Source organism: Peteryoungia rhizophila, assembly GCF_004912145.1.
Classification (GTDB): domain Bacteria; phylum Pseudomonadota; class Alphaproteobacteria; order Rhizobiales; family Rhizobiaceae; genus Allorhizobium; species Allorhizobium rhizophilum.
In genome coordinates, this window is record NZ_STGT01000004.1 from 226596 (window position 1) to 284266 (window position 57671).

Consider the following 57671-nt stretch of genomic DNA (forward strand, 5'->3'; position numbering starts at 1 on the left):
ATTGAGCGACGAAATTCGCTGTTCGGGCAATTTCAGATGGGCTTCGCCAGGAAAACGACAAGCTGCGCGTCACCTGTATACATCCCGGGGTTGTAGCAAGTGAGCCTGCGAACAGCATAACCGATCCGGTGGCGGCTGAAGCGATGAAGTCCTATCGCGCCATTGCGCTCACCCCCGATGCCATCGGCCGCGCCGTACGCTTTGCAATCGAACAGCCCGAAGATGTCGACGTGAACGAAATGGTAGTCCGGCCGACCCGAACCACATTTTGATCAACGGCAGTATGCACGGCTAAATTGACCAAGTGGAGGCTGCGTCATGAGGAGTTTTCTCCCGATTATCATCATCATACTCATTGCCAGTGCTGCAGCTTCGGGCGCACTGGCCCAGAACACAAAAGCAGAGAAAAACATGTCAGCCCAATCGACCAGCAGCCCCCAGGAACAGAACCACTCTTATGTCGGGATGTGGGTCACGGACGATGGTCATATCCACCATGAACTCCTATCAAATGGCCGGTACGACGAAGCCCGCGGCAGTCGTCGTAGTGCTTATCAAGGACGTTATGCCGTCACCGGTAATCACATCGATTACTGGGACGATACCGGCTTCACCGCCGATGGGGTTTTCGTCGACGAGAACACACTTCATCACGCCGGAATGATTTTGCGACGCCAGTGACGTCCAGGGTCCGCGAGGAGAGCCTCTTCTGCTCTGTTCTCACAATGCCCGCCTTAAAGGACACTCAAGTCTGCAACCCAAATCAATAAAACTTATAGGAGAACTGAAATGTCTGCTGTGATCCGTTTTTCCCTTGCAGCATTTGGAACCGTGGCGGTCCTTGCTGTGGCGCATCCAGCCCTTGCCGACTCTATCGAGGAACGTCGCGCCAAAGGGGCGGCCGTCGTCAGCAAGCTCAACAATGGCGTACCGCAAAACAACCTGGAAAACATGCGGAGAGAGTTTCCATTTCTAGCGGAGGCGACCGAGGCCTATGCGCTCGGTGATGTTTGGTCGAGACCGGGTCTTGATGACCGTACGAGACAGCTCGCAGCAGTTGCTACGTTCGCCGCCATGGGCATGACTGACCTGATGACAGTTCACGCTCGTTACGCCTTGAACATCGGCGTGACTGAGGATGAGTTAAAGGAAATTGTCTATATGATAACTGTGCCCGCCGGCTTTCCGCGAGCGATTGTCGCGTCGCAGGCATTATCAAAGCTTTTTGCCGAACGAGCGCAGGCTACCTGTGGTGTTGCAATCTGCGAGAGTGGAGTAGCGCGTACACCGTAACTCCCGATGCCGCAACCCACTGAAGAACTTGGGCTAAACGTTGCTGTCTGGAGAGATTTGATCCTCAGCGACAGGCTCCACAAGCGGATTTGAAGGGCCACGTCGCGGTCATCTCAAGCGAGAAAAGTCGGCGCCTGAATTCGATTCTGACTGAGGTTCGTTTTTGTGATTAGAGCTGGCGAAGAGGCCTAACAGAATGTCGAGGCAGATCGGAAGCCGTCGAACGCCTCTGAGAGAAGCCTTCCAGATTGCTGCCTGGCTTGCCTATGACTGACGCTCCGCATACCGATCACCGCGGAAGGACGAACTCGAACCCGGCTGTATGCCTTCGCAGTGGCTCCTTCGAAATGCCACTTTAGGTCGGCAACAATTGCCGAGAGCATTCATTTCAGGAGGAACCCATTGGTGACTGCAACGATCGCGGCAATAACACCCTTTGGCAACTCAACACGTGTGTACGACCTTGAAGCGCCGGGTCCCGATGGCCCGCTACGCGGAACGATGGTGCATCCAACGAATGATGCGCCGACCGTGCTGATGATACCTGGCTCCGGTCCGACGGATCGGGACGGCAACAATCCGCAAGGGGTGCGCGCGGCACCGTACAGATTGCTGGCCGAAGGCCTATCTGGGCACGGAATTGGCAGTGTCCGTATCGATAAGCGGGGTATGTTCGGCAGCCAGGCTGCAGTTGACGATCCAAACGGAGTAACAATCGACGATTATGTTCGAGACACAAGTGCCTGGATCGAAATAATCCGTGCTCGAACTGGCGCTGAGCGCGTCTGGCTGCTTGGGCATAGCGAGGGCGGCCTGGTGGCATTGGCAGCCGCTGCGGAACTGGAGAATGTCTCCGGCTTGATCCTTGTTGCCACGCCAGGCAGACCTCTCGGAGACATCCTCAAGGAACAGCTGCGCGCCAATCAAGGCACCGCGCCACTTATAGATGCGGCTGATTATGTGATTGCTGAGTTATCGGGAGGGCGGCGCGTGGATGAGGCGAAGATTCCGCCAGAACTTGCTCCACTTTTCAGTGCCAAAGTGCAAGGATTTCTGATCAGCGCATTCTCGCTAGACCCTGCGGACTTGGCGCGCAAGATCGACAAGCCAATCCTTATCGTCCAGGGTCAGCGTGACATTCAGGTACCGGTTGCGGATGCCGAGCGACTGAAGGATGCCGCGCCAAGTTCCACATTGGTCACGCTTGCGGATACCAATCATGTCCTGAAGCGGGTTAGCTCTGTTGATCGAGACGCCAATATCGCGACCTATCTTGATGCGAGTTTGCAGTTGGTGCCGGAAGTGGTGGAGACCATAAGTACCTTCGTCAAATCCCGTTGAGAGTGAAGCCGTAGATCCTTGGCGACCGGACGGTTGCCGAACACGGGCACTATGCCTCCAATACTAGTCGCCGGCTCTTCCCTCCAGGTGGCACGCACCGCCACCAAGCAATCTGCGCTGCTCTCCCATATGTTGCTGGGGCAATTGTCGCGTCGGACGTTGTATTCATCCACCGTCAATCCACGAAAACACGCGAGGTGGCCCAAGTTTGGCCCGACCCTGGTGGCAGGACATGCAACTGACAAACAGTACTATCTGGAACGATTATGGCGAACTGCAAAACCGACTTCGAGTGCAACTCTGTGAAGATTGACCACCGTCGCGTGCCAGTCCCAAGCTCAATTAGTGCGGAGGCACGGCAACGGCTTCACAACGCCGTTCGAGACGACGGGATACCGATTAACGCGTTGTACCCCATGCCTCCGGCAGAGGATCATGGAGCATGGCGTAAGCTCAAGGCAGCCGTGGATGCGAACTACGCGGGCGCAGTTTTACGACAAGACTTTGCAGAAGATGTCGAAATCACCACGAAGTCCATCGGCTCTGCTATCGCGTATTTAGCCATCCCGCTCCAACTTGAGCGAGCGGATTGCGTCTACATCGATTTGCATGGTGGAGCGCTCGTCTTTGGAAGCGGTGACGCATGCCGAGAGGGGGCACGCATAGCTGCGCTGCGACATGGGATCCAGTGTTACGGTGTTGACTATAGAATGCCTCCTGACTTCCCTTATCCGGCCGCTCTTGATGACTGCATGTGCGTATACAAACATGCAGTGGACACGTTCGGCGCCGACCGCGTTGTCATCGGTGGACGATCTGCGGGTGGCAATCTGGCGCTTGCGACGGTGCTGCACGCACAGGATGAAGGGCTGGATTTACCCGGTGCGGTTGTGTTGCTTTCCCCTGAAATCGACCTGACGCAGTCAGGCGACAGCTTTCAGACCAACAGGACGTTGGACGTCAATCTTCCAAGCTCGTTGATGCAGGCAAATCTGCTCTATGCCAACGGGGCCGATCTGAGCCATCCCTATATCTCTCCCCTATTCGGACAGTTCAATAAGGACTTCCCGCCGACAATCATTCAGAGCGGCACACGCGACTTATTGTTGTCGAACGCAGTGCGGCTACACCGGGCGCTGCGCCAGGCAGGTGCAACGGCAGAACTGCATGTCTTCGAGGCCATGCCGCATGGCGGCTTTGGCGCTGCGCCAGAAGACGAAGAGGTTGCTCAAGAGATGATGCGGTTTGTCCGCGAATGTCTGTCATCATGCTGAGCCAGAGGCTGGCACCGATTCAACTAAGTGGTCTTCATTCCTTAGACCCCACTTATCCGGCCAACCTGCGGGCGCTCGACGGACTTTAGAGAACAGCCCCAAAACTATGGGTCGGAGCTCGTCTCCTGGGGGCAGCACTAAGGAAGTTTACGGAGGATTTCATGAGAGTACTCCTCGTTGAAGACGAAGTTCGACTTGCTGACACTTTATCCTTCGTCTTGCGCAAGGAGCGCTTTATCGTTGATCAGGTGAGCGGCGTGGCCGAAGCACGGGAAGCGGCAGCAATGGCTGTGTTTGATCTCGTTCTCCTCGACAGGACGTTACCGGACGGAGAAGGTCTGGCCCTCGTGCCTGTTCTGCGCTCACGCAATCCCGGAATTCATATCATCGTCCTCAGCGCCCGGGGTGCCGTCGAAGACCGTGTGGCGGGCCTTGATGAGGGCGCCGACGACTATCTTGTAAAGCCCTTCTCAATCGATGAAATGCTTGCACGCATAAGGGCCATTCGCCGCCGCCCAGCTGAGTTACAAGGCGAGGAGATCAGGGCTGGATCAGTTGTTTTCGACTTGTCCAATGAGGAGGTCAAAGTGAACGGCGCACGCATCGATCTTCCGCGACGCGAACTGCGGGTGCTGGCAACTCTTATGAAGCGCCGCGGCCGGACGGTCCTGCGTGAGTCTCTGGAACAGGCTGTCTTTGCCTTTGATGACGAAATTCAGTCGAACACTTTGGACTCGCACATATCGCGGCTGCGTCGACGACTGCGAGGTTCGGACGCAGGTATTGAAATCCACGCGATCAGAGGGGTCGGATATCTGCTCCGTGAAACAGCGTGAAGAAGCCGAGGTCACTCAAGCGAGCGCTGATTGTCTACCCACTGGTGTTTCACTTTGCGACCCTGATTGTCGCCTTTGCAGTTCTAGTCTCCGTAGCTCTCCGGATCGACAGCGGCGGCCCGTATACCGATGAGCAGATCACCTCGGTGATCGCCCGCGCCATAGAGCGAGACAAGACCGGCCGGCTCGTTGTGATGATGACACCCGAACTCGAGCAGATGCGCACTGAAACGCCTACTCTTTGGTTCGTGGCTGAGGACAGCCAAGGCCAAAGCGTGTCGCTTGGAGAGATCCCACCTTTCTATCAGTCATTTGTCGGTCGCTTGAGTGATCTCTCTTATGCTCATATGCGTGACCGTACACCTCCATACGAACTGGCGGCTGTGGTTCGCAGGGAACAGACCGATATCGGAGAGCTTACAATCCTCGGACATGGCGCACTTTCAGAACTCAGCTTTATCGTATTGATGGCTACCAACACCATCGCAATTCCCATTTTCCTGATGTTGGTACTTACATCGCTGATTGTAACGCCTTGGATAGTGAAGCGTTCACTGAGCGGCGTGTTTAGAGTAGCGCGCGAGGCTGAAGGGATTGACATCGACAGTCGGGGTCGGCGACTCAACATTCAGAATGTGCCACGCGAAATCCTGCCCTTGATCAGCGCCGTAAACCAAGCGCTCGCTAGGCTTGATGATGGGTATGAGCGCCAACGGCGCTTCATCGCTTCAGCGTCGCATGAATTGCGGACACCTATTGCCATACTGCAAAGCAAGATCGAAAGCTCGAATCATCAGCAAGTTCAGGAACTCGGCCAAGATATATACCGGCTGGCAACCCTGACCGAGCAGCTCCTCGACCTTGAGCGGCTCCAAAGCGACACGCACTTCAAAAAGCTCGACCTTTCATCGCTTGTCAGAAATGTGGTCGGCGAACTTGCTCCGCTTGTGATCTCTAAAGGCGGAACAATCAAGGTTCAGGTAGAGCGGAGTGGAGGATGTTACGGTGATCGAGGAGCGCTTGAGCGCGTGATCATGAACTTGGTCCAGAACGCCATCGATCATGGAGGTCGATCCGTTACTGTCAGGGTCGACGGATCTAACGTCGAGGTGGAAGATGATGGGCCAGGGATCCCCTCTGACGAGCGGGAGAGTGTATTTGAGCCATTTCATCGATTGCGTCCTCGACAGACGGGTAGCGGTCTCGGCCTGAACCTCGTGAAAGAGATAGTCTCTCGACACAGGGGCCGGGTACAAGTCAGCGAGGGCTCGAGAGGGGGAGCTCTGATCCGCGTTCAATTACCGGGAGTGTGAAGGCGACCGAAGAGCCATTTGGCAGATCTGCGAAGCTGCGCGGGTAACGCATAACGTCACTGTAAGCCTTCGGAACTAGCCAGAGAGCGCCGAGCCGACACTGTGGAGGCCGTTGTAGATGGCATGAAGAACCACGCACGGCCAAACTGAACCTGACATTCGGAATATGATGCCGCACATTAAGCCCATGAAAATCGCGATGGGCAGTATGACTCCTACACCGTGGGCGATGCCAAATATCACCGAGCTCAGGCCGACGCCTGCCCACGCGCCATAACGGTTGAGAGCATTCGCGATGACACCTCGAAACAGGAGCTCCTCACCCAAAGGGGTCAGTATGGCGCCGCCGACAAACGAGAGCACGAAGGGTATGGCACCGCCCCGTGCTGCGGCATGGAGTATTGCCTGAGGATCGTTGCCGTTGCCTCCGGACAACTCACCGAGGCTATCGAGAATGATCAGACTGATCACGTAGCCAAAAACTGCCAAAGTCGCAGCGATCGCAAACCAGTGCAGGTTGCTCGATTTAATGCCATATGTCGACAATGCACGGCGACGCATCAAATATGCGACTACAAACCCGCCGAGGCCTGCCACCCCTCCGCCATATGAACCGATGACGCCTTGCCATACAGGCTCGCCGGACGCCAGACCGCCAACTGCAAGCGCCACCAGAACGAGAATAAACTGAAAGGATGTAATCCCGACACCCAGTTCTGCCCAAGTCGGCCGGGTCAGTGAATTCCATTCATGCATTGCATGTCCTATCGAAAAGGGTCGCGCGCTGGCGCATCTCATTTTGGGGTAAAGGATTAGCGCCGCCAATGTGTGGGCGCCCGGCAAGCCCCACGTCCGAACGAGCGCCGGCGCGGCCGTCAGCTCGACGATTTAAGGTCAACGTGAAAACGGGATCACCAGGCGACTTCACGCAACAAAGTCCGCCGGTGATCCCATCTCAGTGCTAGTAGCGAGGACCGCATTCACGACGGCTTGGATCACGCCGGCAGCGCTGATCCCGGGCTCGGTCGCTGATAATCTGGGCGTTGAGAGCCGTTTCGCTAGCCAGATTGGCTCTATACGCGTTTTCCATTGATCCGCTGTCGGAGACACATCCTGCCGTCGACAACCCCATAAGGGTTACCATGAGGACGCTCTTAATTGCGTGAGTGCTTCGTAGGAGTGGTTGAAAGAACATTTCTATACCTCAGTTGTTCGACGTCTCGAACTCTTGGATTGCGAGGTCTGACGTCGAAGCTGACGATACGGCCGAAGATTGCAGCAACATGGAGCAGTTGCGAAGTCGGCAAAATGCGTTTCGATACAACGGAAATTCACCAAGATCAGGAGCGATGCATACTCGAAATGATTGTTCGGGTGGCCTAGCCGAACTCGGGCGGAGGCCGGATCCCTTAGCTGCCAGCCTCCAAACCTCGTCGTTAGTCTGCTGCAATTGCTTCGAAAAGTGCCATGGTGGCTTTCACTCGAGCTTCGTTTGGGTAGTTCTTGTTGGCGAGTACAACGACACCCATGTTCTCGCTCGGCACCACCGCGACATACCCCCCGAATCCATTCGTAGATCCAGTTTTGCTGAGGATTACATCCTGCTCGGTAACCGACGCGGCGATCAGTTCCTCGGTAGGCTGAGGGTTCAGTATAAAGTCGGAACTGTTTCCCAGAAGCATCCTCTGCGGATCAACGGGCCACGAATATCTTTCCCAAATCATCGCTTGCTCGAAGTACGCAGTTCGATATGCGGGTTGCTGAGTACGGGCGACGGCATTTCTGAGATCGTCCGCGATGATCCCGACACCCAGTTCTGTGTCGAGCACCTTCAGCATGTCTCGGGCGCTGGACTTCACCCCGTACGCTTCCGCATCAAGCAAGCCTGGATTGACCCTGATGGCGGCGTTCGTTTTGCGATCGTAGCCGAAAGCGTATTGCGACATCTTGGTTCTTGGCACATCGATCCAGGTGTTGGTCAGGCCGAGTGCCGGGAAGAGAAGGTCTTGAACCGCCCTCTTGTAGCCCCCCTCGAACGCTTGACCGGTAATATACCCCAGAAGACCAATACTGATGTTTGAGTAGCTGCGTGCCTCAGGCTGTAACGGGCGCCAGATCTCAAGCCAGTCGACAAGCTCGTCTTCACTCGAGACGCTATCTGGGATTTGCAGAGGCATGCCACCGGTACGATGGGTTGCCAGATCCATAAGCGTCAAGTCGCCGGCAATTGAGCAAGGCTCCGCGCAAAGGTGTTGCGCCACTGTATCGTCTAGACTGAGGTTACCACGTTCTTCAGCGAGCGCAGCCAAGGTGACGTTGAAGATCTTGCTGATTGAACCAAGCTCGAACAGCGTGTCCGGTGTGACTTTGACACCGTCGATCTGGGAGGCGAGCCCAAAAGTGTAAAAACTGTGCTCGCCATTGCGGGTCACACCCACCACAAGTCCAGGGATGGCATATTCTTTGATGATCGGGCCAAACGCGGTCTCAGCTATCTTGCTGATATCGTCAGCAAGAGCGTTGGTTGCCTGAGAGCAGAAAGCAAAGGCAAATGAAACCAGGCACGAAGCTCGTCTCATGAAACAGTCCTTATAGGTGTGAGGCACTAGATTTCGGTAACGAATTTGTATCCGCAGCGCTCTAGGCGCTAAACGCTGCGGATTTAAGTTTCGGATCGGAGAACAGCCGTTCGCAGCTGGATTTTCTTGGGCTTGTGCCCTCATGCAAAACGGCAACTATGTCCCTTGCGTTCGGCCCCTGAATTGGTCCGTCAAGGTGCAGAACGACAGGACATCAGGGAGTGACACCTTCATGCACGTTCACCAAAGGCCAGTCCAATGCGCAGCAAAGGACCACCTGTCGGCATATTCATCGATGATCTTCTGATTTGGCGTGCCATCACCGTGGCCCGCGTTTCGTTCCACCCTGAGCAGCTGTGGTCGCGGTCCGACTTGTGCAGCTTGAAGCGTCGCCACGTATTTCAATGAATGCGCGGGAACCACTCGGTCGTCGGTGTCTGCAGTCGTGACGAGTATGGCCGGATAATCCTCTCCGGTCTTGATGTTGTGAAGCGGAGAGTAAGACCGGAGGTAGTTGAAGCTGTCCTCCGCCGACGGGCTCCCGAATTCAGAGATCCACAGGTTGCCTGCAGTGAAGCGATCGAAGCGCAACATATCCATAACGCCGACGCCAGGAAGCGCGACGTCGAACAAGTCGGGACGCTGATTAACGACTGCACCGACAAGCATACCACCGTGCGACTCGCCGTGAATGGCAAGCCCACCCTCACTGCTGATGCCCTCATGCTTCAAGAATTCTGCAGCAGCTATGAAATCATCGAAAACAGTCTTCTTCGCCTGACCTTTGCCAGCTTCGTGCCAGGCCTTTCCGTATTCACCCCCACCGCGAATGTTGGCCACGGCATAGACGCCGCCTTCTTGAACCCAAGCGACCGCTTGTGGCGAGTAAGCCGGCAGCAGCGGAATGCCAAAGCCTCCATAAGCGGTCAGCATCGTTGGCGCGGCAGCTTTAGCTGCGGCGCGTCGAATGATGGAGATCGGAATGAGAGTTCCATCCCTGGCACTGAAGAAGCTCTGCTCTACTTCGATGTCACCCGGCGAACTGTCGGCACCAATCAAACCATCCGGCCCGGCCCACAAGGTGGCTTCGTTGGCGTTGACATCATAGCGGTAAACGGTCTTGGGAGTGGCATAATTGGTAAACGTAAAGAACGCTTCGTTGTCACCCGGACGGCCGCTGAACGTTCCCGCGCTGCCGGCTTCTGGCAAGTTTACAGCGCCGGCCGCCTTTCCATCCAGCTCATAACGCTCGACTTCAATTCTTGCGTCGACCATGTACGACAATAGAAGTTTGTCGCCGACCAGAGAGGCGAGGCGCAAATATGCGCCAGGCTTCTCCTCAATGAGGTCGGTGAAGACCAAGTCCTGCGCGGCAAGATCTCCGGTGACGATCTTTCCTTGTTCGGCTCCATCAGCCGTCAGAACATAAAGTTTCGTACCGACATTGCCAACTAACGTGGACAAATGGTCGAAGCGCTCGATCACGGGCCGCACCTGCCACTCAGAAGCAGACAGGTCTACCACGGAGAGTGCGCTTCCTCCCATGAGTGCGGTTGAATAGATGACCAAAAATCGTCCATCCGCAGTGATATCGACAGTATGTAGAAGCGGATGCTCGGCCGCAGGAGAATGGATGAGGCGATCTTCGGACTGCTCTGTGCCAAGCCTATGGAAGTAGACGGCATGGTTGACAACTTGCGCGTCAGATCGACCACTGTCGTCTGGCTCCGGGCTGCGTGCGTAAAAAAAGCCGGAACCATCCGCCATCCAGGCAATCATGGTAAAACGGGCCCAGGCAATCTCATCAGCGAGTACCGCGCCGCTTTGGACATCAAGAACACGAATGGGACGCCAATCCGAACCATTCTCCTGGATTGCATAGGCCACAAGCTTTCCGTCTTCGGAGGGAGCCCAGACGGCCAGTGCTTTTGTACCATCTTCGGACCACTGGTTGGGATCCAGGATCGTTCGTTCAGCACCGTTCTCTCCGTCTCGAACGACCAGGACAGGTTGCATGTCGAGCCCCGTGTTCCGGGTGAAGAAATAGTCCCCTCCTCGCTTGAGCGGACTCGTCAACTGCTCATGATTAAACAACGCCGTCAGACGATCGCGGAATGCGTCCCGACCAGGGAGGCTTGCCGTGTAACGGCTTGTTACGGTGTTCTGTGCGTCAACCCACTGGGCGACCGCTCGATCCTCTTTGAGATCATTTTCCAACCAACGATAGGGGTCAGCAATGGCAGTACCGAAGTGCTCCTCGGTGAGATCAACCTTTTTGGTTTCCGGATAGGTCATCGGCGTCTCCTCATTCGAACGTACATGCTCCGCCCCGAGCAGGAGACAAACAATCGCCGCGGCTAAGCACATTCCCGCACAACGCCAGTCAGGTCGTTCATGAGAGGCACTTGGATTCCTAGCCGGAATGAATTCCACGGACGCAGCTCGCTTAGAGCTTTTCTGCGTTAACCTGAAAGCAAAGGCTCGCGCCGTTGCCGACGCATTGTAATATGCCATTCGATATTCTGCCGATGCGCCCACGGGCCAAAACCGAGCCACAGAGTTCATGGTGACTTTCTTCTCCAAGCATATGCAACCGCTGCCAATGTCCCGCATGGTCAACTGAGGCGCTGACGCATTTTTTCGAGCAGTCGTACGTGAGCGTGAGACACTCACACGATGCTTGCCTCAGATGCAGTTGGAAGCGACTAGAGCCGATTGTTCATGCGTTGCAGACTAGGGCCCAAGATTGCGCGAACATGGAGTTTTTGAACATGGCTCTGGTTTCGATGCAATCAGTCGGGTACGCGCGTTCGGGAACGGACGCGAAGCTGCGACCCTCGACAACTTAAGCTGCGCTCTGCAAAAGGAAAATCAACGACACTCCAGTGCCTCACCAAATCGCACGACCCCGCTGTTCACTCCTCGCGGCCGCCTCCACGCCCCCCCAAAAAATGAAGGCATCATCGTATCCCGATGCCCAGCATCCGGCAGTCATTGCCGAATGCTGCGTAAGACCAGACCATGGGCCGAAGGCCGATGCTCATTGGGCGATCATGTTGCCCAACGTCTTTCATGAAGCGCTAATGGCGAAGCTGGTCCTTCCTGAGGGCAACTGGTGGAATCTTGTGCAGACACTGGGGTCGCGAGGGTTCCAGCGATGACGATCGCAAGCATCGCAAATCTGTTTTCATAGAGGTGTCCTTTCATGCCTCGGTTGACGGGAAGAAGTTACGTCGAGGCATTGATGGGAACTAGGCCGCCATTCCTGCGGGCGTTGGTTAGCATTCCTTGACAATATGAGCAGAATGAATTGGGCGAGAGGAAATTTCCGTTTATGCTTCAGGATATCTGTCGGCTCTGGCTTGCACACGTCGAACGCGGCCTGTTTCAGCTGCACATATCTCCAGCAACACTAGCCACGTTGGGCAGAAAGTCGATAGAGCCAAGATAACAGCGGTCTAGATTGCTTGAAGGCCTGCCACAAGGGCGTCCAACTGCCTTTGGATCTGTATCCGTGTAATGCGCCGTCTTGTAACGATCATGCCCCAATACAGAGATGCGGGTATCATATCCATTGCGAGGTCTCGGTCGATCCCGACCGGCAACTCGCCGCGGCCAATCGCCCGCTCAATCAAACTTGCTCCGCCGCGCCGACGCGATACGGATAAATCCTTCAAAACTGGACCGAGCTCAGAGCCACGTGACGCTTCAGCATAAAGATCAGGTAGTATCTTACGCACGAGGCGATGACGAAGCGCGCGCCTTAGCATCAGGAGGTAAGCTTCCAGGTCATTCCTCAGTGTGCCTTTGTCGGCGACATCCGTTAGGACCATGCCAAACTTTTGAACCGCGTCGGCGGCGAGAGCCAGCTTGGAAGGCCAGCGGCGATATATGGCCGCTTTGCCCGCTCCCGCACGTGCGGCTACCCGCTCCAAGCTTAACGCGGCATAGCCGTGAACGGCCCACTCCTCCAGAAATGCGCGCAGGAGAGAATCCGTTACTTCGTCACGCATCACGGCCGCTCCGCTCGGACGCCGCTTACTTTTTTCGTCGAGACGCTTGCGTTCCATTCATTTTACCCCATACTGGACGAAACGGTATCGTTCCAACGATATGGAGTAAATCGAAATGTCCAAATCGATCGATCAGTTTGCCAGCCTATCGACTTTGTTGCGGCAAGCGCTGGGAGATACATTAGCGTCGGATGCGCAAACTCTTCTGGAGATGTGCGCAGAGGACGTGGTGTTCGAATTCCCATATCACCCACCCGGTTTCACGGAGCGTCTGGAAGGGCGGGCAGAACTTGAGGCCTATCTTCCGTCAGTGTCGAAGCTCATTTCAATCGAGTCTATGACGCTCAAGCACGCGTTCATTTCCGTAGGAGGTGACACTGCGGCCATCGAGTTCAGCTGCAAGGGTCATTCGCCGGACACTGGTGCCCGCTACAATCAGGACTATGTGTCAATCATCGAGCTTAAAGACGGTCGAATTGGTCGCTATCGTGACTACTGGAACCCGCTTGTTGTTCTCTCTGCAATTGAGAGTGCGCCATCCGCGGACAAAGATTGAGAGGAGTCGGCCATGTCAACTCAGATCCTCGTCATCGGCGGCAAGGGAAAAACAGGAAGACTTGTCACTCAAGAGCTTGCAACCAGAGGAGTAAGGGCGAAAATTACCACTCGGTCACCCTCCAGCCATCACGATGTCGCCTTTGACTGGCAAGACCCTCGTACAGCAGATGCAGCATTCGATGGCGTTGATGCTATCTATATCGTTGCACCGACCAACAACAGCGATCATGGGACGCTCGTTCCTCCCATCCTTGATATCGCACGAAAGCGTGGCGTCCGGCGTTTCGTACTGCTAAGCGCGTCATCCCTTGAAGCGGGCGGACCGATGATGGGACAGATCCACTCCTATTTGCAAGACGAGGCTCCGGAATGGACAGTCTTGCGACCCACTTGGTTCATGCAGAACTTCTCAGAACAGCAACATCTCGAGACCATCCGGCACGAGAACGCAATCTATTCCGCTACGGGCAGAGGTCGCGTTGGTTTCATCGACGCGGCTGATATCGCGAGGGCGGCTGTCAGCGCACTGTTGGCGGAAACGTCGTGGAACCGCGACTTCATTCTGACAGGACCAGAAACCCTCTCTTACGCGGATTTCGCCGAAAAGATCAGTGACGTGATTGGCCGAACCATCGAACACATCAATCTGACAATAACCGAACTGGCTGAGCGGTACGCAAGGGCTGGATTGGACGAAGCATATGCCAGTATCCTCGCAAAGATGGACGAGAGAATTAGCGAAGGCAGTGAGGATCGACTGAGCGACGGCGTGTTCGCTCTGACCGGCCGATCTCCCAACACTGCAGCTGAATTCGCCCAGGAACATAAAGAGTCATGGGCTAGCCCAGCCCATCACTGGTAACGGCAGTTATTGGTACTTTCCAGTGGCTCTCTCTAAGAGGTAACAACCGGCTGCCAACTTAGGCAGGCGGATGCCTGTTAAACGAGGACTTCGCTTCTTGAATAGGCTTCGGCATTGAAACGATCCTCGATCTGATCTGGCAACGCGAATGCACAGGGCTGCCTTGAAGGGAAAGTCAGGGCACTCCCGGTTTAGGCTTCGGAATTTGGAGAGAGCAGATATTGACGAGCCTACACAGGCGGGGCCAGTAGCGATGAATACGAGAACAGAATCCTATGGGAGGCGGGAAATCACACGGACTGACTATGAAATCGCTGTACACGTACTCGGTATCATCGATGCACTGGCGGTTTATGATCCGCATGTAGCGGGAACACCGCCTCTGGATATCCATACCGAGGCCAGTGACATCGACATTCTATTCAGCACGCTGGACCCTAGTGGCTTCGTCGCCGACGTCTGGCGGCTCTACGCCCATATGAGCGGATTTCGCATTTGGCAATGGACTTCAAAGGACCGCCCCGTAGTCGCTACGTTCCGTGCATATGGCTGGGATTTCGAACTGTTCGCTAGCTCACTGCCCGTCGCACAACAGTTCGGATGGCGTCATTTCGAGATTGAACGACGGTTGCTTTCGCTAGGAGGTAGTGGCTTCAAAAGGGCCATCCAAACGCTACGTCAGGATGGTTTGAAGACAGAGCCAGCCTTTTGGGCAGCACTAAAGTTGGAGGGTGACGCGTACCTTGGTCTACTTTCCCTGGAGCAAGCAACAGACGATGAGCTTCGCGCCCAGCTTGGCTCTGCCGGCTTCGATCAAACAATTTCTGGATGACATAGCGGAGATCTCTTCTGCAAATAACTTCGGCTATCGCTTGCGGCGCTGGGCAATGGATGACAGCGACCTTCCTCCAAGGTCGAAACCGCGTCGAATAGGGTACCAAAATCTGCTTCTAGCGTCACCGAAACCTAGACATCGATTTGCAGGTCCCCAACTTCTGAAGGTACCGAGCAGCAAATCAGGGCCTCACGCTCCTCTACCGGATAGCTTGGCTCGAACAGATAACTCACCTCACCCCTAACGACTTTGGCCCTACACTCGCCGCAGCTGCCAGCGCGACAACTGTAAGATGGCGAAAGGCCGCTTTGTTCTGCCAGTTCCAGCAGAGTGCCACTTTCCGGCGTCCAAGACGCCTCCTTGGCAGAGAGCGTGAAGACGACCTTTGTGACCTCTCTCGCGGGAGCCCGACCCGGACGTTTTTCGGTCTCGCTGTTCGCCTTATCGCGCCTCAGTGCCGATGGTCCGAATGCTTCCGCATGGATGCGCTCATCGTTGATCTGCAACGCACGCAGCCCGGCATGCAAAGACTGCATGAACGCTGGCGGACCACAGAGGTAGAAATCGTAGTCGCCGAACGGCAGATGCGCCTTGAGCAGATCGACATCGATGCGTCCTACGGCATCATACTTCCCCCTAACCTGCACATCTGGCGCGCTCAAGACGCGGACTTGCCGAACGCTGCCTTCACCGCGATCAACCAAGTCCGCGATCTCGTGGTCGAACGCGCGCTCGGAAGCCGTGCGAGAAGACCGGAAAAGCCATAGCGGTCTGCGGTAGCCAGTGCGGGCACCTACACTCACGACATGCTGCATCATTGACAGCATCGGCGTAATACCAATGCCAGCAGACAGCAGGACAGCCGGACGACGGCGCTCCATCGGATCGATGAAAAATCCACCTCCAGGCGCCAGTGCCTCAATCTCGTCTCCGGGCTGGAGATTATGCAGCAGCTGCGAGCCCTTGCCATCCCGCTTGACGCTGAGCCGATAGAATTCTTCAGATGGTGCGCTTGATATCGTGAAGCTGCGCCGGACAAAGCTATCTTGGTCGGCAATCCGGATTGGAAGATGCTGGCCGGCCTTATGCGGGATCAGCACCTTTCCGTCGGCAGGGCTGAGATGGATCGACTTTATGGTCTCGCTTTCGACAACAACCTTGTCGACGTTCAGGCGTCGCCAAGTTCTGGCTCCGCGTGCAGCTTCCATGCGCTGTTCCGCTTCCGTCCAGGTTCCTGTGATCAAGCTGTCAGGTGAAAATCCATCTTCTGCAAATGTCCAGCGCAGCGGCAACACATCGCGCCGCCACACGACCTTCTCCGGAAAGACCCGCCAAATGCGCTCAGCACCTTCAAACCCCGCAATTTCAGGGGAATCCAATATGATCTCGACCTTGCCGCTGACCTGCAGCAAGCCGCCCGTCTCGTGATCGATGAATAGTAGTCCAGCGCGTGGGTTGATGACAAAGTTGCCAAGTGTGTTGAAAAACAGGTTGCCGTTGAAATCCGGCACAGTCAGCGCTCCATCTGCATCAATGTGCACGAAACCGGACCGACCACCACGATGCGATACATCCACCTGGCGTTTCTGTTCGCCCCGGTCTGCATAGGATGCAACGAAGAACGTGTCCGCGTTTGCGATCAGCCGCCGGGCCTCGTCATTCAGCGCGTCTGAGATGATCGCTTGCGTAGACGTACTCACTGCCGGATCTCGAACGAACTCGAAGTTACGGCTCTGGACATAGCGCGGACAGTTGCCGAAGCTCTGCGCGACAGTGACCTCGAAGCACCTGTCGCTCTCACGCTTTATCGTGCCGTTCAGGCGGTTCCGGCGCCGAGTGATGAGATCGACACCAACCAGAGCGATGGGATCCCCCTGTTCCATGCCACGCTCGGCTGGGTCACTCCAATCGCGCGCAGTCTCAATTTCAAGTGTAAGGGCATCGGGAGAACGCAGGAATCCTGGCTGCCCGGCGCGGATGGTTGCCCAAGGCAGACCCTCCGGATCGACCGCCCCGATCGCGATAAAAGGCAAAAGGGGAAAGAACTCACGATGCTGTTCTAGGAGGAAGGGCCGCAGCACTCTGCGACCGACGACGTCCATCTGATCGACAACACCGATGCTCCGCTGCAATTCGAGTTCACCTTCATGCCAAGGCGACGCAACGCGTTCCGCACCTTTTGACATTGTCACCTCCATGGGAATGGCGGTCATACCGCCTTCGCGTCGTTTTCAGGCCCTCAAGCCTGCGACAGTCTTGGGAAATTCCACGAAACCGGGAAGCGCCTCAATCCGAGCCAGCCACTGGCGAACATTCGCGTAGGGCATCAGGTCCACGTTTCCTTCCGGCGCCCCAACGATATAGCTGTAGAGCGCCACGTCAGCGATTGTTGGCTTCTCGCCAATGATGAAGGAATGCTGCTCAAGCGTCTGTTCGATCAGTTTCAGAATGCGATGTGCCCGCGCAATCACTTCCTCAGCGCGAAAATCGGCGCCGAACACGGTGATCAATCTCGCGGCACAGGGCCCGTAAGCAATCTCTCCGGCAGCCACCGAAAGCCATTTCTGGATCCTGGCAACAGTTCCCAGATCGTCCGGCAACCAATCTTTGCGGCCGAGTTTCATCGCGAGATAGACGAGGATTGCGTTGGAATCATTCACCACAAACCCGCCGTCATCGAGCACGGGTACCTGACCGAACGGGTTCAGCTTCAGGTATTCCGGGGTGCGGTGCTCACCGTTAGCAAGATCCACCTCGATGAGCTCAGCCTTCTGACCAAGCAGTGAGAGGAAGAGGACAGCTCGATGGGCGTGGCCCGAAAGCGGCAGGTAGTAAAGCTTCATCTCAGAACTCCTGGTTTCAACATTTGGCTAAAGCTGAACACCACCCTATTGGCTCCCACAAAATTGCAGTAGACAAGGTTTGCGATAGTCAACCTCTCACTTTCCGGAAGGCAGCATGGATCGTATCGACGCAATGCGTGTCTTTATCAAAGTCGTCGAGACAGGCAGTCTGTCGGCTGCGGCCAGAGCTCTTCACTCGCCGTTGCCAACCGTCAGCCGCAAGATTTCCGATCTCGAGAAGCTGCTGGGAGCGGCACTGATGATGAGAACGAACCGTAACGTTGCTCTAACGGATGCGGGGCGGCACTACTTCAGCGCGGCTCGGGATATTCTGGAGCGTGTCGAAGAGGCTGAGCGACAGGCTTCAGGGGAATATCTCACCCCTAAAGGCGATCTGAACGTAACCGCTCCGATCGTCTTTGGCAGATTGCACGTGCTCCCCGTGATTATCGATTTTCTGAAGGCCTTTCCCGAGATCAATCTGAGGCTGGGCCTTAACGATCGGAACAACAACTTGGCGGAGGACAATATCGACGCCGCTTTACGTATTGGCGAGCTTGCGGATTCAAGCTTGATGGCGCTCCGTCTCGGACTGGTGAGAAACACCGTCTACGCCAGCCCAGAGTATTTGAACAAACATCCCGCGCCCATCCGGCCAGGTGACCTTAATGCCCATCAATGTATCGCTTTTGAAGGCGTGCAATCATCGAATGCGTGGATGTTTCGGGATGGGAAGAAGACCCTTACGATAGCAATCAACCCACGCTTAAAGTTGAACACCGCTGAAGCCGCGGTTGACGCAGCGGTTTCTGGCCTGGGGCTAACACGGGTTATGTCCTATCAAGCCAGGAGCATGGTTGAGCAAGGACTTCTAGAGCCTGTCTTGGAACAGTTTGAACTGCCGGCGTCACCTGTGCAGTTGCTGTACCTGCCAAACGCCATTCTGCCACTCAAGCTCCGAGCCTTCTTAGATTTCGCCGCGCCCAGGCTGCGCGCAGCGCTTAGATGACGCCGGCGCCTTCATGTCTACGAGGACTTCACCGCCCCATGCCGCATGCCATCAAGGAGCAGCATGACCATGCGTTCAATATGCGCGGCGCCATCCTCTCCTGATGCCACGGCGAGGTTTCCAATGCCGCGCAGCAGATCGTAGGGCGAGACGTCAGAACGAACTTCACCCGCATGGGCTGCGGCATCCAGCAACATGGATAGTGCTGGCTCAAACCGACTGCGGAAATAGTCCGGCAAGGTGGCAAAAGCCGCATCGCCGGAATGGAGTGCGGCTGCCAATCCCTGCTTGGTGGCCAGGAAACGCGTATAGAGCATCAGCCAAGCCGCCATTGCGTCAGCTGGCGAACGCTCGGAGGCAAGTGTTGCCGCTGCATCGGCACACGCATCGACTTCGCGGCGAAAGACCGCGGCGACAAGATCTGCTCGGGTTGGGAAACGGCGATACAGTGTACCAAGTCCAACACTCGCTTGCGCCGCGATCTCCCGGATCGGAGCATCTACTCCCGAACGGGCGAAGACGATCTTGGCCGCTTCCAGAACTGCTTCCTCGTTTTTGCGGGCGTCTGCGCGCATTCGTGGTACGGAGGTTGCATTTTTACCCCTTACAACAGAGCCAGGATCGATAACTTCGTCAGATTGAGGCACGGCCAGTCACACCCACTTGATATCCGGATCATTGTTCCGTATAGACTTAATCGGATCATTGATCCGTTTTTTTTGAGAGGTTCTACGTACCATGTCTAGCCCCCTCCATGAAGTCACCAGAGATTACAGCATATCCCCCGTTATCTCGATCGCACCAATTAATCTGCCATCGCCCACCCGGGGTATCGATCTCCATATTCGAGTTTCTGCACCCGCTACCGGCGATAGACTACCCATCATCCTTTTCTCCCACGGCAACGGCCAGTCGCTTCATGCTTATGGTCCCCTCGTTGAATACTGGGCGGCCCATGGATTTGTCGTGATCCAGCCGACCCATCTGGATTCGCGTGTGCTCGCCCTTTCCCCGGACGATCCGCGCCGTCCAGATTTCTGGCGCTGTCGCGAGCAAGACCTCGCGACCATTTTAGACGGACTTGACCATATCGAGGGCAAAGCGCCAATCATTCGTGGCCGGCTGGATCGCTCGCGTATCGCAGTCGCCGGACATTCATGGGGCGCACAGTCAGCCAGTACCTTTCTCGGTGCGCGCCATCCTGACCCTATCGACGGCTCGGTGATCAATCGCAAAGATGACCGAGTGAAGGCAGGTGTCTTGCTGGCCGTGCCGGGCAGCGGCCGAGACCTGACCGAGCACGCAGCCCGCACATATCCGTTCCTGTATCCTGACTATTCAACCATGACCGCCCCTGCCCTTGTCGTCGCGGGCGATCATGACCAAGGCGGACTGACCGTGCGCGGTCCAGACTGGTGGCGTGACGCTTATGATCTCAGCCCCTCGCCGAAGGCGCTCTTCACGGCATTCGGCGGCGAGCATGCGCTTGGCGGCATACCGGGATACGAGGCGCGGGAGACGACGGACGAGCGCCCGCGGCGTGTCGCTGCCATCCAGCACCTTTCAACCGCCTTCCTGCGGAGTGGGCTCTATCCCGGAAATCCAGCATTCGCCGAAGCGATCGCCAAGCTGGCGGCGGAAACGACACCGGAAGGAAGGCTCGAAACGAAGTAGGCCGACCGATGCACTGCTCTCGCCCCCCCGGCGCCAGCCAACAGCGCCGCATCATATCGGCACCACCAACAGGAGTTTCTCATGAATACGATTCTCATTACCGGCAGTTCGTCCGGCTTCGGGTTAGAGACAGCCCGCTATTTTCTCGATCGCAACTGGACTGTCATCGCCACGATGCGCACACCACGTGCGGACCTGCTACCGAAATCCGAACGGCTTCATATCATCGCCCTCGACGTGACTGACGCTCATAGCATAGCCAGCGCCGTCCAAGACGCGGGACCGATCGATGCTTTGGTCAACAATGCGGGCGCCGGCCTCATGGGCGCCCTCGAAGGCGTGTCGGCTGACGATACGCGCCAGATATTCGAGCTCAGTACATTTGGGACCATGGCGATGACACAAGCCGTTTTGCCGGGCTTTCGCAAACAAGGATCGGGCGTGGTCGTCAATATATCATCGGCCGTAACGCTCAAGCCATTTCCTATGCTGTCCGCCTACACCGCTAGTAAAGCGGCCATTGAAGCATTTAGCGAAAATCTTGCGCTTGAGGTCGAGCCCTTTGGCGTACGGGTTCGGATTGTCATTCCAGGGCGAGCGCCAGATACCTCTTTCAGTGCGGCCGCGCGTGTGCGCTCGCAAAACGGTATACCCGAGGCTTACGCCGACTGGGCAAAACAGGTGTTTTCTGGAGCGTCGCAGCAGCTGGCTGAAGTCACCAGCGCAAGCGACGTGGCAGCGGCGGTTTGGCAGGCAGTCACCGATGGGTCTTCACCGTTCCGCATACCTGCGGGTGTGGACGCGGTATCGCTATTCGCGAAGGCCGCTTCAGACTGAGCCTAGATACGTCAGACGAGCCATGCGCCTCTTTTGTTGGACAGGTCAAATGAACAAGAGCATGGGGGGCAACAAGCAGGCTGACGCGCCAGTCGCGCGCCGACGCCTGGTTTTGCCCTGACCTTGCCCCGATGAACTAATCCATTTTGAAGTAAACTCTGGCCCGGCATTGCCGCACAAACGACCAACCTTATAGGGCAGGCCCAGTTTGAGATCATTGTAAATAACAAGCTCAGGCAGCGAGGGCCAAGCTTTCTGAAAGAATTCTTCTGTAAACGCTAATTTCCGAGCACCTCTTTAAATAGACTTCTCTGCCACTTGATAGCCAGAAGGCCGCCAGCCGCGATCGCCGTCAGTGTCCAGTTGCCCGTCGGCAGGAGCGTGTCGATTAAGGCGGTGACGGCGAGCGGAAAGGCAGGCTCCATCAGACCGGAGAGGACGGCACAGAAAAATCCAGCCAGAACAGGCCCTTTCAAGGACGGGAATAGGCGAAAAACTGTTTTAGCATGCGATGATCCTGTAATTGTCCACGGCACCCTCAAAGGGCGCTGGCGAGCGGCGAGCGGCCGGGACGTTCCACCACATCCATGGCAAGACCATAGACCCGGGACAAGGCATCCGGTTGCATCAGGTCATAGGGCGTGCCGTTCAGCACAACCTTTCCGGCTTTGAGCGCAATGATGTGATCGGCGAAGCGAGCGGCGAGATTGACGTCGTGAAGGACGACCACGACCGAACGGCCGGCTTCCGACAGACGATGCACGAGGCTCATCACCTCGATCTGGTGGGCGATGTCGAGCGCCGAGATCGGCTCGTCGAGGAGGAGCGCCTTCGCACCTTGAGCAAGCAGCATGGCGAGCCAGGCGCGCTGACGCTCGCCGCCCGACAGGCTATCGACGAGGCGGCCTTCATAGTCCGACAGACCGCATTCGACGATGGCGGCTTCGACGGCCTCTCTGTCTGCGGCCGTTGGGCGGCCGAGCGCACCATGCCAGGGATAACGACCGAGCGCCACGAGCTGGCGTACCGTCATGCCCTCGGCGGCGGGGGTGTATTGCGGCAGGTAGGCGAGTGCGCGGGCGTGGTCGAGCGCGGACCAGGTGTCCTGCGGACGGCCCATGGTGACGATCTCGCCAGAGGTTCTTCCGATCTGGCGGGCGAGCGCCTTCAGAAGCGTCGATTTGCCAGAGCCGTTATGGCCGATGAGGGCGACGGTGCGGCCTGCGGGAATGTCGAGGTCCAGGCTTTCGATCACCTGGCGCGACGTTGCGCGGCTGCCGAGTTCGATGGTCAGGTTTCGGATTTCGAACAGGTGCTTCATCGCGTCCGTCTCGTCAGATGCAGCAGGAGCCATGGCGATCCGATCAGGGTAGCGAACAGGCCGAGCGGCAGTTCATAGGGAAAGGCGGCCAGACGCGAACCGGCGTCGGCCAGCATCATCAGGAAGGCACCGATGACCATGGATCCAGCAGCAAAGCCGCTTGCCGTCGTCAGGCCGAGCGCGCGGGCGAGATGGGGCGCCATGAGCCCGACGAAACTGACGGGGCCGACCAGCACGGTCGCCGTTCCTGTCGCGATGCCGGCGGCGAGGAAAAGGCTCACCCGGGCAAGGCGCGACAGGCCGAGCGCACCGGCGATCTCGGCCCCGAGCGGCAGGATGGTCAGCCAGCGCGCAGCGAGCAGACAGAAGTGGAGAAGCAATCCGGCCAAGACCAGCAGCACGAAAGCCTGAGTCATGCCGACCATAGAGGTCGATCCCGACAGCCAGGTGAGGATGACCCAGGCTCTTGCATCGCCACCGGACATCATGGCGGAGAGCACGGCTGTGGCGAGCGCACTGATTGCCAGGCCCGTCAGCAGGATGCGGTCCGTCGGCATCCCGGTTCTGACCGCGACGCGCGCGACGACAGCCAGCACCACGGAGCCGCCAAGGCCTGCAGCGAGCAGGAGCGTCAAGGCATCCGGCGCCGGCATGAGGTACACCGCGAGGCCGAAGCCGAGCGCCGAACCCGAAGAGACACCCATGACTTCGGGAGAAGCGAGCGGATTGGAGGTCGTTCTTTGCAGAATGGCACCCGCGCCAGCGAGGAGCGCGCCGGCGGCAATCGCGGCGAGCAATCGTGGCAGGCGCAGGGGCAGGAAAGCCGAAAACTGATCCGTGTCGAGGAAGGTCCAGCCATCAGGGCCGCGGCCGAGCACGAGCCCTAGAAGCGAGCCGGCAAACAGCAGCGCCACCAGCACCGTCATCGGCCGCCAGGCCGAGCCGACTTGCCGCGTCTCGCCCGCCCCCCCACCGGCAGGCGGCGTGCGCCCAGAAAGCCTCGGCAAGAGGCAAAGCATCAGCGGCCCGCCGATCAACCCGGTGACGGCACCGACCGGGAACATCTCGCCGACGGCCTTGTCGAGCAGCAACACGCCGCTGTCGCAGAGGAGAAGCAGGCCACCGCCCGCCACCATGCAGGCGATCATTCGCGATGCCTCGCGGCGAAAGCCGATTGCTCTGACCACCGTCGGGGCGGCTAGGCCGATGAAGCCGATGAGGCCGACTTCGGCCGAGACCATGGCTGTCAAAAGGACGGCAACGGCGATGACCATGGCGCGGATGAGGCCAACCCGCATGCCGAGTGCTGCGGCCGTTTCCCCGCCGATCGACAGCAATCGCATCGGCCGTAGCAGAGCCAGCGCCACGACCAGGCTGAAACCCAGAACGACCGAGAGGCGGGTGACGGCGGACCAGTCCTGCTGGACCAGAGAGCCGCCGTTCCAAATCACCAGCGACAGGAGATACTGGCCATGGGCGAGCGTGAGCGCTGTTGCGAGGCTCGTGGCCATGAGCCCCGTCAACAGGCCGACCACGACAAGGCGACCCGGCTCGAAACCGCGTCTCTGGCCGATGAGGAAAACCAGTGCGGCGGAAACGGCCGCGCCTGCGAGTGCGACCGGAAGCCGGCCGGGGGCGAGGAGCGCCGGCGCAAAGAGGGTGGCGCCGACAAGCGCCAATTGCGCCCCGGCCGACACGCCCAGCACCGTCGGATCGGCGAGCGGATTGCGCAGCAGGCGCTGCAGGAGGCTGCCCGCGAGCCCCAGCGCCGCGCCGACCAGCACCGCCACGACGGCGCGCGGCATGAGGCCATAGACGAGGCGGATCTGTTCAATCGTACGTTCGCCTGCGGGAAAGAATGCGTATTTCCAGGCATCGACGGGCAGCAGCGCGTTTGCCGCGAGAAACCACAGCAGAGCGCCAACCATCAGGAGGAGGATGGGCAAGGATTTCATGCGGTCGCCAGAGCCTTGGCGAGACCTTCGGCAAAGGTGAGCGCCGAGGGCACGCCACCGAAGGCATTGGTGGCGGAGAGTTGATGGACGCGCGCCGCCTTGACCGGGACCAAGGCATTCCACAGCACCGAGCGCTGCAACTGCTCACGCGCTTCGAGCGGCACCGGGCTGACGATGACGAAGCTGGCGTCCGGCATATCCGCGAGACGGTCAAGCGGTACGGGTGCTGCAAAGGAGAATTGTGTGCCGTCCTGCCAGGCATTGGCAAGGCCAAGCCGCGTGAGCGTGGACCCATAGAGGCTGTCGAAGCCGAAGGCGCGGAAATGGCGGGCATCGCCGAAATCGATCAGCATCACCGGCCGGTCGGCATGCGCTTTCAGCCGGGCCGCGATCCGGTCGAACTGCGTCTCGGCATCCTGGCGCGAGCGATGTCCGGCCACTGGGTCGTCCAATCGCTCTGCCAGCGCCTCGATCGCGTCGAGCGCATGCGGCAGGGACGGCTCGCCGCGAACGAAGAACGGCAGGCTGAAGACCGGTGCGACAGCACTCAGAGCGGCCTCGTGCCGTGTGTAGAAGGGAGATGAGAGGATTAGGTCCGGGGCGGAAAACCGCAATTGCTCGAAATTCGGCGTGCCGCGCAGGCCGAGATCCAGCGTTTCCGCCGGCAGCGGGACGCTCGCGCTTTCGATGCGGAACCTTATGATTTCGCTGGCAGCCACAGGCACATGGCCGATCGCCCAGGCGGTTTCCAGCATGGCCCAGTCGATCGCCGCCAGACGCAGACCTGCGGCGCCTGATTGTGCCACAGGTGCGGCATGCATATGAACGGGAACACCGGCGAGTCCTGTCGCAGCGAACAGCTTCAAAAGGGCCCTCCGGCCATATGGTCGATCAAACATTACCACCGGACGGTTAGGGTTCCCATGACCGAGCGGCCCGCACCGTAGTAGCAACCGAAGGAGCCGCAATTGGCCACATAGGTTTCGTCCGTCAGATTATTCAGATTGACCGCGAGCGTCGCCTTGTCCGTCACCGCGTATTTTGCGGCGAGGTCGACCAGGGTCACGGGATCAAGCGACGCCGTGTTGGCATTGTCGTTGAAGCGTTCGCCGACATAGCGCAGACCGCCGCCGATCGAGAGGCCGGTGAGCGCCGTGTCCTCGGCGAATTCATAGCTCAGCCAGAGGCTTGCCAGATGATGCGGAATGTTCGCCGGCATTTTGCCGTCGTTGGAGCCGACCTGTTCGGCATCGGTATAGCTATAGGCGCCCTTGACGCTCCAGCCCATGGCGATTTCGGCAGCACCCTCGATCTCAATACCGCGCGACTTGACCTGACCGATCTGGCGCGTCCCGGTGACGCCACCTTCGGTGACCGAGACGCTGACATTGTCCTGGGTGAGATCGTAGAAAGCAACCGAGAACAGGCCGTCGAAAGATGTCGGCTCGTATTTGAGACCGACTTCCCATTGCTCGCCAGTGGTCGGCTTCAACACGTCGCCCGCGATATCGGCACCGATGACCGGATCGAAGGAGGTCGCGTAGCTGACATAGGGAGCAAAGCCGCTGTCGAAGAGATAGGAGAGGCCGACATTGCCAGTCGTGGCACTGTCCTGCTGGTCGATGATAGTCGCGCCGGATGTTCCGTGCTGGTCGGTCCAGTCATGACGCAGCCCGACGGTTGCCCGCCATTGGTCGAAGGACAATTCATCCTGGGCGTAGATGCCGACCTGTCCAAGCTTGAGATCGTTGGTCGACGTGTACCAAGGCGCACCGACGATTGCCGGAGTGGGGCTATTTATGTCGAGCGCCGACGACGTCGCGAACTGCGACGTCGTGTTGTCGCCGTATTTGCGCAGGTCGATGCCAAACAGCAGTTTGTGGTCGATGGCGCCTGTCTCGACCTCGCCGGAGAAACGCGTGTCGAGATTGGCCGTCCAGGTGTCTTCGTCCTGGAAAATCACGCCGCGATTGACGGTCGACGGCGCCGTCAGGCTCGATACATAGAAACCCGCATAGTCCCAGTCGAACTTCTGATAACGGGCCGACTGGTCGATTGCCCAGCCGTTGTCGAATTCGTGGTGAAGCTCGTAGCCGATATTGGACATGCGGCGGTCGGACTCGTCGACCGAGGGATCGCCGATATAGAGATCGCGCAGGCGATCGTCATTGCCCTTTCCAGTCAGCGCAAAGGGAATGCCGGCCGGCGTGATTGGCGAGTCTTTCTGATACGAGGCGAGGAAATCGACGGTCGTGGCATCCGACGGCGACCAGCGGGTGGCAAGGCCCAGATAGCCGCGCTTGTTGGTCAGTTCGTCGATGTCTTCCTCGGTATCGCTCAACTTGCCGGTGAAGCGGGCCGCCAGCGTGTCAGACCAGGCCTTGTTGGCGTCGAGGAAAACTTCCTTGTCGCCATCCAGCGTGAAGCCGGTTCCGGCCTCATAGGCATCCCTGAACTGGGCATGCTTCTGGACCATGTTGATGACGCCGGCCGGCGTGCCCGAGCCGTAGAGGCTCGATGCCGGCCCCTTAAGCACCTCCACCCGCTCCAGGCCATAAATGTCGTAGGACGGCGCACCCGACGAGCGCATCAGCCGCAACCCGTTCAGATACTGGGCATTGCGCATGTCGAAGCCGCGCAGAGACGGGCTGTCGAAGCGCGGATCGGCGCCGAAGGGTTCGCCGAGGACACCGGCCGTGGTCGACAGCGCCTGGCCGAGGGTCTGGGCGCCGCGATCGTCCATCTCGTCGCGCGTGACGACCGAGACGGAGCGCTGCGTCTCCAGAACCGGCGTGTCCGTCTTCGTACCGGCCGCGGCGGACTTCGCCACATAGCCCTTTGTCTCGGCCGCCGCACCTCCCTCACCCGACACGACGATCTCCGAAAGCTCGGTCGTGGCGCCGTCCTGCGCGACAGCGCCAGCTTGAAGGGCAAGGAGGCTGGCTCCTGCGAAAAGTGCGATCCTGATGTTCATGACCCATCCGACAAGACGTGAAGAATTCATGACTGATTAAGTCTTGTTTTGTGGCGGCGCTTGAAGGAAAGCGCCGCGATTTGATTGGATCTGCTCAATTTTCCAATTCCGCCTTGTTTTCCTCAGTCTTGCCCGTTGCGCATGCGCCGCCACTGTGACGGCGGCAGGCCTTGTGACGCCCGGAAGATGCGGGTGAGATGGGCCTGGTCGGCAAAGCCGGTCGCATCCGCGATTTCCGCCAGCCCGCGATCCGTGGTCAGCATCAGTTCCATCGCCGCCTCGAGACGATGACGGGCGATCCAGCGCTGCGGCGTCTCGCCAGTGCTCCGAGCAAAGGCTCGGCTGAACCAGCTCTCGGACAGGCCGCAGAGCTGCGCCAGTTCGGCCACGCTGATCCGCCGGGGAATGGCATTGGCCACATGCCGCTTCACCGCCGCAATCTGCCGAGGAGACAGTCCGCCACTGTGCTCCGCCCCCTCGCTGGACAGGTTCAGGACCTCCGCCAGCATGGCGGAGAGAAGGCCGTCCAGCATCATGGTCGGGCGCGAAGGCCGCTCCACCTCGTCGGCCACCATCCGGGCAAGGGTCCGGGCTACCGGCGCATCGGGGTCGCCTGACAGCATCACCGTCTCGCAGAGCTTTCCGGGCGGGATGAGACCGGCCAGACGTTGCTGCAGCGGTCCTGCCTCGAGGTGCAAGTCGAGATGGGAGAACCGCTCCCCAGCTCCCATGGCACTCCACAGGGGTTGCCCGGCCGGAACATAGACCATGGAGACGGGGGTCGTGATGTCGCCGCTCTCGCTGGTCTTAAGCGACAGGCTCTGCGGCGGCGTGCCGAGAAGGACGACAAGACGCGGATCGGGTGACAGGTAGAAGCCGCCGGCATCCGCGCCGCTTTCCACATGCCATACATCCGCCACGACGCCCGGCCAGGTGCGCACGCACAAGGGCCGCAGCGTGCGGTAAGCGCGTGTTTGTGCCTGCATGCGTGGACGAAAGGCCACTGAAGTCCTCCGGAAAGCGCCGCCTATGCGACCCGACCGGACGCATTGTCATCTGAGCCCTCAGCAGCGGTTAGTTCGTGTCGCACTGCATCCGTACGTCATCTGCGACACGGCGTAGACGATCGCCGATAGCGGCATGCAATACACAACTATTTGAGTCAAGTATTTTCGTGCTGCCCAATTTCTTAGCCGTCTAACAGCCCTCGGGAGCCGAAACGCTGCCGCTCATTGGCCAGATCGCACAGCCTCGATTGCTCGTCCACGCCTACCTGCTCGTAAATTGCGAAAAACGCCTGCTCGTCAGCATCCAGTGGATCTAGCGCTATGCCACGCGCCAGATCGATGAGGAACGTTGTGCTGAACGGCAGCTGGAACAACCAAGTTGTCGACTTGACCCATGGAACGGTTTCGACGGGGTTGAGTTCGACAGCCTTAACACAGGAGATTTTGAGTCATGGCAGAAGACAGACGCAGCCTGTTCGTCACTGGCCTGAAGAACGCCCACGCAATGGAGAATCAAGCGCTTTCTATCATCAAGCCTCAGATATCGCGGATTGAAAACTATCCGCAGGTCGCCAGACGCCTCGAGGAACACTATCGCGAGACTGAGGTACAGATGAAACGCCTGGAGGACATCCTGGCGAGCCTGGACGAGGACAACTCCACTCTCAAGGACTGGATGCTGTCGGCCACCGGAAGTATGGCAGCCATGGGTCACTCGATGGCGGACGACGAGATCTTGAAGAACTCCTTCGCAAATTTCGCCTTCGAACACTTCGAGATCGCGGCCTATAACGCCCTTCTCGTGATGGCAGAGATGGGCGGCTTCGAAGCATCGATTGCGGCACTCAGGCACAATCTTTCTGAAGAGGAAGGCATGGCCGGCTGGTTGAGCGATAACCTGAGAGAAGTAACCGCCGAGTTCGTCGCACGGCGCGAAGCCGGAGAGACCGCGAAAGTCTGAAACAACATGAGGTGGCGGCATGGCTGGCAAGACTGAAGTGACAGGCTCAACGTCAGCGCAACTCCGAGGGGACATCCAAGCGGGGATTACGGGAGACAAGCAGCCAGGTTTCGATCCTGCCATGGCCCCCCTTGAAACTGATGCCGAGGCCGGAGGTGTTGCCCTGCCAGCGGCTGACGTGGATGTGGAGCGAAAAGCGCAGCGATCTGGGAAGAAACAGGAGGTGTCCGCAGATCACGGAAGCGCGATGCGACCCGTGTTTTCGGGTAACCGCCCTCATTATCCAATGTTCTGGCCCGTGGTCTTGGTTTGCCTGGCGGCCATTTGTTTCACGACACTCGCTGTGACTTACCTGCTCAAGAGCTGAACTCGCTTGTCACGGCCCCTGCACACGCTGGAAACGACGGGTAGAAATGGTCCCAGCGTGGTTCAACCCGACAACATTTTCCATAGGTAGTCTCGACTCAACGTTTTCACGCAATGCCGAGATTCATTCAGAGAGATAAAGATGCGCGCACTGGTTTGGCACGGCAAGGAAGATATTCGATGTGATCGGGTATCCGACCCTGAAATCGAGGATCCGCGGGATGCGATCATCAAGGTGACGAGCTGCGCGATCTGCGGCTCGGACCTGCATTTGTTTCACAATTTCATCCCCGCAATGATGCCCGGTGACATCATGGGCCACGAGACGATGGGAGAAGTGGTCGAGACCGGTTCCGGCCTGAACGGGTCCTTAAAGAAGGGCGACCGGGTGGTCATCCCGTTCACCATCAGCTGCGGCCAATGCGAGCAGTGCCGGCGCGGCAACTTCTCCGTCTGCGAAACGAGCAATCGCAAGAAGGAACTGGCAGAAAAGGCGTTCGGCCACGCGACTGGTGGCCTGTTCGGCTACACGCATCTGACTGGCGGTTATCCCGGCGGGCAGGCTGAGTATTTGCGGGTGCCCTATGCCGACAGCACGCATATCAAGGTGCCGGACGGCATGAGCGACGAGCAGGCGCTGTTCCTGAGCGACATCCTGCCGACCGGCTGGCAGGCTGCGATGCAATGCGAGATCGAAACAACGGACACCGTCGTCGTCTGGGGCTGCGGCCCGGTCGGCCAGATGGCGATCCGCAGCGCGGTGTTGCTGGGAGCAGCCCAGGTTGTTGCGATCGATTATCTGCCCGAGCGGCTGTCGATGGCGGAAGCCGGCGGGGCGATCCCGATCAATTTCAAGGAAGAGAGTGTCGTTGAGCGGCTCGACGAGTTGACCAAAGGCAAGGGTCCGGAGAAGTGCATCGATGCGGTCGGCATGGAAAGCCATGTCTCTATGAGCCATCCGGACAGCCTGGTCGATCGCGCCCTGCAGATGATGATGCTGGAAAATGACCGGCCGCATGTGCTGCGCGAAATGATCTATGTCTGCCGGCCCGGCGGCATCATCTCCATCCCCGGCGTCTATAGCGGGCTCGTCGACAAGATCCCGATGGGTATGGCGATGAACAAGGGGCTGACCTTCCGCATGGGTCAGACCCATGTAAAGCGCTGGACCGATGATCTCATCCGCCGCATCGAGGAGGGCCAGATCGATCCCTCCTTCGTCATCACCCACACCGTCGGACTCGAAGAAGGGCCTGAGATGTACAAGGTTTTCCGCGACAAACAGGACAGCTGCATCAAGGTCGTTCTGAAGCCGTAACCGGAGGTCCCGCCATGAATTTATTCAGCACACTCAAGCGCTCCAAGGGCGATCCAAAGGTTCTGGAAAAGGGACCGAGTTCGCTTTCGTCTTCGGACCGGCTTGCCCGTAATCTCGGGTGGTTCAGCATCGGCCTCGGTCTTGTCGAACTCTTCGGGGCACATCGCATCACCCGTATGCTCGGACTGGACGGCCAGGAGACGATGGTCAGAGCCTATGGCCTGCGCGAGATCGGGGCCGGCATGATGACGCTCTCCGTCGACAAGGAGGTGGGGCTTGCAAGTCGCATCGCCGGCGACGGGATCGATATCGTCACGCTGGCTTCAGCCATGCATTCCGACAATCCAAAACGAGACAATGTGGCGATGGCGATGGCAATGGTCGCCGGCGTGACACTGCTTGATCTGCTCGCCGTGGGCGCAACGACAGGGCGCCATATGCGCCATCGCGGCGATATCAGGGATTATAGCGAGCGCAGCGGGTTTCCGAAAGGCATCTCGGCGTCGCGTGGGCTGGCGAAAGCATCTCGCGCGGTATAAATCCGAAATCCCGCAGGGCTTTTCCGAAGCGCGGATTTACAGCGAGCGGCAGCAATCAAGTTACAATTTTCTAAGACCCTTTTTAAGGGGAAGCGATTCCTGCCCTCGCCTCTAAGCACGAACAGCAGCACAGCTCCTTTTCAACGTCAGGCTGCAGTCAGCAGTGGGGCCAAAAGCCTTGGTTGCTTAGAATTAGAACGCAAGCCCGTCTGTGGCGAGCACACACATCAGATCCTGCGTGCAAAGACCGAGCGAGGCTCACTCCTGACCCGCCCAATAGACACCAAACCCGGCCATGCCAGGAGTTCGCACTGTGGAGCTCAAAGACTTCCACCGTCATGTCAATCGGGCAATCTGGCATTGCCGGCCGGACAGGTCTGTCGTTAAGCGTTCCGAACTCCCTGTTGAGGATCGTCGCTGGTCTACCTGAAGCCAATGACGTCATTCTCGTCTGTCACAATTTCCCGCGCCAAGGCGAGCTGGCCACAACGCAAGGCGACATATGTGGCGAGTAGTATTGTTAATCTGGGGATGGTCCCACCTTCCCTTTCAGCATCCGACGCCCGAAGAATTTCCGCGAATGCAAATGACCACGCAAAAACTGACGGGACTTTGAGCCGCCTAATCTTCTCGAACTGTCTCGTCGGGTTGAGCGGGCCGGAATGGCCGGCTCACATAGGCAGAGTTGAGAACGCCAAACCGCCAAGGCCGATCTTTAGCCTTGGAAAGGCCTATGCGAGGCCCGGAGACGACAATTGTCTCGTCTTCTCGCGCGTCAAGTGAGAAGGGTGGCAACGTAGCCCGAAGACCGTTGAGCTCGTTCGTGACGCCCAAGGCCTGACAGAGATTACCAGGCCCTCGACAAAGGACCCGGGCATCTGACGTACTGCGCCGCGAAACCATGAGGCCGAGTCCTTCAGAGGGCTGCAATGCACGGACGAGGACCGCGCTTGCGCGCGTGCAAACGAAATTCAGACACCAGTGACGGCCATAGGAACGATAGATGTAGACGGTTCCTGGAGGACCGAACATCGCGGCATTCGTCTTGCTCATACCCTTGAAGCTGTGCGAGGCTTCATCATCTGGACCGTAGGCCTCTGTCTCGACGATGAAGCCTCCGCATCCGTTCACCAGGAGCCGACTACCCAACAGTTCTCTTGCGACGATGTCGGGAGGACGTGCGAAAAACGCGTCATTCAGGACAGTAGACAAGTGCTTGCCCCGTCCGGATATCTGCTTCGTCATGGCCTCCGAACGAGCAATAGACGTCGTCAGTGAAAGAACAGTGTCCGCTCGTTTGACGCACGAGACGACAAAATGAATACCAATCCCAATACAGCGGTGACAGGCAGAATAAGTGAGGACAGTGAAGAAGGCCCGACTGTGAGCTGTTCATGATGTTCATCCTCGGACCACCCTTCTTCAACCCGGAGTTTTAAGTCCTCGAGCTGAGCTCGAAGGGATGCGATTTCCTGACGAAGTCGACGATCCTGTGGCGATTCTTGGTCAGGGGTATCGTCAAGCTCTTCCAAATGTTCGCGCAATTGTTCCGGGCTGTCGAAGCCTCTCACTTTGATATTCACCACAAGTCCTCCTGAGCTGCAAAGATGCGCCATCGATTTCAGACGGACGCAACAAACCAAAGGGGGACTTGTTCCACGCTACGTTAGATCACGAGTGACGCTATGGGTTTCGCTCTGATCGCAGACGACGAAGCACCTACTCCGTTTGCCCTCTCGCCGAAGCTTGGACAATATGTCCCGTTCCTGCCCGCCGGGAGGAGGCATCCTGCACTGCCCTGCATAGCGCTTGATCGGTGAATGGTTTGACCAGGAGGACGGCAATTTCGTCGGAAATCGGCGTCTCGTTATAACCGGTCGCGATCACAAACGGCAGGTCTGGGCGGCTCACCCTGCATTGCGACAACAGCTCGGCTCCCGTCATTTTTGGCATGGCGAAATCGGAGACCACGCACGTGAAGTCGGATCGTGATTGGACGAGCTCAAGTGCATGAAGGGGTGAGGTAGTCGTCACGACGTCTGCGCCGAGGTCCTGCAAGATAGCCTCGGTGTTCATCAATACGAGCGCATCGTCGTCTACGGCGAGTATAACGTAGCCGTGGAGATCATCTAATGACGCCGAAGAGACTGCGTTGGAACGCGCGACTGCATCTTCGGCTTGTCGCGTGGCTTCTGGAAGCCACAGCTCGACCGTGGTTCCTTTCCCCAACTCGCTGTAGAGGATCATGAGACCGCCGGACTGTTCGGCAAAGCCCGCGACCATCGGCAGCCCGAGGCCTGTTCCCTTGCCCACTCCTTTGGTGGTGAAGAACGGATCGCGCGCCTTGAGTAGTGTCTCTTCATCCATCCCGCTCCCCTGGTCCATCACCTTCAGGCATACGTGACGGTCGCCTCGCAACTCTCGTGGTGGCACGAGCTCGCCAGAGACCACGATGGTAATTTCCCCGCCCGCTGGCATGGCGTCGCGGGCGTTTACAACGAGGTTCAGAAGAGCCATTTCGAGTTGGTGAGGATCGACCTTTACCAATGGCGTCTTGGGCGAAAAGTGATTTGAAATTAACACATTCGCGGGCAGAGAGCTGACAAGAAGCTGATGCATACCTTCAATCAGCTGGGGAACACTGACCGTCTGGGGATCCAGATTCTGGCGTCGGGCGAAAGAAAGGAGGCGTTGGGTGAGGCTCGCACCCCTCTGAGCGGCTTCGAGCGCGTTGTTCATCAACTTTATTGCATTGTCATCCGCTGAGAATTTGCGCAGCGCCCTGTCCAAACTGCCGATGATCACTGTCAACAAGTTGTTGAAATCATGCGCTACGCCACCCGTAAGCTGGCCAATGGCTTCCATTTTCTGAGCCTGACGTAAAGCCTGTTCGGCGGCCTTCCGGTCCGTCACATCGACAAGTCCTTCTACGATCCTGACCACGTGACCGTTCGTATCGCGTTCGACACGCGAGGATAAAAGAACATCCAGTGCGCGGCCATCTGAGGCGATGAGGCGGTACTCTTTCTCTTTCGAGGCACCCGCCTGCATCAAGTGGGGCCAGTCGTACTCAGAGCGCCGACGGGCAGATTCGTCAGCCATCAAGGTGAGAAACAGACGACCGTAAATGTCCGGCCGGGAAAATCCGAGCATGGCGAGCCAAGCATCGCTGACCTCTTCAATGCATCCCGCTTCATCCAGAGCATGCAAGGGGAGTGGCGTGGCCCGATAGAGCTGGCGGAAGCGTTCTTCGCTATCGCGGAGCGACTGAGCCTCTTTCAGCGCAAGGGCCGCGAAACGACGGTCAAACATCGCTGCGACGACTGCGGCGAGGAGGATCATCAACGTAACGGACGCAACCCCGATGGCCAGCGCGCCCTGGCTGAAGGTCGCTGCACCATCTTGAACGCCATGAACGTGGATATCGAAGGACGCAGCTCTCATTCCAGAAAAGTGCATGCCGGAAATGGCAAAGCCCATCACAACGGCGGCGGCGCCCCGATGCAACATCCTGCTTCCACGAAAGGCCAGCCACAATGCGCCAACCGCTGCACCAATTGCTATGAAGACCGAGATCGTTACCCACAGCACATCATAGCTTAACTCTGCGGGCATCAGCATTGCGGACATGCCGATATAGTGCATGGCGACAATTCCGATACCCATCAGAAGACCACCCAGCCACAACAGCAATCCACTCTCGGTTTGGCGGCTGACGAGTTCAAATGCTGCACCGGTAACGAGGATCGCAATGCACAGTGACAAGCCAGTCAGGAACGGATCATAGGATATGGCGATGCTGGGAATGGAATAGGACAGCATCGCCACAAAGTGCATGGACCAGATCCCGCCACCCATACAGACTGCCGCGGCAGTCAACCACGCAAAGCGCGATCCTCTCGATGAGGCCTCGTTCACGCGCTGCGCTAGATCTAACGCCGTGTATGACGCAGCCACAGCGATGGAAATGGAGAGCGTGAGAAGGATCCAATTGTGGTTGCCAGACATGTAGTCCCCCCGTCGCGACGTGAAGCAATTGCCAACGTGATTCGCGCATCACTACATTCATGAACTGCCGGGCTAGCAGGCGTCAAATCGGTTAAAACTGATACGATTTCTGGCCAAGCAGGGGTCGTTATTCGCATGGTGGCGGCCCCGAATCCGGTTAGTTAGTTCCCTGCCAACTTGATGACGTAGACGCCTTCGATCGCTCCAGCTGGGGTGATTGTGGACCCGTAGCAAGATGCCCAACTTTACCACCGGATATAGAAACTCCTTCAGGGGTACGAAGCACGTCCGCAGAGATTTGTCCGGAATCAAGTTCATCTAAACATTTAGCCGGGAAGCGTAACCCCACTTTCGGGCGAAGAAAATTCTCTTGCTCGGTTGACATTTACCAGACCGACCAGCGCCTGCGATCCGGGCCGCTTCTGAACGTCGCCAATTGGTAACCTGACCTGTGGCATCCCTCCTCGGCCACGGCTCAGGGCAATGCTGATACAGTGATTGCGCGCCTCTTGGGCCGAGGCTATGGGCCGGCCGCTTCAATGGCCCTTCCCCTTCCCCTTCCCCGTCCCCGGCGCGAAGTGCGAACAGCGTGATGAGGCACGGGATCGAGATAGACCTACACGTGTTTCTCCTTCTTATCGTGCTGGTCTCTGCTGGAATGCAAATCGCGCGTGCCCTTGGCGCGATTTAACCTTGATCGCACAACTTTCTCGACATGCTCGTGCTGATTGCTATGGTCGCCTCGCAAGTCTGGTAGGGGACCATGATCACTGTTCGAATTTTGCTCACCGCAGCCCTCATTGTCGCATCCATCGCGCCGACGCATGCTCACGGTGGCGGATGCCGCAAGAGTTCGCCGCCTGGCCAGTGCTGCCACATGGACAACAAAGCCGGGCGTGTTCACTGTCATTGAGACAGAGAGACACTGAACCGGATGCTCTGGCCTATGAACTGCAGGATTTGCCTCTTCGGGCATGTTCCAAGATCGTATATCGCAGCAATGCGTACTGCTCTGCCGGGGTGGAATTTTGAAGGTCTCTTTTCCAAGACATAAACTGCTGCGAGAGCAGTCTGGAGAGAGTATGCGCGGCCCAATGCTACCGCTCCCCGGACACGATCGTAGCGATGGTCGGATGTGCCCCTGGCACCTCAATTCTCTGCCTAGGGCCGTCCCCTGCGTAAGCGCTATGCGTGCCAGATTTATGTCAGCCGCTCAGCCAAGTCCGAAGAAGGACAAGACTGCGACAACGACAACGACCAGACCAACGATATAAATGATATTGTTCATGAGGTTCCCTTTCTGTTTTACCGTAAACAGAACGTCCCATGATTGCGTTGGTTCCTCCCATAGGCCTGCAACGCCCCTACCCAGCTGGAGTGCTCCCCGTTTCACCGGAAATGTCGGCTAGTTTGATTTAGCCCTGATGAACTGCCGAGGGGAAGCCATCTTGAGCGCGGAATGGGGATGGATTTCGTTATAGTCCTCGATCCATCCGTCGATGAGCCGGAGCGCTGTTTCGGCGTCCGGTAGTGCTGCGATGCGGATATTGTCCCGCTTCATGACGAAGGCTTCCGACATGCCGTTCGACTGCGGACTGGCCACCGGCGTGAAGCAAGGCGTCAGATTGAGCGCCTGGGCGAACAGCCTCGCTTCCCTCGCAGTGTAAGCCGAGCCATTGTCCGAGAGATGCTCGATTGCGGGCGGGGCTCTCGTTGCCGTGAACCGCTTCTCGACCGCCTCCAGCATCATGTCCCGCACGTCAGAGCCGGAGATGCCCGCGTTGGCGACCGCCGTCCAGGCGATGAACCCGTTTGGCGTTGACGACAGGCTTATCGGCGGCTCGCCTTTCGCGATTGAGGAGCGCGGCGATCCGCCGATAGCCATATGTTGGCCTTTGATCCACCAGTCTGCGGATGATGGGCAAAAGCTCTGCATCCTCGGCCTTGTGATAGGACCCGCGCGGCTTTGATCTTCCTTTCAGCCGCTCGACGAGGTTGGAACGGGATACGCCCAGCGTGTCGGCTACGGCCTTCATCGGGAACCGTCCTTCGGCAACAAGATCGCCGCTATATCCGTTTTTTTGAGTCTGCTTTGGACAAGGCTTCGCGGAGGATTTCGACCTCCATCGTCTTGCGGCCGAGCATGCGCTCCAGCTCGCGAACGCGGTCCTCCAGCTTTTTGACTTCCGAATTGCCGACCACCGGCTCGTCAGAATCCACGGCTGCAGCACCTCCCTCACTCAAGAGCCTGCGCCACCGGTAAAGCAAATTGGGCGCAACGCCATGGCGGCGAGCAGCCGAAGACACCGTCTCGCCAGGTTCAAAACTCTGCTCAATGATTGTCAGCTTCTGCTCGGTTGTCCACCGTCTGCGGCGGACATCACCCGTCAGCAATTCAACGTGTCGATACTCGTTAGACATAAGCCTGTCCTCAAGCCTGTGCTTGAGCCTTTCTGCTTATGCCGACTGTCCGGTCGAAATGGGGGGCAGTTCACATGCGCAATATTAGAGCGAACCTTCAGCTTTCGTGGTTAAGCATCTAAGCCGCTGGAAAGACCGATATAACCTTTGATTGAATTATGGAGCCGCCCACACGCAGGCGCGCAGTCGGCGGCTCTGGTTCGCCTCCTGGCAGCGGGATGGCACCGCCGCAGAACCACAGCCATCGCGGTGACGGCGAACATGACTCGATCGCCGGCAATAGGATTTGATGAGCAAATGGCTTCATCGATCCCGCCCGGAGCTGAAGGCGGCACAAAACATTCCCGCTGCACTGTGGGACAAGGCTCCGTCCCGATATCCCGCAGCAGCGATTTCGTGTCTGCCGCAATGAAGTATGACCCATTGTCGCTCAGCTATTCAACGGTCTTGGGAAGGGCATTGATGCGCCCGAAGCGGTTCTCAACATACCAAGTCAGAATGCGGAACTGGTCGGTTAGGCTGAACGCGCCTGCATGAAGGGGCCCCGATCGAAATCTCGCCCACCGCGTCCGTGGAGCCCCATTTTCCAACCGGGCGCGGCACACCTTGCGGCGTCGCATCAAGAGTGTGCGCCACATGCTAGCACGTGGAGCGCGGCATAATAAGTTCGACATGCTCCAGCAGCCTTGAAGTTGTGCGCCGTATTTCGCCCCCCGAAATTTAGCAATGTGACGTAGTGTAATTCGATCCGTATACATGGTGCCTGGAGGAACCCATGCGCAAAGATCAGATTGCCTCATTCGTCACAGACATCCTGAACGCAGATGCCACTCTGTTTGCGGTGGATGACGACAGCTATTTCTTTGGTGACTTGGTGGTCGCAGATGACAAGGCTACGGAGGTCTGGGCGAAGGCAAACCACATCTGCGAGCGATACGGTCCGCGAGATCACTTGCGTCGCGAGATTGCTGCTCACCTGAAGTATCTAGGAAAAGTTACCAACTTGGATGGCGAAAGCGACGTGCTGTGTCGCAAGAGCCTATCAGCGACCTCGATGGCTGATTGAGAGCAATTTGTCAGCTGGACGGAAGCCCATCTCAGACTTTCTGGCGAACCTACTTCCCAATTGCATTGAGGTTTGGAACGGACAGCGGGACGGAGATGGCACTTAAATCAGTTATCTGACATGGCCGGGCAGAGCGACAAACCGGCTGCGGGACCACGGACCGGAGCGTTATCCGCGCCCTGACGAAGTCATACTCGTCAACGACCTCTCAGGTTTCCGTACCCGGCTTCAGAAGTACCATTTCTAGATAATCGAGATCCCATCGAGCTCAGCCCCTCTCTTTGAATACCGCGATCGAGGGACGTGCGCGGAACGCCGCACTACCGCCACAGACAGAGCTTCGACCCAAGCCGCAGCGCCGTCGATGTTTCCGCGCTTTAGTTCCTGCGACTGCTTGCCGCTCGTGTAACTGCGGGGAAGACCGCGGCGGTATGAACAAAGGCGCAGCATCCTGTCAAATCCCCGGCAAAAGCAGCGGTGTTGGACTGACCGCCCACCCTTATCTCGAGGCCTTTCAACGGCCAAGTAGCCCTTCGCTTCATCAAGGTCGCGAACCTGCGGCAACCTACGACTGCGGGACTTAACCGAAGAATCTGCTAAACTCCGAACGAACGCGTTAGCGGCGCGGTCAGAGCTGTGTGTGAGAGTTAATAACGTTGACCGTGTGGATGCGAGCACGATATTTTCGTCGGGAGGAAACAGATGCAGTTTGATAAATGGGTCGCCACGGCCTGTCTCACCTTGGCTGTTTTGGCCGCTCCCTTTGCACAATTTTCAGACGGAGCAGGGTTCGGCGCGCCGGCCGCCTTCGCCAAGGACAAGGGCGGCGGTAGCGGCGGTGGCAATGCCGGCGGCAAAAGCGGAGGAAACGATGGCGGGAAAAGCAGCGGTAAGAATAGTGTAAACGGCCGCGGATCTCAGACCAGGGAAGCCCGCAGCCAGAAGGGCAACTTCTTCACCGATGCTCTCGCCACGATCGCCAGCAAGAAGACCACATCTGGCAAAAGACAGCTTTCAGAAAAACGGGCTAAGCGACCCGCCACCAAATCATTCGTGAACCATCCAGTCGACCCCGTGACGACGCTTGCGTCCGTTCCGCTGGAGAAGCCGAAGACCCGGCCGATTGAGGCGAAGCTCGCAGGTCTGAATTCGCTAAACCGCAACTATCGCGCATACCTCAACTCGTCGGACCCGCGCATGGCCTCTATCCGCGACTATGCGGTAGCCTACGCGACCTACGAACTGGCCAACGGTGTCAACACCCTGCCCCCCGACTCATTGCTTGATGACGAGACGCTGCGTACCGCACTCGAAGCGGCCGCCAAGCCAGGCACCGTGATCGATGATGAGATGCTTGGATGGGCAAAGTCGACGCTCGGAGTCGGTTCGGCCGTTGGCAAGATCGACGAGATCCGGGAAGAACTCGCCGCAGCCGCGCCTATCGAACAGGTCGTCGATCCGGTGACGGGTCCGGTAGCCGACCTGGGTGACGGGGTTGTAACTGCGACATATCCGGGAGAGGCAACACCTGAAGAAGTTGCCCGGCCCGCGGATTCTACTGAAACGGCAAGCGTTACTCCTTAAGCAAAAGGGACGCTCAGGCTACAGTTTGATGCCCTCGACCTTTAGCGATATACCGGCCCAGACAGATCGAGAGTAACTAGCGACTTTTTGGTATTGCGAGAAAAACCTTTTTGCGGTTTGATAGAAGTGCGGGCGGAGTCTTGCCTCCGACAACGAAACGGACCACCGACGCCCCCAGCCGACATGTGGCCGCCTGCACCTTCTATCTCAAGAGCCATGCTGTTCGCGTTATCCGGCTTCACTGCGCTTCAATCAGGGCGCGTCCCTGACGCAATACCTGCTCGAAAACTTCGGTGATGGCCTGCGAAGACACCGAAACATCTGTACATTCCCGCGTTTCCATCGCAATCGCTTCCCCGAGGCCACCAATTTCGGCCTCAAGTTTCGCAAAATGCTCCAGCGGATCACCATGAGCCATAGAGACCTCGCGGAGCAAGACTGCGTTGAGATTGATGAGCGCCAGGACTTGCTTCGAAACTGTCTCAGTTCGGTCGATAAGCGCGAGAAGCGCTTTCCCGTTGTCGTTGTCACCAGTCAAATCGGGTCCTCCGTGCCACGAAGCGAAACTGCCCGACGATGCTCTCTCAGCAGTGCACTTGCTCATCCGACACTTAGCATAATCGTAAAGTCTTACCATGGCCTTAGAGCGCGTGCGTCTGGCGTCCTCGGTTAAGGGCCCGGTAACCTTCCAAAGCCCGAACGTGATTGAATAACCAGAAATTAGCTAGTGCTGATCTAGCTTGGTGTCTGTAAACGCGCTGGCTCAAAGGAACCTCAGTGACGAAGTTTACTGCTGCTCATTTTTGCAGCTCTTGTCATCGTCTGTCACACGATTGTCGATCGGAATTCGGAGCTAAGTGTCCATGGAAGCTAATGGCTTGCTGATTACGTTTTTAGCCCAGATGGGGGTAATCAGCTTTGCGCTCACGTTTTGTTCTTTTGTCCGCGACAGGGTGCGAGGTAAACAGAGTGTCTGGCGTTTGATCGTCAGCGGCCTGTTCTTCGGGGGTACCGCGGCACTGCTTATGAACATGTCAGGCGAGCTCATCGACGGGTTTCGATTTGACTTGCGGATTGTGCCCTTGGCCATTGTCGGCCTGATCGCTGGGCCTATAGGTGCAATCATGGCGGCTTGCACCGCATCTGCGGCCAGGCTTTGGCTCGGAGGAGCCGGTGCAGCATTGGGTTTGTTGGGTATCTGGCTGGCATGTCTCGTGTCGATTTCCGGGCATTTTTTTCTGAAACGGGGGTACATCCGACCATCCGACGTCCTTTTGTTCAGCACCTTGAACGCAGGCATCGCGTTTCTGATTCTGTTGGTGTTGCCGCAGACTGTTCGTGCCAACCTTAGCCAGTTCAACGCGCAATATACTCTGCTGGCCTTGAATTTTGTAGGCACCTTGATCTCTGCCTCCTTTGTCCGGCTAGACCAACTGCGTCGAGAAAGCGCTCACCTGAACGAGCTCCACAGCCAGATTGTCAGCGCGCTTCCGGATGCCCTGAGCGTCAAGGATCTCGACGGTCGGTTTCTCATTGCCAACGACCCAACAGCTGTATTGATGGGAGCGACAGATGGCGTTGCGATGGTTGGTAAGACAGATTTCGACTACTACAAGCCAGAGGAAGCCGCGCTGTTCTGGAAACAGGAACAGGAATTTCTGGCGGACCCAAAACCGGTCGTGCTCGAGCAACAATTCAATCGTAATGGCCGAACATACTGGCTGAGTACAGTTAAAGCTCCCTATCGCGACGAAAGAGGTGAACTTAAAGGCATTGTGAGCCACACGTCAGATGTCACAGCCCAAAAGGCACTGCAGACGGAGCTCATTTCGACACAGGTTCTCCTGGAGACGGCCATGGGCGAGATGGCAGATGGCCTGGCGATGTTTGATCGGGAAGGACGCTTGGTCATGTGGAACCGGCGTTACCTGGAGTTCTTCCCGTATGTGGACGAGGAATCCTGCCACGGTCGTACTCTGGCTGAACTTCTCTCTGCCGGTGTGCTGAGAGGTGACATCAAGATTCCCACAACTGTCTCTCCGTTCGCCTGGGTGGAAGACGAGGTGGAGCGTAGCCAGTCTGCTCAACTCTCCGACCTGAGGTTAAGCGACGGCCGATGGGTGTCGAAGTCGACGCGGCTACTCGCTGATGGAGGATGGGTTACCATTTATTCCGATATCAGCGATCGAAAGGCTGCTATCCAGCAACTCGAGCGACTGGCGAGTAAAGATGGCCTCACGGAACTCGCTAATCGGCGGATCTTCGACCGCAGCCTGGAGGTGGCCTTTCAAGAGTCACGCGACACGCACAAAGAGCTTTCACTGCTGCTGATCGATGTTGATCATTTCAAGTCTTACAACGACACTTACGGGCATCCTGCCGGCGATGAAGTATTGCGGCGCATCGCGAACGTGCTTCATTCAGGCTGCCGCGGAGATATGGACCTTGCAGCGCGGTACGGCGGAGAGGAGTTTGCCGTAGTTCTGCCAAACTGTTCGCAGGATGAGGCTCACGACGTTGCGGCACGGCTCGCAAATGCAGTGCGTCAGCTTGAGATCCCTCAGGTTGGGAGCTCGAAAGGCCGTGTGACCGTATCGATTGGATTGGCGACGACCGATGAGCTCATGATGGGATGCCAGCAACTTCTGAAAGGTTGTGACGAGGCGTTGTACGCTGCAAAATCTGCTGGACGCGATAGAGTTCGGGCAGCCACTGCTGTCCTGGGACGATCGCTCGCTTTGTAGGAGATCATCTGCAGGAAAAGTGCTTTGGATCTAGTAGCCACATTTTGGCTCAGGTGACCGACGTGATGAGCGAGCCCCAACATCCTCCTAAAGGATACGATGTGGCGCTGTATACCGCGAAAGCCGCAGGAAGAGACAAAGTGATTGTCGTTTCAATCGATGACCCACCTGGCGGACCATTTACACGAACGTCCCAAACGTAATCCTACGATTAACCCTTCATTCACTACATCTGCTCGTGCGACTCTAGCGTTCTCGAAAAAGATGGAGGTGGATTGTGAATTTTTTGCGAGAATCATGATGCCACTTCATAGTCGTGCCGAGGAAAAAATCGCACTTGAGAAAGCTGCCGTCGTCTTTTCAAGCCTCTCCAACATCGTGAGGCTTGGTGTCCTTCTCCGATTGATCAAGCGCGAATGGTCGGTCAATGAACTGGCAGCGGATCCTGAGATCAGCCAATCTGCGCGCTCCCAGCTCTGGGAAAGCTTCGTCAGGCAGGCATTGTCCGTTCACGAAGGAATGCGCAGACCGTGTTTTATTGCTGCGATAATCTTACCGTTATTCGTTTGTTGGCCGAAGCTGGGCTCACACAATAGCTGGTGATACGTGAATGAAACCCCACCTCGATATCCATTTGGCTTTGAAGGCGCTAGCGCATCCGGGCAGGCTCGATTTTCTTATTTGGTTGAAGGATCCTGAGCGGTACTTCGGACTGACGTCCACGGACGTTCAAGGCGGCGTGCCGGCAGGACGTTTCGAGCTGGAGGGTCTGTCTCAGTCGGCCGTTTCTCAAAATCTTGCAATCCTGCGGCGTGCCGGTCTTGTTAGCTCTCGCAAGGAACGGAGCACGATCTTATACCGCAGAAATGAGGAAAACCTCGCAACGCTGAAGCTCTGGCTCGCCAGCGAGATATGATTATTCGCGATATGCGGCAATTCGGCATCTCATGATGCGAGAACCACGCTATGTTGTGGATGTGCCGGATCAGTCCCTGCCGGCGCGTGACAAGCCGCCAACGATAATGAACATTGAGCGACCACTATAAGGGGAACAGTATGACCACTACCAATGACATCGCGGCTAAGATAGCTGAAACTCACGATCTCTCGCGGGCTCAGGCTAAGAGCCTCGTGGAAGCAGTCTTTGCGGCTGTAACAACAGCGGCTACCGCAGGAGAGGAAACGTCCATTCCAGGCTTTGGCAAGTTCAAGGTCAAACACACTCCAGAACGAGAGGCACGAAACCCGGCGACTGGTGCGACCATCAAGGTTGCTGCGGCGAAGAAACTGACATTCACGCCGGCCAAGGCATTAAAGGATACTCTTAACAAGTAGGCGCGTATGTGAGCGGCCCTGCTGCTTTGGGCCGTTAAATCTCACATTAATGTTTCGCTGCTAGCCATCAGGATAGCAGCGATGCTGTGGTCGAGCAGATTATGTATTGCGTTCGGCTCGACCCATCCCTATCGCATGAGTTGCAACGAGCGTCGGCTCTTGAGACCTTCAGCGTGGTGTAAACTGAGACGCTCCTTGCGGCCCGTGGCGCTATCGTAGTGTTCGGAAGCTTGTTGCATCGAAGACAAGGCGGAACCGTCAGGTCGACAGCTTGCTGTCCTCCGTGTCATATCACTGTCACTAAACGTATGCTTCGTGAAAGGACGCGGGCGCGGCTCGACCCCAGCTGGACGATCCTCCCCCAGATCCGTCGCTGCACTGTCTGGGTGCAGTCGCCCGCGCTTAGTCAAGCGACTTGATGCAGGCCTTAAACACTGCGCCATGGTTGATCATTAGCACGCAATTGTCATCGAGTTGACGAGGTGACCCTTCAATCACCCGCGTGCCTTACCTCTTAGAGATGGCCTCGATGTCTTGCCCGGGTTCGTTGTCGTTTACCTGCAACCACAAAAACTGATCGCTACTCATCCTCAATTGAAGCATTGAAGCTGCGACCGCCCACACTTCGCTGCACATCCTCCTTGATTTATCGTTCATCAGTGATCTGTGGACAAAGCAGAGGCCGTACTGGTTGTACGGAAACAAGCGATGAGTAGCAGAGGTCTCCATGACAATGATGGATCAAAACGAAGTTGGGAGCTTCGTCGCTGATCTTCTTACAGCAGGGCTGACCGTCGTGGCTTTTGGGCGAGACGTCTACCTGATTTACGACGACAAACTTCCCCGAGCGCGGCGCTTCAACATCGGAGATAGGCTGGACCAGATTTCGGCCAGGTACGGCGACCGAAGACATCTGTCTAAGGAGATTGTGTGCTACCTGCGATCGATGGGCCACAATTATCCTCCGACTGATGACAGTGTTCAATGAGCGAGCCGAAGTAGGTGGGTGGGACAATGTGGCCCCCGTCACTCATTCCCCCTCTAGCAATCCGACCTTCGGCTGGGTGAGATTTCTTGCGGAGGACAAAAAGGGGTTGTGTTCGGAGTGTCATGCGCCGATTGTCAGCAACGGATTTATTGAAAACCTCCCACGGAACTTGCCCGCCATTTTGGTGGGCTTTTTTTTCATGTGTTTGGCTCTGCCACCCGCAGCTTCAGACAAGCTGATGCCCATGGGCGCGTGCCGATCTGGCACGAATGGCGGCCTTGCGTTTAGAGATCGTTGAGATCGCAATTATTAAACAATTCATCTCCTGCAACTCTTTTGCCCCTCGCGCCGTGTTAACAATTGCCGGGCAATGGATCCCGGCGTTTCAGAGGAGAACTATCATGCGTAACACTCTGGGAATGGCCCTACTTTCAAGCATCGTCACCTTTTCGATGGCTCTTCCGGCTGCTGCCGGCGGACTTAACATTGGTGGATCTAATGGAATATCCATAGACGTGAATACCTCTGACGGGCTTGGCGTCGATGCCTCCGTCGGTGGACGGAGCGGCGTCAATGCAAACGCCAATGTCGGCGGTAGCCGTGGTGTAGCGGATGTCGATGCGAGCGTAGGAGGCTCGCGGGGCGTAAATGCGTCGGCGAACGCCAACGGGAGCCGTGGCCTCTCTGCTGACGTCGATGCTAGCGTCGGCGGCGAAGGAGGTTTGAATGCTTCCGTTGGCGCGCAGATCGGCGGCTCCCGCACGGGGATCGATATTGATGTCGGCCTGGGCCGCAATCAGGATGTCCGAACCGGACCCGGCTCGGGCGGATCGGGGGCAGGTGGGCTTACCGCTCCGCAGCGTAAGGCACTCCGTGACATGTCGGCGTCCGATCGACAGCGGCTTCTGAAGCGTTGCGGCAGTATAAACTCCGCTGCTTATGATCCATCCCTCGTCGAACTCTGCCGGCTGCTAAGGCTCAGCGCTTCGAGATAACCACTTCGCGGCCTGGCCCGGTCACGCGGGCCAGGTTAACAACTATAGGCGACTAGGCATCCTCGACTCAGTTGTATGCGGCTTGCACTGTGTCGAGATCTGCTGCGTAGCTGACAGCGGCCGTCTCAACGATTATATAGGCAATCACTTCGGGAATACTCGAGGAGCGCCCTAATAAAGAACTTCTTAAATCAAAGGGAGCATATTTAGTAAACCTTGCTTGATTTTCTCGGGGGAAGCCATGAAACGCCTTTCGATCAGAGTTGCGCTCACCGGAATGTTGAGCCTCATCATATTTGCCATCGTCGCGCTTAGCTTCACGTCTTACAGCAGTCTCACGAGGCTCAACAACAATACCCAGGATATCGGTCAGTACTGGATGTCGCGGATGATGCTCGCCCGCGAGATGAAGGGCAACTTCAACCTAATGCGCTTGGCCTATTCCCGCCTGATTATGGCGGCAACACCCGGTGAACTCGAGAATGAGATCAAGAGCATCAATGATACCGCAGGTATCGTCCAGAAGTCGGTCAACGATTATGAGTCCGGCGCACGCACCGAGAAGGGACGCGCTCTAATTAACGGGTTCAAGCCCGAATTTGAGGCATATAGAGCCCTCGGAGAGGAATTGATCGCTATCAAGCAGGACGGGCAGACCCTCGTTGCCACCAGCTTGTTCAAAGGCAAAATGAAGGCTCAGTCGGAGAAGGTAAACGCTGTCGTTGATGACCTTGTGGCCTATGTCATTTCGAATGCGGACAAAGCAGTGTCGGATAGCGATACGATTTATCAGAACAATTTGCTCACCACGCTCGGTATCGCTGCGGCCACGCTCATGATGGCCATCGGCGGCATTACCTATGCGGTCATTGGCGTTACGCGCCCGATCGGCCGGATATCGTCCTCCATGCGCAGTCTCGCCGCCGGTGATCTTGAAAGCAATATCCCCTTTGAAGGTCGTGCCGACGAGGTTGGTGAGATGGCGACTGCTGTTGAGGTTTTCCGCCAAGCCGGCATTAAAAACCGCGAACTTGAGCGGCAGGCCGAGGAGGCCCGAATTCGTGAAGGTCACCAAGACGCCGAAAGTCGTCGCCGTGCTGCCGAAGAGGCAGAAAAGTTGCGCTTTGCCACCACAACGCTTGCAGCTGGGCTGAAGAGACTTGCGGCTGGGGACGTGTCCTTTGAGCTGAATGAAACTTTCTCTGCCGAATATGAACCGCTGCGCCAGGACTTTAATGCCTCGCTCAAGCAGCTTGGCACGGCGCTCTCTTCGGTCATGCAATCGGTCGAGAATATCGACACAGGCACCCGCGAGATCTCGTCTGGCGCAAACGACCTTTCTAAGCGTACTGAACAGCAGGCCGCAGCGCTCGAGGAGACGGCTGCTGCCCTTGACCAGATTACCGTCAACGTTTCGACCTCGTCCAAGCGTACGGAAGAAGCCCGGACAGTCGCCATCCTCGCCAACCAGAATGCAGCCAAGTCGGCGGAAGTCGTCTCCAATGCGGAAGAGGCCATGCGCCGCATCGAGGAGAGCTCGCAGCAGATTTCCAACATCATCGGTGTTATCGACGAGATCGCTTTCCAGACTAATCTTCTGGCGCTCAATGCCGGCGTCGAGGCAGCCCGAGCGGGTGAAGCGGGCAAGGGCTTTGCCGTCGTTGCCCAGGAGGTTCGGGAGCTTGCCCAGCGTTCCGCGAACGCTGCCAAGGAAATCAAGGGCCTGATCCAGAATTCCTCGACCGAAGTCGGCAATGGCGTCCAGCTCGTGCGGGACACGGGTGTCGCGCTGAAGGCAATCGGGGATTACGTCTCGCAGATCAACCAGTTGATGGATGCGATCGCGACCTCCGCCCGCGAACAGTCGACCGGTCTCGCCGAAGTCAACACGGCCGTCAACCAGATGGACCAGACCACGCAGCAGAACGCGGCCATGGTCGAACAATCTACGGCAGCGTCTGCGGCACTCGCTCAGGAGGCTACCCGACTGCGCTCTCTGGTCAGCCAGTTCAACCTGTCGGGCCGGGTCAATGCTCCGGCCGCGTCGGAGCGTGGTCCGGCAGCCGCGCAGGCGCCGGTGCGCCGGGCCCTTCAGGTCCATGGCAATCTCGCTGCCAAGGAAGAGTGGAGCGAGTTTTGACGCCTGGACCTTTAGAAAGCATGTAGTGTGCTTGGGATCGACAATGCTCGTCTTAGGTTGACCTGCGTTGCCAAACCCTATGCGTGAGGGAACTAAACAAGCGTTGGGTGCGCATCCATTACCTTCAATATTGACGATCCGCAGAAACAGATACTGGCCCGTGAGCGCGAAGCTGCACGACAACCAGCCCCAAGACGGGCACCTCGGCTGTGGTGGTTCTCCTATGATTGAAGAGCACCCTGTTCCGGCTTCCTTGATACTATAACAGAGTTACGCGTGTCAGCGGTGAGGTGTAACGGTGCCCGCAGCCGTATAGAAATGGCACGCTTTGAGAGAGGACAGACCTCCCCCACCTGCCCGCGTCATGCGGGCATTTTCTTTCTTAAGCCGAAGCGGCTCAACCACGACTCTCGCTTGGAGGCTTCCGGGACGTCGACTTATCTGCCGCTTGCTGCGTCTCACCATGGCAAGCCTCTGTCCGCGCCAAAATACCCGCCGGTTGGACCGTCATCATCAATCAGTGCTAATTTGACGGGCGCGACAGCGCCCTGCTCGACTGCCTGGAACCCCTGATACCCGTTGAGATCAGTCGCAGTGAAACCCGGATCGGCAGAGTTGACCAGAATGCCCAGCGGCTTGAGTTCTGCAGCAAGCTGCGCAGTCAACATGTTGAGCGCCGCCTTGGAAGCGTTGTAACCGATCAGTTTATGTCCGGCAAAAGGCCATTCGGGGTCCCCGTTATGAGTTATCGATCCCAGCTCGCTCGAAACATTGACGATGCGCCCGGATTTGGACTTCTTGAGAAGCGGCAGAAAGGCCTGGGTGACCGCAAGTGTGCCAAAGAAGTTCGTCTGGAACGTCTGCCGCACAGCCTCCACGCTTGCCGTTTCCGGTGGTCCATCCTCCTGAGAGGCGATGCCGGCATTGTTGACCAAGATATCGAGGCAACCGAACTTCTGTTCGAAGATGGCGGCAGCTTCAGGAATGTTGGCGAGATCATCGAGGTCGATGCAAAGCGCATCCGCCTCAAGCCCTTCCCAGCGCAGGGAGCGGGCTGCATCCTCACCCTTTTCCCGATCGCGGGCGCCCAATACGACCTGAAGACCTGCTTTGGCGAGTTGTCGGGAGATGGCGAAACCGATCCCTTTGTTGGCACCGGTGACGAGGGCGAGCCGCCGGCGAGAGGTGGGTGCTTGCGGATTGAGGGTCATGATCTTTCCTTCCGTTGCATGATCAAGTAGCCTGAAAATATGAGGGATCTTTCAGGTTTGGAATTCGCATATGGCGCTGCACAGTGTTGGCCCCGGAAGTCCGCGCAAAATACCGGTTCAGTCCCGTTCAGAGGCCACTGTGGACGCGATTTACGAGGGAGCCATTCAGGTTCTGGTCGAGGCTGGACCGCGGTATCTGACGACGACCCGCGTGGCCGAACGCGCCGGTGTGTCGGTGGGCACTCTTTACCAGTACTTCGCCAATATCGATGGCTTGATGGCCGCCATTCTGGAACGCCACCTGGGCAAGGTCATGGATACGGTCGCGCGCATCTGTAAAGGACAGCGCGGTCAGCCGCTTTTGACAATGGTACAGGCGCTGGCCGATGGCTTTATCGACGCAAAATCTGAACGGCTCGACGTGACGCAGGCTCTGTACGCCGTCGCCTATGACCTGAAAGGCCTCGAACTGATCGACCGGATGACTGGCCGGTCTGTGGGCGCCATTCGGGACATGCTCGAGAGCGCGTCCGATGTTGTCGTTGATGCGCCCGATCGGATCGCGGCAGTTCTCCACGCGACGCTGGCGGGAACGGTGCAGATCGCGTTGAACAAAGGCCCTCACACACCGGACATCGATGAATTGCGTCATCACATGCGCCATCTTGTGACGGGCTACCTTGGCTCGCTTTTCCCGCAGGTGAAAACCGGGACAACCTGACCCGCTACGGTTCACGCGCGTGGCATCCCGCACGCAAGCCCGCGCTGGTTAGCGGCGGTAGAGGATCATCCCTCCATGATACAACACGCCGTTGATGAAGTCCCCCTCGGCGGTGAAACCGGTGTCGTCCCAATAATCGATATGCGTTCCTGTCACCAGGTAGCGGCCTTCATAGGCACGCTCTCTTGTGCCACGCGCTTCGACATATCTGTTGTTCGGCAGCAATTCGTGCCGGACCCGACCATCCTCAGTGACCCATAGGCCGACATAGGGATGTGAAATCTGCATGTTTGGCTCCACTTCTAATGGGGATTGGGTGGCAAGGGCTGCGGCGACCAAGGCCGAGAGCAAATTTTGCATGACTTGTTTCCTGGGTTGGATGCATGAGGGCGTGGCGATCGGAGGGCGTAGAGGCCTCCGGGACGGCCTCAGTTGCTGGATGCAGTCGGCCTGATGGTGATTTCTGTCGTGTCGACGTTCGAAGGCGCCTCGATGAGTTGGCGGACGGCACGGGCGATGTCTGCGGGCTGAAGGGAGACTGCGCGGTAGGCATCCATCGCTGGCATGGTCTGCTCGTGTGTTATGGTCGACGCCAGTTCGCTCTCAACGACGCCGGTGTTGACGCAGGTAACCCGAACGCACTTGCTTTCCTGACGCAAGCCGTCGGAAATGGCACGAACCGCGAATTTCGTGGCACAATAAATAGCAGCGGTCGGCACAACCGATAGAGCGCCGATGGATCCGATGTTGATTATCTGCCCTTCCCCTTGTGCCTCAATCACCGGCAATACGGTGCCGATGCGCCAAAGCACGCCTTTGATGTTCACGTCGACCATACGCTCCCACTCGTCCTGCTTGCCGGCAGCTAGCGGAGAGAGGGGCATGATACCGGCATTGTTCACGAGGACATCGATGCGGCCCCAGATGGACATTGCAGCTGCAGCGAAGGCAGCAACCGACTGCCGGTCAGTAACATCGAACGCTCGGGTCTCGGCCACATCATCGAAGCTGCGTATTTCCGCAGCAATTTCTTCGATCCGCACGCATCGACGCGCGCCCAGGAGGACCTTCGCGCCGCTTGCACCGAGTTCCCTCGGCTATCCCTTCACCGATCCCACTGGAAGCTCCGGTTATCAAAACTGTCTTTCCCATCTGCCGCTCCTTTTGATGACTGAATGGCTCGCTTGCATGGGAAAATGGACTCTCTTGAGCGGGTCGTGTAGCCATTCAATCATGAACTCAGTGATTAGCAGCACTGGACAATCATGACCGACCTTAACCTTCTGCCTCTGTTCCTCGCCGTGGCTGAAGAGCATAAACTTTCACGCTGCAGCAGACCGTCTCCGGGTGACGCGATCCGCCGTCAGCCAGGGTATTCGCCGGTTAGAGGACATTCACGGTACGGCCCTGGTGATGCGAACTACGCGATCCGTTCGATCGACTGAGGCGGGCGAGCGGCTGCGAGAAGCGCTGTCTTCCCCACTGTCGGAAATTGCAACGACGCTTGAAGCAATAGGCGCGGAGAGCCGGCCCAGTGGGACACTGAGGATTGCAGCATCCTCGATCGCCGAAACGTTCCTTTCGGGGCTACTCCTTGCCACATCGCCGCGGAATACCCTGGGGTCACTGTCGACGTAACCGTGGCGGACGAGGAGAGCGACATCCTCTCGGCCAGTCATGATGCTGGCGTCAGACTGGGAGAGGTGATCGAGCAGGACATAATGACTGTCACGATCGGGGGTGAACAGCGCGAGGCGATCACCGCGGCTCCCTCTACCTCGAAATCCACGGGACTCCGCTGCATCCAAGGGAACTGATCCACCACCGCTGGTATCCGATGGCGTCCCGCACCCAATGTCGCGTCCTACCGATGGAAATTTGTGGACAGTGGTGTTCCCTTCAGCCTGGCAATCGTATCCCGGATCAACAAAAACGATTTGCGTCTCATGCTGTGGACCGCCATTGCGGGTGGCGGCATTACCCTGGCATTGGAAGAGAATATCAGGCCAAACGTAAAGACAGGGAACCTCATACCGCTGCTGGACGGCTTTCTTCCATCATTTCCGGGCTTTTATCTGTAATTTCCGCAGCGTAGAAACATGGCTCCCAAACTGAGGGCACTTGTAGATCATGTTAAACGTTGGAAGTGACGTGAACGCTCGTTTGCACTGCAGGTGTCAGCCCCAGGGCGGAATTCGAAAGGCTCGAGGAGCGGGGCGGCCTAAAAACCGCCCCGCTCCTCAAATCTGAATGCCAAGACCTGTATGGCGGCACATCCTGCTCAGGAGTTGCCAAATTAACCACATCTCGCGGCGCAACTTTCAGTGCTGCAAGCGTTTGCCAAGAATCTGTTCGATCGTTTCCGGTTCAACGATCCAGGCGTAGTTCAACTCGTGCTTGATCTTCCAGGAGCCCTCTACACAAGACCAGCCCAATTGGGACCGCGTATCGAAGGCTACCACATTGCCTTCAAGCGGTTCAATTCGACCGACAAAGCCGATCGCGGACGATGCGGTGTCACGGCCAACCACTGCATGGTTCACGTCCGTCATCCCGTGACGAATCGATCGAGATGCGTTGACGTGACCTTCCCAGTTGGCCCCATATACAGAGGCATCGGTGAAGAGTTGCGTATCGCCGGGAGCGAAATTGTCCCAGAACACGCCCTGTGGATCCTTGAGATCATAGAATTTTGCCATCTCCTTTGAAAACACAAAAGCCGGGTCGCCCTCATGCCGCTCCCATCCTTGCATGATCCACTCCTCATGCAGGGCCAGTGGCGCATCAGGACCCTCCTGAGGGCACGCGGCATCAGCCTGCGCCAGCACCGGAGTTGCAAACATTCCGGCGGCGATCGCAGCAAGCAAATAATTGGTGATTTTCATCTTAACTTCCTTTCGCGTCACTATTGACGACCGGGAAACTAGGCCACTGCATTGGCGTCCAGTAGCCGATCAATTCTCGCCACGCCGGTTAGCTGCACTGGACAATGAGCTCTGGATTTGACGAGCCGGGCAACGCCGTGAGCACGACCTGTTAATGCCGTCAGCGCAAACCATGCCGGACATCATGGGGGCGGGCCGATCAATCAAACCTCCAAGCGCAATTGGGGGCATCTTGATTGCTTCGAGTTTCGGCTGGCCTTTGACGGTGCATCACCAATGATCGCAGTCGCAGGCAGAATGCTTGTTGCGGCTCACATCACAGATGTTCGTCGATGCTGGCATCCCGCCCCCCGTTCACCAGGAGACCGCACAGAAGGGCAAGCGCTTTCGGCCGGGCAGGTGTGGCCGGATGAAGGAGGACTATCTGTCGCGCAAGGCTTTCGGAATCCGGCAACCGCGTCAGGTGAATGCCACTCGCTTTCTGGTTTGTGCCCTGCCACGCTGGCACGAGTGAAATGCCGAGACCACGCTCCACAAGGATCGCGATTGCCTCGAGTGCATCCATGTCACAAAGCACCTCGGGAAAGAGACGCTCCCGGTCCAGGTAGGCAGTTGCCAGACGACCACCCCAGGATAGGGGGTCATAGCGGATAAGGGCGCCTGCCTCTATCCGATCCCGTATTCGGGTCTGATCGACTGGGTCATGCGTCATTAGGACCAGCGGTTCGCTGTGTAGAGCCACCGCCTTCAGCGATTTGGGCAGAACAAAGGGCGGTTCCACAAGCAGAGCAGCGTCGAGGTGACCTTGCATAAGTTGTTCGTAAAGAAGCAGGGAAGTGCCCGGCACCAGACGCAGCTTGAGCCGAGGCGCGACCTGTGCCGCTGTGTGGAGCAGGTCCGGCATCAAACCTGTCATCACGGTGGAAATTGCCCCGATGCGCATCTCGCCTGAAATCTGGCGCTCGTCAAGATCGTCGCGCAAAAGGGAGGCCTCACGGATCAGGTGACGGATCCGCGGCAGCAGCAGGAGGCAAGCCTCGGTTGGAGCCACCGAGCGGGCGTGCCGCACAAGAAGGGTAGTACCCAGGCTACGTTCGAGCGCCTGGACACGCTGGCTTATCGCAGCGGACGTGAGCTTCTCACGCCTTGCCGCAGAGATGATCGATCCGGTCTCCACGACGCTGACCAGGCTTTGCAAAAATCGAATATCCAAAAGAAAACCTATCGCTGAGAGAAGCAATTATATGGTTTTTCTTTCACTCGCCAAGACATATCGTCACGTTGTCACCACTGAGGATCTTTCGATGCGCTCAATTTTTCACCTCGCCTATCATGTCACTGACCTCGACGAGGCACGCCGATTTTATGGCGGAGTACTTGGTTGTGAGGAGGGCCGCAGTTCCAACACCTGGGTCGATTTCGATTTCTTCGGCCACCAGATTTCGCTTCACTTGGGCAAGCCATTTGAGACCACCCGCACCGGCCATGTCGGCGAGCACATGGTGATGATGCCGCATCTGGGTGTCGTGCTGCCACTCGAGGGCTGGGTGGAACTGGCCGCTCGGCTTACGACCGCTGGTACTGCCTTTGACATTCCGCCCGTCATCCGCTTCGAAGGGCAAGCGGGCGAACAGCGGACAATGTTTTTCTTCGACCCGAGCGGCAACCCGATCGAGGTCAAAGGTTTCAAGGATTTCGACTCAGTTTTTGCCCGTTGAGGATGGTGAGAGCCATGACAAGCCCCATTGCCTTCATCGCACGCGACCGCGAAACCACATCCGCCTGGTGCGACGCGCTCTCGTCGTCGATGCCCGGTGAGACGATCGTGCCATTCGCGGATCTCACAGCCTGCGAAAAGGCCGAGGTTCAGATCGCAATCGTCGCCAATCCCGATCCGGCCGAATTGGCCGAGCTTCACGGTCTGGCCTGGATTCAAAGTCTCTGGGCAGGCGTCGAGCGGCTATTGACCGAAATGGGGCCGGCAGCGCCGCCAATCGTGCGACTGGTCGACCCCGAACTCGCACGTACGATGGCTGAGGCCGTTCTTGCATGGACCTACTATCTGCAACGCGAGATGCCCGCCTACCGCCAACAGCAAGAACAAGGCGTTTGGAAACAGCGTGCCTATAAACATCCTCGCGACATCACGATTGGTCTGCTGGGGCTGGGTACTTTGGGTGCTGCCGCGGCGGAACGGCTGACGGGTGCAGGCTTCTGCGTCAAAGGCTGGAGCCGCTCGCCTAAGACGCTTCAGGAACCAGAAACATATTTCGGCGAAGCAGCGCTTGATGCCGTACTTTCATCAAGCGACATTGTCGTTTGTCTGGTTCCTCTCACGTTCGAGACGCGAGGACTGATCAATGCGCGTCGGCTAGCGGCGATGAAGCGAGGTGCAAACCTGATCAACTTCTCTCGGGGGGCCGTCGTTGTCGCCGAGGATTTGATCACGGCGCTCGACAGCGAGCACCTCTCTCACGCAGTCCTTGACGTATTCGATGTTGAACCCCTCCCTGGGACCTCGCCGCTGTGGTCGCATCCGAAGGTTACAGTGCTGCCCCACATCTCCGCCCCCACCGATCCCGATACGGCGGCCGCGATTGTTGCCGCCAACATCCGGGCCTACCGCCGCGACGGCATAGTGCCGGCTACGATCAGCGCGACGCGGGGCTATTGAGCAGATAGGCTTCCCAGCACCCGTTCCAGCTTGACGCAATTCAACGTCCTCATGCGTTGATAGGCCTTGAGATGGGATACGAACCCTCGACCCCAAAGGATTAAGCTGCAACCCCTTCAAGCCCTAAGCCTTGCAGCGCCCTAGATGGCGGCAGTCCGAACCGCCGAGGATACTCGCGGCTGAACTGTGTCGGGCTCTCATAATCCAAGCCAAACGCAATGGACGTTCCTTCCTGCCAAATGCCGCTCGGGCTTCGGCTATCCGCTCCATCGGATAGGTCATAGCGACAAGCGGTCGGATTTCTTCAGGCTCACTGTTGGACACAAGGTTCTGGAACACCGGTTCATCCCATGCAGTGCAGCCAATTAGCGCGATGTCCTTGAAACGCATATCGCGCAGGTCAAGCTCCACGATCGGACCGGCAATCGCGCCAGACGATAAGTATCGCCCTCCCCGCCGCAAGACCTTTAGCAAATGGCCAAAACGGTACCGGCGACATTGTCGATCACGACATCTAAGCTTTCCTTGCCAAGTGCGGCAACCTCCCCATCTCCTAACACTTAACAAGTGGGAGATCGTGTCCGGGGATTTAGGGGGCCATTACAGTACTATATTAGCAACAAAACAGATGTCACTCATGCGCTCTATCCGCTAAACTTTGTTCGGCGTTCGCCAAAACCCAGTATGTTCAAGCTGCACGTCTGTTTCTGCTGTTTGTGGCGTGCAGCTTCACAATGATGGTGAGCCATCCACGTAGGCCTTAAGGGTCGCTTCAACTCCGTTGCGATGCAGAGACACGAGACCCTCCGCGAAACGCCGCTGAAACAAGTCAAACTCTGGCAACCTACCGAAAACATCCTGTAGGCTCAGAAAGGCCAGCGGATCTCGCTGAGCTGCGTTCGCTGCTTTGCGGAGCCTCTCCGAGTTTGGATCGCAAATTTCGATCGCGGTCCCGCGCGCCGATAAACCGCTGAGATACTGGCACCAGCACGCAGACACCAGCGCAAGACCCCGCACATCCAGTCCCTGGGCAAGCCGATCGGCCGTAGATGGCAGGATGAATTTTGGCTGGCGGTTCGATCCGTCCTGCGCAAGGCGCGGAATGGTGTCACCGATCTTCGGATTGGAGAAACGGTTTTGGATCAGGGCGAAATAATCTTGCAGGCTCGTGTTCGGTACGGGCGGCACGAC

47 protein-coding genes and 5 pseudogenes (2 of these 52 cut by a window edge) are annotated in these 57671 nt (G+C 57.5%); 28 read left to right on the top strand and 24 right to left on the bottom strand.

What is annotated here, in order from left to right; all coding sequences use genetic code 11:
- The 7 genes and pseudogenes from E9677_RS17105 to E9677_RS17135 form a co-directional block, all read left to right on the top strand.
- Nucleotides 1-272 (top strand): annotated as a pseudogene (locus tag E9677_RS17105) (SDR family oxidoreductase); it begins 366 nt to the left of the window's first position.
- A 46-nt stretch (nucleotides 273-318) separates the two neighbouring features.
- Nucleotides 319-681 carry an Atu4866 domain-containing protein gene (locus E9677_RS17110; protein ID WP_136559278.1) on the top strand — a complete coding sequence of 121 codons (363 nt, stop codon included), beginning with the start codon at nucleotides 319-321 and terminating at the stop codon, nucleotides 679-681.
- A 108-nt stretch (nucleotides 682-789) separates the two neighbouring features.
- The gene (locus tag E9677_RS17115; RefSeq protein ID WP_136559279.1) at nucleotides 790-1293 is read left to right on the top strand and encodes a carboxymuconolactone decarboxylase family protein; all 504 of its coding nucleotides are present in this window, start codon (nucleotides 790-792) and stop codon (nucleotides 1291-1293) included.
- Nucleotides 1294-1698: 405 nt separating this feature from the next.
- Nucleotides 1699-2634 (top strand): alpha/beta hydrolase, encoded by a 936-nt coding sequence (locus tag E9677_RS17120; protein ID WP_235883011.1) that lies wholly within the window; start codon nucleotides 1699-1701, stop codon nucleotides 2632-2634.
- Between the two features lie 464 nt (nucleotides 2635-3098).
- On the top strand, nucleotides 3099-3908 hold the full coding sequence (locus E9677_RS17125; protein ID WP_235883012.1) for an alpha/beta hydrolase: 810 nt from the start codon (nucleotides 3099-3101) through the stop codon (nucleotides 3906-3908).
- Nucleotides 3909-4069: 161 nt separating this feature from the next.
- Nucleotides 4070-4744 carry a response regulator transcription factor gene (locus E9677_RS17130; RefSeq protein WP_136559281.1) on the top strand — a complete coding sequence of 225 codons (675 nt, stop codon included), beginning with the start codon at nucleotides 4070-4072 and terminating at the stop codon, nucleotides 4742-4744.
- Nucleotides 4741-6057 carry a sensor histidine kinase gene (locus E9677_RS17135; protein ID WP_136559282.1) on the top strand — a complete coding sequence of 439 codons (1317 nt, stop codon included), beginning with the start codon at nucleotides 4741-4743 and terminating at the stop codon, nucleotides 6055-6057. The genes E9677_RS17130 and E9677_RS17135 overlap by 4 nt, the downstream gene beginning before the upstream one ends.
- Nucleotides 6058-6132: 75 nt before the next feature.
- Here the strand turns inward: E9677_RS17135 and E9677_RS17140 are convergent, their stop codons facing one another.
- From E9677_RS17140 to E9677_RS17155, 4 genes are all read right to left on the bottom strand, one after another.
- Entirely contained in the window at nucleotides 6133-6813 is a 681-nt protein-coding gene (locus E9677_RS17140) for a type II CAAX endopeptidase family protein (RefSeq protein WP_136559283.1), read from the bottom strand.
- A gap of 680 nt (nucleotides 6814-7493) precedes the next feature.
- Entirely contained in the window at nucleotides 7494-8636 is a 1143-nt protein-coding gene (gene ampC / locus E9677_RS17145; protein WP_136559284.1) for a class C beta-lactamase, read from the bottom strand.
- A gap of 240 nt (nucleotides 8637-8876) precedes the next feature.
- Nucleotides 8877-10931 (bottom strand): prolyl oligopeptidase family serine peptidase, encoded by a 2055-nt coding sequence (locus E9677_RS17150; protein ID WP_205910158.1) that lies wholly within the window; start codon nucleotides 10929-10931, stop codon nucleotides 8877-8879.
- A gap of 1163 nt (nucleotides 10932-12094) precedes the next feature.
- Entirely contained in the window at nucleotides 12095-12706 is a 612-nt protein-coding gene (locus E9677_RS17155) for a TetR-like C-terminal domain-containing protein (RefSeq protein ID WP_136559285.1), read from the bottom strand.
- A gap of 58 nt (nucleotides 12707-12764) precedes the next feature.
- Between E9677_RS17155 and E9677_RS17160 the strand changes: the two genes are divergently transcribed.
- The 3 genes from E9677_RS17160 to E9677_RS17170 all read left to right on the top strand — a co-directional run bounded on the left by E9677_RS17160 (nucleotide 12765) and on the right by E9677_RS17170 (nucleotide 14901).
- Nucleotides 12765-13205: a nuclear transport factor 2 family protein gene (locus E9677_RS17160; protein WP_136559286.1), complete on the top strand. Its 441-nt coding sequence runs from the start codon at nucleotides 12765-12767 to the stop codon at nucleotides 13203-13205.
- A 12-nt stretch (nucleotides 13206-13217) separates the two neighbouring features.
- Nucleotides 13218-14069 (top strand): ergot alkaloid biosynthesis protein, encoded by an 852-nt coding sequence (locus tag E9677_RS17165; RefSeq protein WP_136559287.1) that lies wholly within the window; start codon nucleotides 13218-13220, stop codon nucleotides 14067-14069.
- A 253-nt stretch (nucleotides 14070-14322) separates the two neighbouring features.
- Nucleotides 14323-14901 (top strand): DUF4269 domain-containing protein, encoded by a 579-nt coding sequence (locus E9677_RS17170; RefSeq protein WP_136559288.1) that lies wholly within the window; start codon nucleotides 14323-14325, stop codon nucleotides 14899-14901.
- A gap of 134 nt (nucleotides 14902-15035) precedes the next feature.
- Here the strand turns inward: E9677_RS17170 and E9677_RS17175 are convergent, their stop codons facing one another.
- Entirely contained in the window at nucleotides 15036-17117 is a 2082-nt protein-coding gene (locus tag E9677_RS17175) for a 2Fe-2S iron-sulfur cluster-binding protein (RefSeq protein ID WP_235883013.1), read from the bottom strand.
- Nucleotides 17118-17135: 18 nt separating this feature from the next.
- Nucleotides 17136-17747, bottom strand: coding sequence for a glutathione S-transferase family protein (locus E9677_RS17180; RefSeq protein WP_136559289.1), 612 nt, complete (start codon nucleotides 17745-17747; stop codon nucleotides 17136-17138).
- Nucleotides 17748-17862: 115 nt separating this feature from the next.
- Between E9677_RS17180 and E9677_RS17185 the strand changes: the two genes are divergently transcribed.
- Nucleotides 17863-18756, top strand: a complete 894-nt coding sequence (locus E9677_RS17185) for a LysR family transcriptional regulator (protein WP_136559290.1) — start codon at nucleotides 17863-17865, stop codon at nucleotides 18754-18756.
- A gap of 17 nt (nucleotides 18757-18773) precedes the next feature.
- Here E9677_RS17185 and E9677_RS17190 read toward each other — a convergent pair whose 3' ends face one another.
- Nucleotides 18774-19331: a TetR/AcrR family transcriptional regulator gene (locus E9677_RS17190; RefSeq protein ID WP_235883014.1), complete on the bottom strand. Its 558-nt coding sequence runs from the start codon at nucleotides 19329-19331 to the stop codon at nucleotides 18774-18776.
- A 163-nt stretch (nucleotides 19332-19494) separates the two neighbouring features.
- Between E9677_RS17190 and E9677_RS17195 the strand changes: the two genes are divergently transcribed.
- Nucleotides 19495-20430, top strand: a complete 936-nt coding sequence (locus tag E9677_RS17195; protein ID WP_136559291.1) for an alpha/beta hydrolase family protein — start codon at nucleotides 19495-19497, stop codon at nucleotides 20428-20430.
- A gap of 81 nt (nucleotides 20431-20511) precedes the next feature.
- Nucleotides 20512-21267, top strand: a complete 756-nt coding sequence (locus E9677_RS17200) for an SDR family oxidoreductase (protein ID WP_136559292.1) — start codon at nucleotides 20512-20514, stop codon at nucleotides 21265-21267.
- A gap of 538 nt (nucleotides 21268-21805) precedes the next feature.
- On the opposite strand, the gene E9677_RS17210 is transcribed toward E9677_RS17200, so the two are convergent.
- The 5 genes from E9677_RS17210 to E9677_RS17230 form a co-directional block, all read right to left on the bottom strand.
- Entirely contained in the window at nucleotides 21806-22588 is a 783-nt protein-coding gene (locus E9677_RS17210; protein WP_136559293.1) for an ABC transporter ATP-binding protein, read from the bottom strand.
- The gene (gene fhuB / locus E9677_RS17215) at nucleotides 22585-24543 is read right to left on the bottom strand and encodes a Fe(3+)-hydroxamate ABC transporter permease FhuB (protein WP_136559294.1); all 1959 of its coding nucleotides are present in this window, start codon (nucleotides 24541-24543) and stop codon (nucleotides 22585-22587) included. Before fhuB ends, E9677_RS17210 begins: the two co-directional genes overlap by 4 nt.
- A complete protein-coding gene (locus E9677_RS17220; protein WP_328591173.1) occupies nucleotides 24540-25409 on the bottom strand; it encodes an ABC transporter substrate-binding protein in 870 nt (289 codons plus the stop codon). Before E9677_RS17220 ends, fhuB begins: the two co-directional genes overlap by 4 nt.
- A gap of 32 nt (nucleotides 25410-25441) precedes the next feature.
- A complete protein-coding gene (locus E9677_RS17225; protein ID WP_136559296.1) occupies nucleotides 25442-27517 on the bottom strand; it encodes a TonB-dependent siderophore receptor in 2076 nt (691 codons plus the stop codon).
- Nucleotides 27518-27639: 122 nt separating this feature from the next.
- Nucleotides 27640-28521, bottom strand: a complete 882-nt coding sequence (locus E9677_RS17230; protein WP_205910160.1) for a helix-turn-helix domain-containing protein — start codon at nucleotides 28519-28521, stop codon at nucleotides 27640-27642.
- A gap of 454 nt (nucleotides 28522-28975) precedes the next feature.
- On the opposite strand from E9677_RS17230, the gene E9677_RS17235 reads away from it, so the two are divergent.
- The 3 genes from E9677_RS17235 (at nucleotide 28976) to E9677_RS17250 (ending at nucleotide 31708) form a co-directional block, all read left to right on the top strand.
- A complete protein-coding gene (locus E9677_RS17235) occupies nucleotides 28976-29485 on the top strand; it encodes a ferritin-like domain-containing protein (RefSeq protein ID WP_136559297.1) in 510 nt (169 codons plus the stop codon).
- Between the two features lie 508 nt (nucleotides 29486-29993).
- The gene (locus E9677_RS17245; protein WP_136559299.1) at nucleotides 29994-31169 is read left to right on the top strand and encodes a zinc-dependent alcohol dehydrogenase; all 1176 of its coding nucleotides are present in this window, start codon (nucleotides 29994-29996) and stop codon (nucleotides 31167-31169) included.
- 14 nt (nucleotides 31170-31183) lie between these two features.
- Nucleotides 31184-31708: a hypothetical protein gene (locus E9677_RS17250; RefSeq protein WP_136559300.1), complete on the top strand. Its 525-nt coding sequence runs from the start codon at nucleotides 31184-31186 to the stop codon at nucleotides 31706-31708.
- 621 nt (nucleotides 31709-32329) lie between these two features.
- On the opposite strand, the gene E9677_RS17255 is transcribed toward E9677_RS17250, so the two are convergent.
- From E9677_RS17255 to E9677_RS17280, 5 genes and pseudogenes are all read right to left on the bottom strand, one after another.
- On the bottom strand, nucleotides 32330-32953 hold the full coding sequence (locus E9677_RS17255) for a DNA-3-methyladenine glycosylase (protein WP_136559301.1): 624 nt from the start codon (nucleotides 32951-32953) through the stop codon (nucleotides 32330-32332).
- Between the two features lie 26 nt (nucleotides 32954-32979).
- Nucleotides 32980-33291: a hypothetical protein gene (locus E9677_RS17260; RefSeq protein WP_136559302.1), complete on the bottom strand. Its 312-nt coding sequence runs from the start codon at nucleotides 33289-33291 to the stop codon at nucleotides 32980-32982.
- 136 nt (nucleotides 33292-33427) lie between these two features.
- Nucleotides 33428-35716, bottom strand: coding sequence for an MHYT domain-containing protein (locus E9677_RS17265; RefSeq protein ID WP_136559303.1), 2289 nt, complete (start codon nucleotides 35714-35716; stop codon nucleotides 33428-33430).
- A gap of 1405 nt (nucleotides 35717-37121) precedes the next feature.
- Nucleotides 37122-38137, bottom strand: a pseudogene (locus E9677_RS17275) (transposase).
- A gap of 344 nt (nucleotides 38138-38481) precedes the next feature.
- Nucleotides 38482-38622: pseudogene (locus E9677_RS17280) on the bottom strand (IS3 family transposase); the annotation flags it as partial.
- A gap of 290 nt (nucleotides 38623-38912) precedes the next feature.
- Here E9677_RS17280 and E9677_RS17285 point away from each other — a divergent pair.
- Together E9677_RS17285 and E9677_RS17290 are read left to right on the top strand one after the other, a co-directional pair.
- A complete protein-coding gene (locus tag E9677_RS17285) occupies nucleotides 38913-39203 on the top strand; it encodes a hypothetical protein (RefSeq protein ID WP_136559305.1) in 291 nt (96 codons plus the stop codon).
- Between the two features lie 702 nt (nucleotides 39204-39905).
- The gene (locus E9677_RS17290; protein WP_136559306.1) at nucleotides 39906-40787 is read left to right on the top strand and encodes a hypothetical protein; all 882 of its coding nucleotides are present in this window, start codon (nucleotides 39906-39908) and stop codon (nucleotides 40785-40787) included.
- 238 nt (nucleotides 40788-41025) lie between these two features.
- Here E9677_RS17290 and E9677_RS17295 read toward each other — a convergent pair whose 3' ends face one another.
- The gene (locus tag E9677_RS17295; protein ID WP_136559307.1) at nucleotides 41026-41325 is read right to left on the bottom strand and encodes a hypothetical protein; all 300 of its coding nucleotides are present in this window, start codon (nucleotides 41323-41325) and stop codon (nucleotides 41026-41028) included.
- 325 nt (nucleotides 41326-41650) lie between these two features.
- Here E9677_RS17295 and E9677_RS17300 point away from each other — a divergent pair, with 325 nt between their 5' ends.
- The 6 genes from E9677_RS17300 (at nucleotide 41651) to E9677_RS17325 (ending at nucleotide 48989) form a co-directional block, all read left to right on the top strand.
- On the top strand, nucleotides 41651-43531 hold the full coding sequence (locus E9677_RS17300; protein WP_136559308.1) for a diguanylate cyclase: 1881 nt from the start codon (nucleotides 41651-41653) through the stop codon (nucleotides 43529-43531).
- A gap of 144 nt (nucleotides 43532-43675) precedes the next feature.
- A complete protein-coding gene (locus tag E9677_RS17305; protein ID WP_136559309.1) occupies nucleotides 43676-44134 on the top strand; it encodes an ArsR/SmtB family transcription factor in 459 nt (152 codons plus the stop codon).
- A 7-nt stretch (nucleotides 44135-44141) separates the two neighbouring features.
- Nucleotides 44142-44447 carry an ArsR/SmtB family transcription factor gene (locus E9677_RS17310; RefSeq protein WP_136559310.1) on the top strand — a complete coding sequence of 102 codons (306 nt, stop codon included), beginning with the start codon at nucleotides 44142-44144 and terminating at the stop codon, nucleotides 44445-44447.
- A gap of 140 nt (nucleotides 44448-44587) precedes the next feature.
- Nucleotides 44588-44866, top strand: coding sequence for an HU family DNA-binding protein (locus E9677_RS17315; protein ID WP_136559311.1), 279 nt, complete (start codon nucleotides 44588-44590; stop codon nucleotides 44864-44866).
- A 1389-nt stretch (nucleotides 44867-46255) separates the two neighbouring features.
- Nucleotides 46256-46849 carry a hypothetical protein gene (locus E9677_RS17320; RefSeq protein ID WP_136559312.1) on the top strand — a complete coding sequence of 198 codons (594 nt, stop codon included), beginning with the start codon at nucleotides 46256-46258 and terminating at the stop codon, nucleotides 46847-46849.
- Nucleotides 46850-47090: 241 nt separating this feature from the next.
- Nucleotides 47091-48989 carry a methyl-accepting chemotaxis protein gene (locus tag E9677_RS17325; RefSeq protein WP_136559313.1) on the top strand — a complete coding sequence of 633 codons (1899 nt, stop codon included), beginning with the start codon at nucleotides 47091-47093 and terminating at the stop codon, nucleotides 48987-48989.
- A gap of 458 nt (nucleotides 48990-49447) precedes the next feature.
- Here the strand turns inward: E9677_RS17325 and E9677_RS17330 are convergent, their stop codons facing one another.
- Entirely contained in the window at nucleotides 49448-50200 is a 753-nt protein-coding gene (locus tag E9677_RS17330; protein ID WP_136559314.1) for an SDR family oxidoreductase, read from the bottom strand.
- A 70-nt stretch (nucleotides 50201-50270) separates the two neighbouring features.
- Between E9677_RS17330 and E9677_RS17335 the strand changes: the two genes are divergently transcribed.
- The gene (locus E9677_RS17335) at nucleotides 50271-50921 is read left to right on the top strand and encodes a TetR/AcrR family transcriptional regulator (protein WP_136559315.1); all 651 of its coding nucleotides are present in this window, start codon (nucleotides 50271-50273) and stop codon (nucleotides 50919-50921) included.
- Between the two features lie 48 nt (nucleotides 50922-50969).
- On the opposite strand, the gene E9677_RS17340 is transcribed toward E9677_RS17335, so the two are convergent.
- Both E9677_RS17340 and E9677_RS17345 read right to left on the bottom strand, forming a co-directional pair.
- Entirely contained in the window at nucleotides 50970-51281 is a 312-nt protein-coding gene (locus tag E9677_RS17340; protein ID WP_136559316.1) for an Atu4866 domain-containing protein, read from the bottom strand.
- A gap of 68 nt (nucleotides 51282-51349) precedes the next feature.
- Nucleotides 51350-52073: pseudogene (locus E9677_RS17345) on the bottom strand (SDR family oxidoreductase).
- A 110-nt stretch (nucleotides 52074-52183) separates the two neighbouring features.
- On the opposite strand from E9677_RS17345, the pseudogene E9677_RS17350 reads away from it, so the two are divergent.
- Nucleotides 52184-53071, top strand: a pseudogene (locus E9677_RS17350) (LysR family transcriptional regulator).
- Between the two features lie 171 nt (nucleotides 53072-53242).
- On the opposite strand, the gene E9677_RS17355 reads toward E9677_RS17350, so the two are convergent.
- Together E9677_RS17355 and E9677_RS17360 are read right to left on the bottom strand one after the other, a co-directional pair.
- Nucleotides 53243-53806 carry a hypothetical protein gene (locus E9677_RS17355; protein ID WP_136559317.1) on the bottom strand — a complete coding sequence of 188 codons (564 nt, stop codon included), beginning with the start codon at nucleotides 53804-53806 and terminating at the stop codon, nucleotides 53243-53245.
- A gap of 316 nt (nucleotides 53807-54122) precedes the next feature.
- Entirely contained in the window at nucleotides 54123-55046 is a 924-nt protein-coding gene (locus E9677_RS17360; protein WP_205910161.1) for a LysR substrate-binding domain-containing protein, read from the bottom strand.
- 64 nt (nucleotides 55047-55110) lie between these two features.
- Here E9677_RS17360 and E9677_RS17365 point away from each other — a divergent pair, with 64 nt between their 5' ends.
- Together E9677_RS17365 and E9677_RS17370 are read left to right on the top strand one after the other, a co-directional pair.
- Nucleotides 55111-55524 carry a VOC family protein gene (locus E9677_RS17365; RefSeq protein ID WP_136559318.1) on the top strand — a complete coding sequence of 138 codons (414 nt, stop codon included), beginning with the start codon at nucleotides 55111-55113 and terminating at the stop codon, nucleotides 55522-55524.
- Between the two features lie 14 nt (nucleotides 55525-55538).
- Nucleotides 55539-56480 carry a 2-hydroxyacid dehydrogenase gene (locus E9677_RS17370; protein WP_136559319.1) on the top strand — a complete coding sequence of 314 codons (942 nt, stop codon included), beginning with the start codon at nucleotides 55539-55541 and terminating at the stop codon, nucleotides 56478-56480.
- Between the two features lie 729 nt (nucleotides 56481-57209).
- Here E9677_RS17370 and E9677_RS17380 read toward each other — a convergent pair.
- Nucleotides 57210-57671 carry the 3' end of a mannitol dehydrogenase family protein gene (locus E9677_RS17380; RefSeq protein WP_136559320.1) on the bottom strand. Its footprint extends 1023 nt past the window's final position, so 462 of the gene's 1485 nt are visible here — the last part of the coding sequence; its start codon lies off the right edge, out of view; the stop codon is at nucleotides 57210-57212.

Excerpts from the sequence above, each read along its gene's own strand:
- E9677_RS17110 (WP_136559278.1), top strand. The coding sequence starts at position 319 with ATGAGGAGTTTTCTCCCGATTATCATCATCATACTCATTGCCAGTGCT.
- E9677_RS17115 (WP_136559279.1), top strand. The coding sequence starts at position 790 with ATGTCTGCTGTGATCCGTTTTTCCCTTGCAGCATTTGGAACCGTGGCG.
- E9677_RS17130 (WP_136559281.1), top strand. The coding sequence starts at position 4,070 with ATGAGAGTACTCCTCGTTGAAGACGAAGTTCGACTTGCTGACACTTTA.
- E9677_RS17140 (WP_136559283.1), bottom strand. The coding sequence starts at position 6,813 with ATGCATGAATGGAATTCACTGACCCGGCCGACTTGGGCAGAACTGGGT.
- ampC (WP_136559284.1), bottom strand. The coding sequence starts at position 8,636 with ATGAGACGAGCTTCGTGCCTGGTTTCATTTGCCTTTGCTTTCTGCTCT.
- E9677_RS17150 (WP_205910158.1), bottom strand. The coding sequence starts at position 10,931 with ATGACCTATCCGGAAACCAAAAAGGTTGATCTCACCGAGGAGCACTTC.
- E9677_RS17155 (WP_136559285.1), bottom strand. The coding sequence starts at position 12,706 with ATGGAACGCAAGCGTCTCGACGAAAAAAGTAAGCGGCGTCCGAGCGGA.
- E9677_RS17160 (WP_136559286.1), top strand. The coding sequence starts at position 12,765 with ATGTCCAAATCGATCGATCAGTTTGCCAGCCTATCGACTTTGTTGCGG.
- E9677_RS17165 (WP_136559287.1), top strand. The coding sequence starts at position 13,218 with ATGTCAACTCAGATCCTCGTCATCGGCGGCAAGGGAAAAACAGGAAGA.
- E9677_RS17170 (WP_136559288.1), top strand. The coding sequence starts at position 14,323 with ATGAATACGAGAACAGAATCCTATGGGAGGCGGGAAATCACACGGACT.
- E9677_RS17175 (WP_235883013.1), bottom strand. The coding sequence starts at position 17,117 with ATGACCGCCATTCCCATGGAGGTGACAATGTCAAAAGGTGCGGAACGC.
- E9677_RS17180 (WP_136559289.1), bottom strand. The coding sequence starts at position 17,747 with ATGAAGCTTTACTACCTGCCGCTTTCGGGCCACGCCCATCGAGCTGTC.
- E9677_RS17185 (WP_136559290.1), top strand. The coding sequence starts at position 17,863 with ATGGATCGTATCGACGCAATGCGTGTCTTTATCAAAGTCGTCGAGACA.
- E9677_RS17190 (WP_235883014.1), bottom strand. The coding sequence starts at position 19,331 with ATGCGCGCAGACGCCCGCAAAAACGAGGAAGCAGTTCTGGAAGCGGCC.
- E9677_RS17195 (WP_136559291.1), top strand. The coding sequence starts at position 19,495 with ATGTCTAGCCCCCTCCATGAAGTCACCAGAGATTACAGCATATCCCCC.
- E9677_RS17200 (WP_136559292.1), top strand. The coding sequence starts at position 20,512 with ATGAATACGATTCTCATTACCGGCAGTTCGTCCGGCTTCGGGTTAGAG.
- E9677_RS17210 (WP_136559293.1), bottom strand. The coding sequence starts at position 22,588 with ATGAAGCACCTGTTCGAAATCCGAAACCTGACCATCGAACTCGGCAGC.
- fhuB (WP_136559294.1), bottom strand. The coding sequence starts at position 24,543 with ATGAAATCCTTGCCCATCCTCCTCCTGATGGTTGGCGCTCTGCTGTGG.
- E9677_RS17225 (WP_136559296.1), bottom strand. The coding sequence starts at position 27,517 with ATGAACATCAGGATCGCACTTTTCGCAGGAGCCAGCCTCCTTGCCCTT.
- E9677_RS17235 (WP_136559297.1), top strand. The coding sequence starts at position 28,976 with ATGGCAGAAGACAGACGCAGCCTGTTCGTCACTGGCCTGAAGAACGCC.
- E9677_RS17245 (WP_136559299.1), top strand. The coding sequence starts at position 29,994 with ATGCGCGCACTGGTTTGGCACGGCAAGGAAGATATTCGATGTGATCGG.
- E9677_RS17250 (WP_136559300.1), top strand. The coding sequence starts at position 31,184 with ATGAATTTATTCAGCACACTCAAGCGCTCCAAGGGCGATCCAAAGGTT.
- E9677_RS17255 (WP_136559301.1), bottom strand. The coding sequence starts at position 32,953 with ATGACGAAGCAGATATCCGGACGGGGCAAGCACTTGTCTACTGTCCTG.
- E9677_RS17265 (WP_136559303.1), bottom strand. The coding sequence starts at position 35,716 with ATGTCTGGCAACCACAATTGGATCCTTCTCACGCTCTCCATTTCCATC.
- E9677_RS17285 (WP_136559305.1), top strand. The coding sequence starts at position 38,913 with ATGCGCAAAGATCAGATTGCCTCATTCGTCACAGACATCCTGAACGCA.
- E9677_RS17290 (WP_136559306.1), top strand. The coding sequence starts at position 39,906 with ATGCAGTTTGATAAATGGGTCGCCACGGCCTGTCTCACCTTGGCTGTT.
- E9677_RS17300 (WP_136559308.1), top strand. The coding sequence starts at position 41,651 with ATGGAAGCTAATGGCTTGCTGATTACGTTTTTAGCCCAGATGGGGGTA.
- E9677_RS17310 (WP_136559310.1), top strand. The coding sequence starts at position 44,142 with ATGAAACCCCACCTCGATATCCATTTGGCTTTGAAGGCGCTAGCGCAT.
- E9677_RS17315 (WP_136559311.1), top strand. The coding sequence starts at position 44,588 with ATGACCACTACCAATGACATCGCGGCTAAGATAGCTGAAACTCACGAT.
- E9677_RS17320 (WP_136559312.1), top strand. The coding sequence starts at position 46,256 with ATGCGTAACACTCTGGGAATGGCCCTACTTTCAAGCATCGTCACCTTT.
- E9677_RS17325 (WP_136559313.1), top strand. The coding sequence starts at position 47,091 with ATGAAACGCCTTTCGATCAGAGTTGCGCTCACCGGAATGTTGAGCCTC.
- E9677_RS17330 (WP_136559314.1), bottom strand. The coding sequence starts at position 50,200 with ATGACCCTCAATCCGCAAGCACCCACCTCTCGCCGGCGGCTCGCCCTC.
- E9677_RS17335 (WP_136559315.1), top strand. The coding sequence starts at position 50,271 with ATGGCGCTGCACAGTGTTGGCCCCGGAAGTCCGCGCAAAATACCGGTT.
- E9677_RS17340 (WP_136559316.1), bottom strand. The coding sequence starts at position 51,281 with ATGCAAAATTTGCTCTCGGCCTTGGTCGCCGCAGCCCTTGCCACCCAA.
- E9677_RS17355 (WP_136559317.1), bottom strand. The coding sequence starts at position 53,806 with ATGAAAATCACCAATTATTTGCTTGCTGCGATCGCCGCCGGAATGTTT.
- E9677_RS17365 (WP_136559318.1), top strand. The coding sequence starts at position 55,111 with ATGCGCTCAATTTTTCACCTCGCCTATCATGTCACTGACCTCGACGAG.
- E9677_RS17370 (WP_136559319.1), top strand. The coding sequence starts at position 55,539 with ATGACAAGCCCCATTGCCTTCATCGCACGCGACCGCGAAACCACATCC.